Raw genomic sequence first — 57,671 nt, 5'->3', positions numbered from 1 at the left:
ATCGGGGGTATCTTCATAGATAAAGCTGGCTTCCAATTCGTTTTGCATAAAGCTGTCCGGGCTGTAGGAGAATCCTTTCTGCTGTTTTCGTTTGGAATAGAGGATAATCAAGTCGCGGGCAATGTCTTTCATTTTCGACTTGGTCCGCTCTTTCATCTTCTCCCAGGCACCGGTGCCCAGCTTGTTCAGTTTGGGCGATTCGCCGCTCTCTTTGCCTTTGTATTTCGAGAGCTTATGCAGAGAGTGGATACTGACAAATATCGCATCGTTGTTCTGATAGATCAGTTTGATGACCTCCTGAATATTCCCATTCACCTCCATACGCACCAATCCGCCGAACTGCCCTACACCATGGTCGATATGCACGATGTAGTCGCCGGTGGTAAACTGGTTCAATTCCTTGAGTGAGAGGGTGATCTTTCCGCTTCGCGCCTTATCGCTTTTCAGGCTGAACTTATGGAAACGGTCAAACAATTGATGGTCGGTAAACAAACAGATGCGCAACGTGTCATCCGCAAACCCTTCATGAATAGTGCGGTTGACGAAAGTGAACGGGATATCCTCTCCCCGGTCTTCAAAAATAGCCTGTATGCGTTTCGCCTGCTTCTCCACATCACTCAGGAGATAGAGCGTATATCCCTGTTCAAGGTAGGAGTGGAACGATTTGCTGACCAGATCGAAGTTCTTATGGTAAATAGGCTGCTGCTGGGTTGCGAAGGCGATGGTGGCTTCGGCTACCCCCATCGGGCGGGCGCCAAAATGCAACCGCCTGAATTCGACAACAGAACGCAGAAATTCATCGTCTGCGATCAGCTTGCGACGCATACTCTCCTGGCTCGAAAAGGAATCTTCGTCGGCCTGCATCGGCTCTTCCATCCAGATACCCTTTACCTTCTCTTTACACCAGGCCAGGTCTCTGACCGCCAAAAGCGCGTTTGCCGGGAGCGATTGCAGTAGCGAGGCTTTCGCATCACTGCTGGTGCTTATTTTAGGGACGATATAGATGCTGTTCAGTTTCTCTTTGGAGAGCTGGGTTTCGACATCAAAGGTACGGATCGTCTCTACCTCGTCGCCAAAAAAGTCGATGCGGTAGGGATACTCATGCGAATAGGAGAATACGTCGAGAATACTACCACGTAAGGCATATTGCCCCGGTTCATACACATAATCGACCTGCTCAAAGCCATAACTCTCCAACACATCGGATACAAAAATATTATCCAGCTTTTCCGCTACATGTATCTTCAGCGTATTCTCTTTCAATACCTCCCGCCCAATGACTCTTTCTGCCAACGCATCGGGATAGGTGACAATCACAAAGGAATCGGCCGGGTTTTGCAGCATACTCAATACCTCGGTACGCAATATCTCGTTGGCCGCATCGATATGTCCGTATTTAATAGATCGGCGGTAGGCCGAGGGGAAGAAATAGATCTCTTCGCCCGATGTCAGTTGCATCAGGTCATGGTAGAAATAACCTGCCTCTTCCATATCGTTCAAGATGCAGACAAAGCAATGATTGCCCTGGCTGAAAAGGGAGGCAAAAGCCATCGTGGCAGCCGAACCATGAAGCCCCTTTAAAAAGATATTGCGCGTATCATTTTTCTGCAACAGGGCATGAAGGGCGGATAACTGAGGGTGAGCACTATATAAACTGAGTAGTTCCTGTATTTCCATTTGTGCAAAATTACACAAATCTATAATATCTTTTGCTTTACGCTTCGTTTTTACTTGCTAAAGCGATACTTACATTTTGCTCAAAACAGGGAGAATTCTATCGTCGATGGGCATCGACAGTACTGTTCATGCCCTTCGACAGTACTGTCCATGCGCATCGACAGTACTGTCGATGCCCATCGACGATAGAATTCTCGGTACAAATATGCTGTTTTCACCCATTAATCAAAGCCTATCGTCCATTCGTCAAACAAATTTGGCGGGTTTTTTCCGATCCTGCATATTTGCATCAGAAACAACAAATAGATAGACTAATGACAATTGAAACAAAATATGACAAAATATTAAGAGGGTATATATGTGTGAGTGACAATCAAGACCTGTACTATAAATAGATTTAGGTTATCAATAATTAAGATGTAGTAGTAGTTCCCTATGGAGAGTATGTTTGATGGTTTGATAGAGCGCTGATGAAAAAGACAAACATACTCTCCTTTTCTTTTTATTGATTCTGTCAATAAATCTTTACATTTGCATGGTATGAACAAGGAAGGAAGAAAACGAAATGTGATCATTATCTCTTATTGGCTGGGAATCAGCTTGCTGGTTTGGTTCTCGCGCGATAAAGAAATGCCCTTTTCGGAGCGAATGTTTAGTTTTATTGCTTTTGCCGCTATCTACATCGTTATCTCTCTCTGTTTTAGTAAAACACTCTTTCGAAAGACAATCCAGAATAGAAAGACGCTTCCGCTGGTGGTGAAGTTCTTCCTGATGAGCGGCTGTATGGCAGTCGGTTTGCATTTTATGGATAAAATGTTTTGCTCGTTGGAGCAAATTGGTCTCTTTCAGTCGACCTATTACCTGGATGAAACCCTTCCGTTTATGGGGGGTATGCGTGATATCTTTCCTTCCGTCGTCGCTTCGAACCTTATTTTTTGTGTTATCCTGTTGTATTATGAGTATTCGCTCTTGCAGCAATCCAACCTGGAGGCTCAATTAAAGGTGTTGCATGCGCAGGTCAATCCTCATTCCATGTTCAATGTACTCAATTACCTCTATGTGTTGATACAGAAAGATACGGAACTGGCATCCGCTTTGTTGTTGAAATATTCGGATACCTTACGCTATCAGTTGTATAGCGGGAAAAGCGAAACGGTTAAACTGGGGCAGGAGGTGCAATACCTCAAAGACTTTATCGATGTGGAGAAGTTTCGTTGGGAAGACAAGCTCGATGTTTGTTGTACCTGGCAGATCGAGGATACCAATATGGATATTCCTCCTTTGTTATTCATTCCCTTTATAGAAAATGCCTTCAAGCATGTGTCGCGTTCGGAGTCCAACAAAGGGTATATTCATATTCATTTCGTCCAAAAGGGGCATTTTATTGCCTTGGAAGTGGAAAACTCCAAGTCGAACAAATCGGTAAAGAAGAAAACATCCGGTATCGGATTAGAGAATATAAAAGCGCGCCTGGAGATACATTACGGGCGAAGATACCATTTGTCAATCAAAGAGACTGATAATACTTATCTGTCTGTCCTTAAGTTATATACATAATATTTATGGAAGCATCCATTAAATCCCCTGTCTTGCGTTGTCTGGTCGTCGACGACGAATCGTTTGCCATCGAAGGGGTCATTGGGCTGATTGGCAAAGTGAACTTTCTGGAGGTGGTCGGCTCCTGTTCCTCCGCCATCGAAGCTTCCGATTTCCTTCGACAGGAAGAGGCTGATCTGATGTTTCTGGATATCAATATGCCTGACCTGACCGGGTTGGAGTTTCTGGAATCACTGGAGAATCCTCCTATTACTATATTTACAACGGCCTATTCCGAATATGCCCTGGATGGTTTCCGCTTGAATGTGGTCGATTACTTACTGAAACCGATCAGCTTCCAACGCTTTTTTCAGGCGGCGCAAAAGGCACTTGAACTATATACTTCGCGCCTGTCTATTCATCATAATGCGGAAGAGATTCCTTCTGATGTGTATATCCGCCAGGGAGATTCTTTTGTGAAAATCGCCTGGGAAGAGATCTTGTATGTGGAAGGGATGCAGAATTACCTGAAGCTTCAATTTAAGGAAAAACATTATGTAATCCACCAGACCATGTCGTCGATCGAAGAGATGTTGCCACGTGATGCTTTCTTTCGTATTCACAAATCTTTTTTGGTCAATGTGGCTCATATCGAACTGATTAGTGGTGGTCGAGTATTCGTGAACGGAAAAGAACTTCCTCTCTCCAAACATCGCAGGGAAGAACTGTTTGATACGGTTGTGAATAAGAAACTGATCAGTAAATAAGAAATACTACGCAGCAAACAGGACGTGTTTGTTCTAAAAAAGAGGTAAATTCGCAACTTCTTTTAGAACGAATAAATATGTCTGAACAGAAGAAACTGACTCCCCTTATGTTTGCCGGAACGGGCAGTGATGTGGGAAAGAGCGTGATTAATGCCGCTTTCTGCCGCATTTTCCTGCAAGATGGTTACCGACCGGCTCCTTTCAAGGCGCAGAACATGTCGCTCAACTCCTATGTAACGCACGAAGGGCTGGAGATAGGCCGCGCACAGGCTGTGCAGGCCGAGGCGGCTGGCGTACCCTGTCTGGCGGATATGAATCCGTTATTATTGAAACCCTCCAGCGATAAGGTCTGCCAGGTGGTGTTGAATGGGAAACCCTCCGGCAACCAGGATGCCTATACCTATTTCAGCCGGGAAGGGCGGGAGGAGCTGCGCAACGAGGTACATCGGGCGTTCGACCGCCTACAGGCGCATTACAATCCGGTGGTCATGGAAGGGGCTGGCAGTATTTCAGAGATCAACCTCCGGGAGGTGGATCTGGTGAATATGCCGATGGCGATCTATGCCGGAGCGAATGTGATCTTAGTAGCGGATATCGACCGCGGAGGGGTGTTTGCTTCGGTCTATGGCTCAGTCATGCTGTTGACACCGGAGGAGCGTAAACACCTGAAAGGAATTCTGATTAATAAGTTTCGGGGCGATATCCGGTTGTTCGAAGCGGGCATAAAGATGCTCGAAGAACTCTGCGGCATCCCTGTGATTGGAGTAGTGCCCTATTATAAAGATATCTATATCGAGGAGGAGGACTCCGTGATGTTGCAGACAAAGAATCTGCAGGCATCCCACAATAAGATAAACATTGCGGTCGTATTATTGCGCCATATGTCGAACTTCACCGATTTCAATGTATTGGAACGTGATCCGCGTGTTCATCTCTACTATACAAACAACAGGGAGGAGTTGGAGAAGGCGGATATCATCCTGCTGCCGGGAAGCAAAAACACGCTTGGCGATCTCTATGAATTGCGCCGTAATGGAGCGGCACAAAGCATTATACAGGCCAGTAAGCGGGGCGCGACCGTTGTTGGTATTTGCGGTGGCTACCAGATCATGGGGCAGGAGGTGTATGATCCGGAACATATCGAAGGAGGGATCGAGCGGATGCCGGGGCTTGGACTTCTGCCTGTTGTCACACGGATAGAAACTGAAAAGACCACCCGGCAGATGAGGTTCCACCTACTCGACAAAGAAGAGGTATGCGAAGGCTATGAGATCCACATGGGAACGACCCTACCAATCGAAGGGCAACCGACCTCTCCGCTAAACCGTCTGGATAATGGCAAGGGAGAAGGCTATTTCCTTCATACAACATGTTTCGGCACCTATATGCATGGTATCTTTGACAATCAAGCGGCGATCGACTACCTATTGGCGCCATACGCCGACAAACTCCAAGGTGCGCCCTTTGATATAAAAGCCTTTAAAGAGGAGCAATACAATAAACTGGCTGACCATGTGCGCCAGCATGTGGATATGGAATTGGTTTACCGCATAATGAATGAGCAACCATGATACAGGGACACGGAGATGATATCCATAACTACGCCGGGAAGATTGTTGCGAACTTTAGCTCCAATATACGCGGCGCGCAGGATATGCCGGCTCTGTGTGCTTACCTTGCTGCCCATCTGCATCTGATTCATTCCTATCCGGAGCCGGAGGCGGAGTCGCTTCGGGCAATGCTGGCCGGGAAGCTGGGGATAGAAGAGGCCTGTTGTTGTGTAACCAATGGCGCGACTGAAGCGATCTACCTGATCGCAAAAGCGTTCGAAGGCAGCAAAACAGCCATACTGATCCCTACTTTTAGCGAGTATGAAGATGCCTGTCGGATACACCGACATACGCTCTCTTTCTACGAGCAACCGGAAGAGATAAATCTCTCTTCCATGGATTTAGTATGGATATGTAACCCAAATAACCCAACGGGAAAGGTCTATAATATCGATCTGTTGAAAGATATGGTAGAACGAAACCCGCAAACCTGTTTTGTGTTCGATCAGTCATACGGGCATTTCACGAGGGAAAGGGTCTGGGATGTGCCGAAGGCAACAAGCTATCGGAATCTGATCCTTCTTCATTCCATGACCAAGCAGTATGCCATTCCCGGTTTGCGTCTGGGCTATCTGACCGCGCATCGGGATCTGATTGCCAACATAAACCTTTGCCGGATGCCTTGGTCGGTGAATGTATTGGCGGTAGAAGCCGGGAAATTCCTATTGGAAAACGAAGAGATGCAGCCTGAGTCTGTCTGCCTGGAAGAGGCTAAACGTTTGCAACAAGCGTTGCAAGATATCGAAGGACTGACGATCTATCCTACCGACACCCATTTCTTTCTCTGCCGTTTGAAGGATAGAAAGGCTGCCGCATTGAAGGAGTACCTGATTGAATCGCATGGTATACTGATCCGGGATGCCGCCAACTTCAGAGGATTGGATCCCTTTTGTTTTCGGATAGCAGCTCAGTTAAAAGAGGAAAACAATCTGTTAGTAAAAGCTATAAGGCAATGGATCTGATCTGTTTATACCGATTGATTCCGCTGTTGACGGGGTGGATAGCTGACCGGTTGTTCGGAGATCCACCTATGATGCCACATCCGGTAGTAGGTTTCGGTAAGGTAATTGCCTGGGGAGAAAAAACAATCAATAAAGGAAAGAGGCGAAAAGCGAAAGGGGCTTTCTTTAGTATCTCCCTGATTGTTTTGAGTTTTCTGTTGATGTATGCCCTGTTAGCGGGATTCACTGCGATTCATCCGAGTTTGGCGGTTGTCCTTTCCGCGATAGTTGTTTTCTATTGTCTGGCCGGAAAAACATTGATTAAAGAGGTTCGTCAGGTATTTGTGGCAACAGACCGCTCGGTGGAAGAGGGGAGAAGGCAGGTTGCCCGTATTGTTGGGCGTGACACCTTCGAGCTTTCGCCTCAACAGGTGCGTACGGCTGCTCTTGAAACCTTGGCGGAAAACCTAAATGACGGCGTGATTGCTCCAATATTTTGGTTCCTGGTGCTTGGCGCACCTGGTATGTTTGCTTACAAGATGGTGAATACCCTCGACTCGATGATCGGCTATAAGAATGAACGCTATAAAGAGTTCGGCTGCTGGGCCGCGAGAATAGATGATATAGCCAATTATATTCCGGCACGTCTGACGGCCGCTTTGATGGTTATTGCCAGCGGCAATCTTTCCTTGTTCGCTTTTGTACGCAGACAGGGACGACATCACGCCAGCCCGAACTCCGGCTATCCGGAAGCCGCCCTGGCCGGGATTCTGGGCTGCCGTTTCGGAGGGCCAAACAGCTATTTCGGCCAACGGGTAGACAAGCCCTATATTGGCGAACGGGAAAGGGAACTGACAACGATGGATATGCAGCGCGCCATACAAATAAACCGCCGGGCGGAAATCGGCATGTTGCTATGTGTTGTTATCGTCCTAATTGTGTGTACTTTTGTGGATCTTAGCATATAAATAATGAAAAAGATTATTCTGATAACCGGTGGACAACGGTCCGGCAAGAGTCGCTTTGCACAGGAAATGGCTTTGTCGCTGGCTGCCAATCCTGTCTATCTGGCCACCTCCCGCGTATGGGATGAAGAACATCGCCGACGTATCGAGCGGCATCGAGTCGAACGTGGGCCGGAATGGACAACAATCGAAGAAGAGAAACAATTAAGCCGCCATCGCTTTCCGGGTCGTGTGGTACTGATCGACTGTGTTACCCTGTGGGCGACCAACTTTTTCTTCGATCTGCAATCGGATGTCGAAGCCTCTCTCACTGAATTAAAGCAGGAATTTGATGCCTTTACCAATCAGGATGCTACCTTTATTTTCGTGACCAACGAAGTAGGAATGGGGGAGATGTCCGCCAATGACCTCCAACGTAAGTTTGCCGACCTGCAAGGCTGGCTGAATCAGTATATGGCCGCCCGTGCTGACGAGGTCTACCTGATGGTGGCGGGCATACCCATGCAAGTGAAATAACAAACCTAAAAATAAAAGACAATGATACGATTCACGATCGAAAAACCAAATGACGAGATACGTCCCTATCTGCAAGACAAAATAGATAATCTGACAAAACCCAAAGGTTCTTTAGGCGTGTTGGAAGACTTGGCGATGCAAATCGGCTGGGTACAGCAAACGCTCTCGCCCCAATTGAATAAACCGACGCATATTGTGTTTGCCGGTGACCACGGCATTGCAGCCGAAGGAGTCAGCCCTTCCCCGCAGGAGGTGACCTATCAGATGGTTGCCAACTTCTGGGCAGGAGGCGCAGGCATTAATTTCCTGGCGCGGCAGCATGGCATCGATCTGAAGGTAGTCGATGCGGGGGTGAATTACGATTTCAAGCCGGATGATCCGATTATCGACATGAAGATACGGAAAAGCACGCGTAACTACCTGCACGAAGCGGCCATGACACATGAAGAGATGGCCCTTGCCCTGGAGAGAGGAGCAGCGTGTGCGGAGGGCAGCTTCAAGGAGGGTTGTAACGTGATTGGATTCGGAGAGATGGGCATCACCAACACCTCCTCCTCTTCGCTCTGGATGAACGCCCTGACGGGCATTCCGTTGGATAAGTGTATCGGTGCCGGCTGTGACTTTACCGGCAGCATTATTCATCATAAATTCAACGTACTCAGCCAATCCATGAAGAACTATACCGGAGATGGATCGGTAAAGGATATCATGCGTTACTTCGGCGGGTATGAGATGGTTATGGCGGTTGGTGCCATGCTGAAAGCGGCCGAACTGAAAATGCTTATTCTGGTAGATGGCTTTATTATGACCAACTGCGTATTGGTTGCCTCCAAGCTCTATCCGGAAGTCTTACACTATTGTATCTTTGGACATCAGGGAGATGAAGCTGGGCACAAACTCTTATTGGATTATCTGAAAGCCTCCCCCATTCTCAACCTGGGATTCCGTCTGGGTGAAGGAACAGGAGCCCTCTGTGCCTACCCTATTATTGAATCGGCGGTCAGGATGATCAATGAGATGCATTCATTCAAGAAGATACAGGTAACAAAATATTTCTGATATGCTGAAAAGTGTAGCGGCTGCTTTTGTTTTCTTTACCCGCCTTCCTTTCTGGCGGCTGAAGGCGTTTCAGGTACCGCCGGAATATTTCAGCCGGGTGGTCAACTACTGGGCGGTGGTCGGATGGCTTACCGGAGGAATAATGGCGGCTACCTTATGGCTAACAGCGCAGGTATTGCCTTATTCCATTGCTGTGATTCTTGCCCTGTTAAGCCGTGTGTTACTGACCGGCGCCCTGCACGAAGACGGATTAGCCGACTTCTTAGATGGTTTTGGCGGAGGAAACACCAAAGAGCGTATCCTGGCGATTATGAAAGACTCACATATCGGAACATACGGAGTAATCGGACTTATCTTCTATTTCCTGCTGTTCTATTCCTTACTGGTAAACCTGCCTTATCCATTTGCCTGTTTCGCCTTGTTGGTGGGCGATCCGTTTTGCAAATTCATAGCCTCACAGTTGACTCGCTTCCTACCTTACGCTCGAACGGCAGAGTCGAGCAAGGCAAAAACAATCTATAAAGGAAGTACTCTTGGCGCTTTGTTGCTTTCTATTCTTTTCGGATTATTGCCCCTGTTTCTATTATTTGACACACACCTCTGGCTTGCCGCCTTAGCTCCTGTAGTGGTTTTTTTCTTTTTAATCCTCCTGATGAAAAAGAAAATACAGGGATATACCGGCGATTGCTGCGGCGCTCTTTTTCTGTTGTGTGAAATTTCTTTTTATATAGCTGTATTGCTTCTTGAACCGGGATTTCGCTGAATACATGATGGGCTATGATTTGATTCGTTTGATTTGAAAGATTTTTCTGATTGTTTGTATAATCAATCAGATGAATCAAAAAATGAATCAGGAAAAATCACATCATAGCCCATCATGTATTCAGCGAAATCACAGTTCAAGACGAATTATCATTTTGATAGCAAAATGGCCATTTTACTTTACAATATGATACGTTAAAAAATGTTTCTCCCGGGAGTTTGTGAAAAAAGTCCTGGGAGTTTGGAAAAATTCTCCTGCGTTTTTGACAAAATGTCAAATCGGGATTCACTATATTTGTGGATATGAAAGTTTACTTAGTACGCCATACGGCTGTTGGTTGTCCTCCGGGCATGTGTTATGGGCAGACGGATGTTCCCTTGAAAGAGACCTTTGAAGAGGAGGCGGCTGTTGTGAAAAAGAATTTGAGCGGTATCCTGCCTGATATTGTTTATTCCAGTCCTTTAAGTCGCTGTCGCCGGTTGGCCGCTTTTTGCGGGTATGCCAATCCGGTGTTAGACGACCGTTTGAAAGAGATCCATTTTGGTGATTGGGAAACCCAGCGATGGGATGATATGGATATGTCGGCCTGGGAGAAAGACTGGGTTGATACCCCGGCGCCCAACGGTGAATCGTTTATGATGATGTATGACCGGGTGGCCGATTTTTTCGATACCTTGAAAAGAGAAAAAAACTACCAATCCGTTATTATTTTTACACATGGGGGTGTGATCAGTTGCGCCCGTGTCTATTTTGAACAAGCGGATATACGCCGGACATTCGAACTGATGCCGGCTTATGGAGAGGTGGTTGCGTTCGAATATTGACCTTTAACCTCGCTTGCTTCTGGGACGAAAAGAGGTATTTCTTTCAGAAGGTTTGCCTGTTTTGCCTTTTCCTGCTGTCGGTCGGGCTGCTGTTGCTTTACTCTGTGTCGGCTTTCTTTTCGAGTGATCGGGTGTTTCCTTTTTGCGTACTGAAGAAGGCGCGGAGCTTTTCTTCTTGGTAGAAGTGCTTTGTGTTTTAGCGGATGTAGAGATTTTTCGATACAGCTCTTCAGTCTCGGCGGCTGTCAGGTTGCGGTATTGTCCTGTTTTTAAGTTGCCCAGATGAATATGCATAATGCGTATCCGTTGCAGCTTGGTAACGGTATATCCCAGGTATTCACACATACGGCGAATCTGTCGGTTGAGTCCCTGGCGCAATACAATCGTGAAGGTGTTGGGGCCTTGTTGTGTCACTACGCATTTACGGGTGACCACTCCCAGGATGGGTACCCCTTTTTGCATCCGTTGCACGAAGTCCGCCGTAATCAATTTATTCACCGTCACAATATATTCTTTCTCGTGATTGTTATCGGCACGCAATATCTTATTGACAATATCTCCCTCGTTGGTCAACAGGATCAATCCCTGCGAGTCCTTATCGAGGCGCCCGATGGGGAATATACGCTCCTCATGCCCAATGGCAGCCGTGATATTATTCTTTTCGTCGGCGTCTGTCGTGCTAACAACACCTACCGGTTTGTTATAGGCGATGATAACCGATTTGCTGGTCCGCTTGATCTCTTCTCCGAAAATCCTGACCGTCTGCCCCGGCGATACGACACTTCCTACCTCAGCTCTTTTGCCGTCGATGGTCACTTCACCCTGTTCGATATACTTGTCTGCTTCGCGACGCGAACAATATCCGCTGTCACTGATGTATTTATTAATTCGTATCTGCATGATGGATAGAAGATTTTCTTTATTTGACTGCAAAGGTAACATATAATATTTGTGTGTTTTAACAAAAACCTTTACTTTTGATTATTCTATACAAAACAAGTTTTAGGGTGTAATACTGCATAAAGAACCATTCGATAGATGGCACGGATCTGAAGAAGAAGCGTATCAATGTGACTCACTCCTATCTGGATCGACCTGATCGCCTCACCTATTCAACCATTTTGCCAAGTCGGTAATCGAACCGTTGGTCACATTCTTAGGCAACTTTTTTGTATCAAATAACTTCGTTCGAAATAACATTTTGCTCTGCGTTCGACTTTCACTATCTTTACCCCCCAAACATACAAACAGCTTAATCAATTACTACGAAAGAATATGGCAGACGACAAAAAAGTTATTTTTTCAATGGTGGGAGTGAATAAGATTTATCCTCCCCAGAAACAGGTTCTTAAAAACATTTATCTTTCTTTCTTCTATGGTGCCAAGATCGGCATTATCGGTCTGAATGGCTCCGGTAAATCTACTCTGTTAAAGATTATTGCCGGCTTGGAAAAAGAATTCCAGGGCGATGTAGTCTTCTCGCCGGGTTATTCGGTAGGCTATCTGGAACAGGATCCGCAGTTGGAGGCAGGCAAGACCGTCAAAGAGATTGTGCAGGAAGGGGTACAGGAGGTTGTCGATACCCTGGCTGAATACGAAGCGATCAATGAGAAATTCGGCTTACCGGAATATTATGAGGATGCCGACAAAATGGATAAATTGTTTGCCCGTCAGGCCGAGTTGCAGGATATTATCGATGCCAGCGATGCCTGGAACTTAGACAGCCGCCTGGAACGGGCGATGGATGCCTTGCGTTGTCCGCCGGAAGATCAAGTGGTCGATACGCTGTCGGGAGGTGAACGCCGTCGGGTGGCTCTCTGCCGGTTGTTATTGAAACAGCCTGACGTATTACTGCTCGATGAGCCTACCAACCACCTGGATGCCGAGTCGATCGACTGGTTGGAACAGCATCTGCAGCAATACGCCGGAACAGTAATCTGTATTACACACGACCGTTATTTCCTCGATCACGTGGCCGGTTGGATTCTCGAACTCGACCGAGGCGAAGGTATTCCCTGGAAGGGCAACTACTCTTCCTGGCTCGATCAGAAGACCAAACGCATGGCGCAGGAAGAAAAGCAGGCAAGCAAGCGCCGGAAGACCCTGGAACGCGAGTTGGAATGGATCAGCATGGCACCGAAAGCCCGCCAGGCCAAAGGAAAGGCACGTTTGAATTCGTACGAGAAATTGTTGAATGAAGACCAGCGGGAAAAAGAAGAAAAGTTGGAAATCTTTATACCGAACGGCCCTCGCTTGGGGAATAAGGTGATTGAAGCGCAGCATGTAGCCAAGGCCTTTGGTGATAAATTGCTCTTCGACGATCTGAACTTTATGCTTCCGCCGAATGGTATCGTAGGGGTGATCGGGCCGAATGGTGCCGGTAAGACCACCTTGTTTAAGATGATCATGGAGATGGAGACGGTTGACAAAGGTAATTTTGAGGTAGGAGAGACGGTGGTGATCGGTTATGCCGACCAGACTCATAAAGATATCGACCCGAACAAAACGGTTTATCAGGTGATTTCCGGTGGACAGGAATTGATCAAAGTAGGTAATAAGGAGGTGAATGCCCGTGCTTATCTGTCGAAGTTCAACTTCAACGGCGCCGACCAGGAGAAGCTTTGCAGCGTACTGTCGGGCGGTGAGAAGAACCGTTTGCACCTGGCACTGACACTGAAAGCCGGAGGCAATGTGTTGCTGCTCGACGAACCGACCAACGATATCGACGTGAACACCCTGCGCGCCCTGGAAGAAGGGTTGGAAGGTTTTGCCGGCTGTGCGGTGGTTATTTCCCACGACCGTTGGTTCCTGGATCGTATTTGTACGCATATCCTGTCGTTTGAAGGCGATTCGAATGTAGTTTATTTCGAAGGAAGCTATTCGGAATATGAAGAACACAAGCGTAAACAAAACGGATACGAGGAACCGAAACGAGTTCGCTATCGGAAATTAACATAAAGAATCATGAAAAAAAAAGTTTTTGTATTAAGCGCATTGTTTGTTGCTTTTAGCTTGAATCTGTCGGCTCAGAAGACAGAAAAGTTATTCAATGGAAAGGATTTGTCGAACTGGAGTTTTGTAGTCGATAAGAACTCAAAACCGGCAGAGCAGGTCTATTCCGTGAAAGACGGAGTGATTTGTATTGAAGGCACGCTGGGGTATATGTATACCAAAGAGAAGTATGGAGATTATAAATTGCATGTGGAGTGGCGATGGCCTAATGAACCCAATAACAGCGGTATATTCCTGTTGATCGACGAGCCGAACAATCCTTTTCCGAATGGCATCGAATGTCAGTTGCAAGCCGGAAATGCAGGCGATTTTGTCTGCTTAGGTGGTTCTGATCTGTTTGAGTTTCATCAACGCCCCGGCACAGAACGCCCTACTTTCCCTGTGGTGAAAAAGGCAAACGCATCGAGTGAAAAGGAAATAGGCGAATGGAACGAAGCCAATATCTGGGTAAAAGATGGCACAATCACGGTCTATATCAATGGTGTTTACCAGAATACGGGAACAAACAAAGTGAAAAGCGGACACATTGGCCTGCAAAGCGAAGGGAAGGATATTCAGTTCCGTAATGTGACTGTCACTCGGTGGTGATAGAAGCTCGCTATGTGACTGTGACAAAGTGGTAATATAAGCCCGAAAGGGCTTATACGTGGATAAGATAACCCCGAGCTGCGCCAATAGGCTTGCACGGGGTTATCTATGTATAAGCCCTTTCGGGCTTAGCAATACACCGTTTTATATCTTAGCGATACGCCACTTCCATGCCGCGCACAGCGTCATTGACGCAGCCATCGCTGTAGGCCTCTTGCCCGTTGACAAAGGTTTTCCAGACTTTATGGTGGAAGCGGGTGCCTTCGAATGGCGACCAGCCGCATTTGTAGAGTATATTTTCGTTGGTTACCAGCCAGTCGGCTTTCGGGTCGACCAGTACCAGGTCTGCGTAATACCCACTGCGGATATAACCTCGTTTCTCTATGCCAAACAGCTCTGCCGGGGCATGTGCCATCTTTTCGATTACCTTCTCGACCGTGAAGAGTCCGTCCGATGCCATTTCAAGCATCGTCACCAGCGAGTGTTGCACCAAAGGGCCTCCGGATGCCGCCTTCAAGCAGCTTCCTTCTTTCTCGGTGGGTAGATGAGGAGCGTGGTCGGTGGCTACGATATCCAATTTACCACTGTTGATTGCTTGTCGCAAAGCCTCCCGGTCGTCGCGTGTTTTGATGGATGGATTCCACTTGATGCGGTTTCCATATTTTGCGTAATCGGCATCGTCAAACCAAAGGTGATGCACACATACTTCGCCTGTAATCCTTTTGTCCTGCAGGGGTTTGTCGCTCAACAGCGTCATCTCCTTAGCGGTCGACAGGTGAAGGATATGCAATCGGCTACCCAAGCGATCAGCCAGTTCTACCGCTTCGGCAGACGAGGCGTAGCAAGCCTCCGCGTTCCGTATCTTCGCATGGAAAGAGATATCCAGGTCTTCGCCGTACAGTCCGGTGTAATAGGCTATGTTTTTCTTGATGATCTCCTCTTTTTCGGCATGGATGGCAATCAACATATCGGCCTCGCCAAAGATGCGCTCTAAGGTTTCTTTCTTATCGACCAGCATATTGCCCGTCGATGAGCCTAAGAAGAGCTTTAAGCCCGGTATGCGTTTTTTGTTTATACGCTTTATCTCCTCCAGGTTATCATTGGTGGCCCCGAAAAAGAAAGAGTAATTGGCACGCGAAGTCTCCGCGGCACGTTGCAGTTTCCATTCCAGCGCTTCGATCGTGGTGGTCTGCGGTTTGGTGTTTGGCATATCCATAAAAGTGGTTACACCACCGGCCACAGCGGCACGGCTCTCGCTAGCGATATCACCTTTATGGGTTAGTCCCGGTTCACGGAAATGCACCTGATCGTCGATTATTCCGGGCAGAAGCCATTTACCGGCAGCATCGATCACGCGATCCGCTTCCTGTTCACGACCGGCAGACAGGCTTCCTTCAACGATCTCACCGATGGTTTCGCCCTCTATCCGAACGGAACCATCAAACATCCGCCCCTCATTGACGATGCGGGCGTTCTTGATCCATGTTATCATACGTTTTCTATTGCTTTCTTTTGCTTCTGGGGATATTTGCGGAAGAAGCTCCACCATTTGAGTTTGAGCACACCAAACAGCGCCTCTCCGAAGATCGAGCTGTTCATCTTGGAAACACCCAATACCCGGTTTACAAAGATAATAGGCACTTCAGCCAGTGTGAATCCGCATTTATAGGCGGTGAATTTCATCTCTACCTGGAAAGCATACCCTTTGAAGTGGATCTTCTCCAGTTCGATTGTCTCCAACACCTCCCGGCGATAGCACTTAAACCCGGCCGTGGTGTCTTTGATTTTCATACCCGTAACGATACGGACATACATAGATGCAAAATAGGACATCAACACACGGCCTAAAGGCCAGTTCACCACATTCACGCCATCAATATAGCGCGATCCGATCGCTACGTCAGCTCCCTTCAGGGCACATGCCTCATAAAGCGGGATCAAATCGTTCGGGTTATGGCTAAAGTCGGCATCCATCTCAAAGATATAACCGTAAGTATGTTCCAATGCCCATTGGAATCCCCGGATATAAGCGGTACCAAGCCCTTGTTTTCCTGACCGTTCCACAATAAACAGACGCTCGGGGAACTCCTCTTGCATTCTCTTGACAATAGCGGCTGTGCCGTCGGGCGAGCCATCGTCAATAATCAGGATATGAAAAACCTTTTCCAGACCAAAGACAGCCCGGATAATATTTTCAATATTTTCTTTCTCGTTGTAGGTGGGGATGATAACGATGCTATCCGACTTATTCATTTTGCTTTAAATTGGATTAGATTACAAATGTAAGGATTTATTTATTGTATAAACCGTTTCAACTGCCGGATGTTCGCTAAATCGAGGTTTTTCTCACAATAATCCCTACCTTTGTGCGAAATTTATTCCGCATGAGTAGTTCCGTCATCCTTCTGATCATTATAGCCTACTTCAGTCTCCTTCTTTTAATCGCCTGGATAACCGGACGGAAAAACAGTGGGAACGATGCCTTCTTTCTGGGCAATCGCCAGTCACCCTGGCTGATTGTGTCAATCGGTATGATCGGAACCTCGCTCTCGGGCGTCACTTTTGTGTCGGTGCCGGGCATGGTGCGGTCAATCGACATGACCTATATGCAGACTGTGTTGGGCTTTTTTGTCGGATACATCCTGATCGCGAAGATATTACTGCCTTTGTATTATAAACTGAAGCTGACAACCATCTATTCTTACCTCAAAGACAGGATAGGGCAGCGTGGGTATAAAACAGGAGCTTCCTTCTTTTTGCTCTCCAAAATAGTAGGAGCGGCCGCGCGGCTCTATCTGGTGGTGCTTATATTGCAGAATTATGTGTTTAGCGCTTGGCATATTCCGTTTGGCGTGACGGTGGTAATCAGTATCTTTCTTGTTTGGTTGTACACCTTTCGCAGTGGGATCAAAACCATTATCTGGACGGATACTTTGCAGGCTATCTGCCTGATTGGTATGCTTATACTGATTATATGGCAGGTAAAGAATCAAATGGGATTGGATATGCGGGGCATGGTCGACACGATTGCTTCGAGTCCCCATTTCCGGATTTTCGAATTCGATGACTGGCACAGCACTCAACATTTTGCCAAACAGTTTTTCAGCGGGATATTCATTACCATTGTGATGACCGGACTCGATCAGGATATGATGCAAAAGAACCTTTCGTGCAAGAGCCTGCGCGCGGCTCAAAAGAATATGTACACATACGGGTTTGCCTTTACTCCGGTGAATTTCCTCTTTCTCTGCTTAGGGGTGTTGTTGATTGTCTTTGCGCAGCAACAACAGATTGCCCTGCCGGCGATGAACGACGACATACTGCCAATGTTTTGTGCCTCGGGTATGTTGGGCAATAGCATTCTGGTTTTCTTCACCATCGGTATTATTGCGGCGGCATTCAGCAGCGCTGATTCGGCCTTGACGGCACTGACCACCTCGTTCTGCGTGGATATTTTGGGGATCGAACGCGAGGAAGCGGGGAAAGCCAAGCGTACACGCTTGAAGGTGCATCTATTGATTTCCGTCTTGTTTGCCCTTATCATAATCGTATTTAAAGCGGTGAATAACAGGTCGGTTATCGACGCTATCTACATGATTGCCTCCTATACCTACGGGCCATTGCTCGGGTTGTTTGTGTTTGGTTTGTTTACCCGCCGACGTCCGCGCGATAAATATGTTCCTTATATTTGTATTGCATCGCCGTTGATCTGTTTTGCAACCGATCAATTAGTTACTCATTATACGGGGTATCGTTTTGGCTATGAGATGTTGATGTTGAACGGGCTGATTACCTTTGCCGGTTTATGGATAAGTGCTGTCCGCAGAAGCCTGTTGCCGAAAGAACCCTCCGGGAAATAATCAATTAAAAGACGAAGAAATGGAAATCAAAAGTGCTGAATTTGTCATTAGTAATACGGATGTAACGAAGTGTCCGCAAGATAACAGACCCGAATATGCCTTTATCGGGCGCAGTAATGTAGGGAAATCCTCCCTGATCAATATGCTGACCAACCGCAAAGGATTGGCGATGACTTCGCAGAAGCCGGGAAAGACGCAGTTGATCAACCATTTCCTGATCAACGATGAATGGTATCTGGTCGACTTGCCCGGCTATGGCTATGCCCAGCGGGGAAAAGAGGGACGCGAACGGATACAGAAGATCATCGAAAACTATATCCTGGAACGGGAGGCTATGACCAACCTGTTTGTGCTTTTGGATTGCCGGCATAGTCCACAGAAAATAGACCTGGAGTTTATGGAGTGGTTGGGCGAAAACGGCATCCCTTTTGCGATTATCTTTACCAAGATCGATAAACTCAGTAATTCACGCCTTACCGAGAACCTGGAAGCCTACACAGAAAAGCTGCTTGAAGTCTGGGAAGAGCTGCCTCCGATATTCGTAACCTCCTCAGAAAAGAGGGATGGCCGCGACGAGGTGTTGAATTATATTGAAGAGATTAATAAGAGTTTATAATGAGTCTTTTTTAAGTTTTTCAGACTTATCGCCCTCTTTCTTCCCGCAATTCATTGGCAATATCCTGGTGCTTTTGAGCCAATTCTTCTTCTCCCAGATGGCGGTATGCCTCGGACAGGTATTCATGTGCGGGGGGATGCTTGGGTTTTAAAGACACGGCTTTGTATAGATCAGCCATTGCCTCTTCGTAATACTTTATATGCAAATAGCATTTCCCTCGGTTATAGTGCGCCTTGAAGGAGTTGGGACTAAGCTTTACCGCTTGATTAAAACATGACAAGGCGTCGTATTCTTCCTCTAAATCAGCCAGAGTAATGCCTTTGCGCACCCAGGCATCCACAAAGGTTGGATCGAGTTTGAGGGCTTTATCGAAATTGCGGATAGCGGCACGAGCATCACGGGCTTTCGTAACACATTCGTTGCCCATCAGATAATATTCATGGGCATACTCCTTTTGTACTTCACGTAGGGCATGCAGTTCCTCTTTTAGTTTTTTGTTCTGTTCCGTCAGGGTATTGATCTTGCCCAGTTTGAAACGCAACAAACGCTGTACCTCTTCGCTTTTTAGTTCATTCCGCTTTTCGATGGCTGCGGCAAACGATTCCACCGCCGTTTTCATATCCCCCTTATTAAAGCTAAGAGCGGCTTGTGCATATTGCAGTTCGGCTTCACTCTCGCGGAAGCTGTTTTCTATCAGTTGCGGATTATTAAAGCGTTGACTGAAGGCTACAATCTCTTTGCGCACAAAGATATCGTGGAAAGAGATCCGGTTTCTCAATACCAATCCTTCCAGCGAAGTGCAACGGCTGAGGGCAACATAGGTTTGTCCGCCGGCAAAAACGCCACCGGTCAGATCGACCACGACACGGCTGAACGTGAGACCCTGGCTTTTGTGTACGGTTATGGCCCAGGCCAGGCGGATGGGGAGCTGCTCGAATGTGCCGATAATCTCTTCTTCCACCCGTTTTTCCTTTTCATTATATTTATAGCGATAGTTGCGCCAGGAGGTCATTTCCACCAAATGTTCGGAGCCATTTTCCAGCATCACATATACATTGCCGTTCTCATCGATCCCGGAAACCATGCCGATCGTTCCGTTTACCCAGCGGCGATCAGGGTCGTTGTCGATAAAAATCACCTGCGCCTGCTCCTTAATCGCCAGGTTAAGCTGGGTGGGGAGGGAGGCTTCGGGGAAGTCCCCGTCGATACGGCCCACAGAGACAAACTCTTCTCCCTGCAACTCTTTGAGTTTGCGCTCATTGATAAAGTCGACCTGGTCGCGTCGGGTGGCCAATGTGATGTACATATCTTCATTGCGCGGTTCGAACTGAGGGAAAAAGCGGGTATTCAATACCTCCAGATGCTGCTTATGGGCTGCATTGTTGCGTATATGATCCAGGATATCGATGAATACCGGATCGGTCTGGCGATAGACCTTCTGCAATTCGATCGGCACCAGGTTGATTTCCTTGAATACCCTGGCCGAGAAAAAGAAGGGCGTGGCATAGAAGAGACTCAGTATCTCCTTCTGATCGGAAGGAACCACCGGCTCTAACTGGAAAATATCGCCGACAAACAATAGTTGCTTGCCTCCGAAGGGCAGACGTGTATTGCCGGAAAATACCCGCAGAATGCGGTCTATCGTATCGATGGTGTCCGCTCGTACCATGGAAATCTCGTCGATAATGATCAGTTCGATCTCCTGAATCAGCTTCCGGTGCTTCTTCTGGTATTTAAAGAATTCGAATATGCGTCCGCTTTTTGTGCTTAGATCCGGGTCGTCGGGCATCATCGGGCGAAAGGGCAATTTAAAGAAAGAGTGCATCGTTACCCCTTCCGCGTTGATGGCGGCAATACCGGTAGGCGCCAGTACGACATGTTTCTTTTTGGTATGCTTGCAGATATATTTCAGAAAGGTCGATTTCCCTGTTCCCGCCTTGCCGGTCAGGAAGACCGACTGGCGCGTATGCGTGATCAATTGCAACGCGTTTTGAAACTCGCTATTATCTGTATCTAATTGGAACTCGAACTCAGCACTCATAATATATACAAAGATACAAATTCTATGAAATCATTTGCATTTTCAAAAAAATATGCTTTCATTTGTGATATCATTTTAATATCATAACAAAATCAAATCATGAAAGCATCAGAAACAGTTTTTAAAGGCGTAAAACTCTCAGGCTTTGCCGCCCTGACCGCTTGGTTTATCCTGTTGGTAGGATCCATTTATCTAATTACTTTGGGACTGACCTGGAGTGTTCTCGTCGGCGTTGTCGGCCTGTTTATATTGTTTATCTGCCTGATGGGCTTTATGACCATTGAGCCAAACGATGCGCGGGTGATGGTTTTCTTTGGAAAATACAAAGGAACTATTACGGAAAACGGGTTTATGTGGGTGAATCCTTTCTATAATAAGAAAAAGATAACGCTGCGCGCCCGCAACCTGGATGCTGCACCGATCAAGGTAAACGACAAGGTAGGTAATCCGGTGATGATCGGAGCCGTTATGGTATGGAGAGTGAAAGACACCTACAAAGCGATGTTTAATATCGACTCTTCTTCGTTCTCCGTTGTACAAGCCGGCACCGTAACGATCGGAACCTCCGCCGAACTGTCAAAACATATGCAAAGTTTCGAAAACTTTGTCACCATCCAGAGCGACGCGGCTTTGCGTAAGATCGCCGGAATGTACGCCTATGACTCGCATGAAGCGGAGGGAGATAATGTTACGCTTCGCTCCGACGACGGGGAGGTGGCGCGCAAACTGGAGGAAGAACTCAACAGTCGCCTGGCGATTGCCGGCATTGAAATCATTGAGGCCCGCATCAACTACCTGGCCTATGCTGCTGAAATTGCCGGAGTTATGCTGCGTCGCCAGCAGGCCGATGCCATTATTGCTGCCCGGGAAAAGATCGTAGAAGGTGCGGTAAGCATGGTTCAACTCGCTTTAGATAAGTTGGCGAAAGAAGAAATTGTTGATCTGGACGAAGAAAAGAAAGCTGCTATGGTAAGCAATCTATTGGTTGTTCTCTGTGCCGATGAAGCGGCCACGCCGGTACTCAACACAGGAACCCTGCATCACTAACAAAACAGTAACAGAAAATGGCCAAAAAAGAAAATAAAAGCTTCATATTGCGGATCGATGCTGAGATGATGGAAGCAATTGAAACATGGGCTGCGGACGAGTTCCGCAGCACAAATGGCCAGATTCAATATATACTGGATCAGGCCTTGCGCAAAGCCGGACGATTAAAGAAGAAAAAGAAGGGTGACGAGAAGGAGTGAATCCTTAATTGCGGCTGACAAATAACCAGGCTTCTTTGTGTTTTTCAGATTCCCGGATGGAGCTAAGAAAAGACTCCGCTTCCTGTTTGTTATCGAATGTATTGGCATACACACGATGGCGGCCATCTTTGACTATGGTTCCGATATAGGGATATTGGTCGAGGTCAAGCGTTGAAAGATATTCGCTTGCCTTTGCTTCGTTTGGGAAACTTCCGATAACGATATGGTAATTCTTCCTGTTTTTTGCCGGTTCCGGCATGGCTTCCTCTTTTGCGTTCAGGTCGGCTTCGGCCACTATTTCGGGCAACTCACCGGTTGAAACCGTCTCGATCGACGCTTTGCTGAGCAGTTCATGTGGAATCATACTGGCGGTATAGGCCGGTTGTTGCACGTCTGTTACCGGGGTCGATATGATAAGAAACAAAGCAATAGCAGCCACCATGGCAACAGCACTACGCACAAACCGCATATTGACAGGCAGGTAGAACACATCCTTTTTTTGCTTTTCCGGAAGAATGACTCCTGTTTCGTCGCGTTCTATCATAGGAAGCTGCGGAAAATGGAAAGAAGACAATCCGTAATAATCCACATTGAAGTGATTCGTTTTTGCCGGATGGTAAACGATCTGCCCTTCATCACCCAGGGTGAGGGAGCCTAATTGCTCGAAAGCCACTTTCCCAAAACGGCGGAGTTGTGCCAGAAGTTCGGTCACATCCTCTTCCACCATCTTTTGTGCCTTACGAAAATCTGTTTTGTAGGACTGCATATAGGACTCCGTCAATAGGCCGTCGTTGTGTTGCAACGAACAGTTAAAGACCACCTCCTTATGCATCGGCTCGAAGAAATGCGTCACCTTTTCGCAAGAAGAGGCGACAGTTTGTAATACAAAACCACCCACCTTGGGCACAATCACACAATCATGTACCAAAAGCAACCGTTCGATATGTTTTGTAATGCGAAGCATGAATGCAAAGGTAGAAAATTATTTCTAAAAAACAGGATTCCATTCCTTCTTTTCAATCACCATCACAGCCCCAAATTAATAAGAGAGACAAAATGACAAAATGATAGCAAAATCGCCATTTTGCTTTACAATATGATACGTTAAAAAATGTTTCTCCCGGGAGTTTGTCTCCGAAGTCCCGGGATTTCGAAAAAAAACTCCCGCGTTTTTGACAAAATGATATTTCGTCTTGAACCGGGATTTCTTAAAATATCTGTTGAGAACGAGGAAAATTAAAACTATTTATGTTTACCAGTTGTTATTTGGAATAGAAATGTTGCAATATAGACCTTTCGTAATCGTTTTAAAAGTATGATATTTACGTATAATATTAAACTGATATTGAGATGAGGATAGCATTAGTTTTAAGGCAAGAGAAGAAAGAGGTCGAAGACCGTATCAGTCGAGTGATAGTATTCGATGTCGAGAATGACAAAGTGGTTGGAGTGGAAAATGTGGATGTGGCGTCTGCCGATCTGAACACTCTCTCCAATTGGGCCCTCACCGAGCAGGTGGAAGAGATATTTGTCCCTGAAGCGAACGACAGAGTAAAGCCCTATTTCAATCTGAAAGGGATAGAAATGAAGGGGTATGATGAGTTAGGTGACAACAAGCTGTTTCAAACATTTATTGTATAATGAAGGTTTTCTATAAAAAATGAAAGGCTGCTTTCCAGTATGGGAAGCAGCCTTTTTCAATTAACTATACAATACAAATAAAGCTTTATTCTATCATCTGTACACTTCGCTTGATGAACTGGCTAAGTGCTTCGCCTTTTAGCATGCCGTTGGCCAATAGAGCCAGGTCGATCAACTGGCTGACCATCTTGTTCGTACCGGCATATTCGGCAATGATAGCATCGCGCTGCCCGCGCAATTCATCCAACTTTTTATCGGTGTTGGCCTTGTCTTCTTTCTCTTCGGAAGTGATTTCTTCCTCTTTTTTCTTACTCTGAGCCTCCTGAAGGTCAGCCTGGCGAGCTTCCCAACCTTTGATATCGGCAGCAATCGGAGTGATCTTATCGTTCAATGCCAGCTCTTCATCCGCCAATACCTTCTTTACCAATGGATGGTCGGTGTTCAATACCAGGTTATAGCTGTCGGGGATTTCACCATAGAAAGACATGCCGGGTTGCATAGCGGCCATGTCGCGCATACGGCGCATATACTCGCTTTGGGTCAGCATCACCGGATGGCTGTTTTCGCCTAAGGCTTCGAAAGCAACCATAAACTCTGTTTTCTCAATCTGAGGAAGCTGGCTTTTGAACATCTGTTGCAAAGCGTTCTGCTGTTCTTCATCGAGTGTCACCTTATTGGCATCGCTCTTGCGAATCAGATTGTCAACCGTATCGCTGTCGACACGCACAAAACGCGTCTTCTCCAGCTTCTGTTCCAACTGACCAATCACATGCGAATCCAATTGCCCGTCCATAAACAATACGCTGTAGCCTTTGTCTTTCGCCGCATGGATATAGCTGTACTGATCTTCCCGGTTGTTGGTGTAGAGATAGATCAGGTTTCCTTCTTTATCTGTTTGATTCTCATTTACCAACGTTTTGTATTCCTCGAAGGTGAAATAGGCATTATCCACATCTTTCAATAAGGCAAACTTCGCGGCGCGGTCGTAAAACTTTTCATCGGTTAGCATGCCATATTGGATAAAGAGTTTCAAGTTGTCCCATTTTTCTTCAAACTGAGGACGGTCGCTCTTGAAGATCTCTTCCAGGCGGTCGGATACCTTTTTGGTGATATGGTTGGAGATCTTTTTCACATTCTGGTCGCTCTGCAGATAGGAACGCGACACATTCAGCGGAATATCCGGTGAATCGAGCACACCATGCAGCAGGGTCAGAAACTCCGGTACGATTCCTTCCACCGAGTCGGTTACAAAAACCTGGTTGCAGTACAACTGAATCTTATTCCGGTTCAGGTCGATATTGTTTTTAATGCGTGGGAAATAGAGGATCCCCGTCAGGTTGAACGGATAATCCACATTCAGATGGATCCAAAACAAAGGTTCTTCGGCCATCGGATACAGGTCGCGGTAGAACTTCTGATAGTCTTCGTCGGTCATGTCAGCCGGTTTACGCACCCAAGCCGGCGTAGTGTCGTTGATGATGTTGTCCTCTTCCGTGTCGACATATTTACCATCTTTCCATTCCTGTTTCTTGCCAAATGCGATCGATACAGGCAGGAAGCGGCAATATTTGGTCAACAGGCCAAGCAATTTCTCTTTGGTGAGAAAATCTTTATTCTCATCGTCGATATACATGATGATATCGGTTCCCCGATCGGCTTTTTCGGTTTCCTCCACGGTGTATTCGGGATCGCCTTCACAGCTCCATTTCATGGCGACAGCGCCCTCTTTATGTGATTTGGTGACAATCTCCACCCGTTTAGATACCATAAAAGAGGAATAAAAGCCTAAACCGAAATGGCCGATAATAGAGGCTGCATCGTTTTTATACTTCTCAACAAACTCTTCGGCACCGGAGAAGGCGATCTGATTGATATACTTATCGATCTCCTCGGCTGTCATACCGATACCCCGGTCAGAAACAACGATCTTCTCATCATCGAAACTGACGCGGACTGTCAGGTCACCCATTTCACCTTTGAAATCGCCAACCGATGCCAGCGTCCTCAGTTTCTGAGTCGCGTCGACTGCGTTTGATACAATTTCGCGTAGGAAGATTTCATTGTCACTGTAGAGGAACTTCTTGATAATGGGGAATATATTTTCACTCGTTACCCCAATGTTACCTTGTTTACTCATCGTTCTTTCTCTGTTTTTTATGTAGTTATACTTTGTTTGCTATTATGCTGTATGCAAAAGAGATGCCAAACGGGGCAGGAGAGGGGAAGTTTCTTTCCGACTGACAAATTTGCAGACGTAAAAAAGCGAAATTGTCACTTGAAACTAACGGATTTTTACTAATTTTAACCACGCAAACAACTCAGACTATGACGCATCTTCATGATTTTATAGGTGACCTGGCTCTCATTCTTATCACAGCAGGCATCGCAACTATACTTTTTAAATGGCTGAAACAACCGGTGGTATTGGGCTATATTGTGGCCGGATTTATTGCTGGGCCTTATATTACATGGCTTCCAACGGTGACCGATATGGGGAATGTGGAGATATGGTCGGAAATTGGTGTCATCTTTCTATTGTTTGCGCTTGGGCTCGATTTTAGTTTCAAGAAATTGATGGATGTGGGTGGAACGGCTTCGATTGCCACCTTAATCAATATGGGATCGATGATCCTGATAGGCTATATCGTCGGGCAACTATTAAACTGGTCACAAATGGATAGTATCTTTCTCGGAGGCATGCTTTCTATGTCGTCGACCACCATCATTATCAAAGCCTTCAATGATATGGGCCTGCAAAAGCAGAAGTTTGCCGGCATTGTTTTCGGTATGCTGATCGTCGAAGACCTGGCGGCGATCCTGATGATGGTGTTGTTGTCGACGGTTGCCGTAAGCCATACTATCGAAGGAGTGGAGCTGTTGAATAGCCTGTTGCGCCTGATGTTCTTTGTGTTGGTGTGGTTTATTGTGGGTATTTACCTGATACCCACAATGCTTAAGAAACTGGGCCGGTATCTGAACGACGAAACCCTGTTAATTGTATCGATCGGTCTTTGCCTGGGCATGGTTTTGTTTGCCTCAAAGGTTGGCTTCTCGGCAGCGCTTGGGGCGTTTATTATGGGATCTATTCTGGCGGAAACGGTCAAGGCAAAGGCGATAGAACATCTGGTAGAGCCTATCAAAACCTTTTTTGGCGCCATCTTTTTTGTTTCTGTCGGCATGATGCTCGACCCGAATGTGATCGTAGAATATGCTACATTGATTGTTGTACTCACTTTAGTGGTATTGATCGGGCGTATTATTTTTGCTACTTTGGGTGTGTTGGCTTCCGGAGAAGGGTTGAAGGTGGCGATGCAGGCAGGTTTTAGTCTGGCACAGATCGGGGAGTTCTCCTTTATTATTGCTACGTTGGGTAATAGTCTGGGGGTGATCAGCAACACGCTTTACCCGATTATTGTCGCCGTATCCATCATCACCACCTTCACCACGCCCTATTGCATCCGCCTGTCGACACCCATCTATAACTGGATAGAGAAACATACGCCTGCCAATCTGACCCGCTTATTGGAAGGCTATGCCTCCTCGAACCTGAAGACAGTAAACAAACGTACGCACTGGAATCGCTTACTGCGTAGCATACTGCAGTTTACGGCTATTTATGCAACCGTTTCTTTAGCTGTGATTTATCTGTGTGAATACTTCGTTACGCCCTTTATTTTAGAGAATGTTCCGGCTATTTGGGGGCGGTTATTGGCGGCTACCATCACGCTTATCCTGATGGCGCCCTTCCTGCGTGCCATCATGATGAAGAAGAATCGCTCGGAAGAATTCAAGTCTTTATGGGAAGACAACCACTTCAACCGCGGAGCATTGATCTCGCTGATTGTGCTTCGGGTGGTTATATGTATCGGCTTAACCATGATGGTATTGACTCCTTTATTCCCGAATGCCACGGTTTGGCTGTGGGTCATCTCCGGTGGCGTGGTTACCTGTATCATATTTTTCCAGGGCTTTAAAACACAATCGCGGCGTATGGAAGCACGCTTCTTAGAGAATCTGAACCAGAAACAGCTGTTTGAAGAGAAGCGCGCACCCATACATCCGAAGATTGCCAATGCCTTGTTGTCGAAAGATATCCACCTGGAGGAGATAGATGTGTCGCCCTCTTCGCCTAAAATAGGGAAGACCCTGCGCGATCTTGACCTGAGAAGCCGTTATGGAGTGAATGTGGTTTCAATCATCCGTGGCAACCAGAAGATCAATATCCCGGATGCCAACGAGCGTATCTATCCCTATGACAAGATGATCGTGGCCGGATCGGATGAAGATATCCAGAACATGACCAAGGTGATTGCCGACCGGGCACAGGTGGAGATACCGGAAGAGGAGCCCATCTACCAGATCAGCTTATCACAATACGTGGTGGAACCCGGCTCTCCCCTGATCGGGGAGACGATTCAATCCATGAATATACAAAACCAGACAGAATGTATGATTATCAATATCGAACGCGACGATGTTTCCATTATCCATATTTATCCCGACTTTATGTTCGAAGAGGGCGACACACTTCTGCTTGCCGGTGAAAAGGAGAAGCTCAACGCGTTTGAAGAAAATCTGGGATTGATCCCGCCTTTTATCGGGATATTACATACCGATGCACATTAATCGATCGATAAGGTTCGTATATTCCGGGCATTTTCCAGGTAGTGGATGGTCTGATTATCGATCCATCCCGGACGCGAAATGCCATAAGCATCTCTCTGATTTACATCGAATCCTGTCAGTTGATTAAACTGTTTCTTTTCGATATCGTACACCCAAAGCTGCGTACTTCCGGAGCGAGTTGAAGTGAATGCCATTCTCTTTTTGTCGGGAGAGAGGGATATATCCGTATCGAGCCATTGGGAGCGAATGATATTTTCGCATTTGTCGCTATTGATGGATGCCCTATATATACAAGAATAAGCCCGATAATAATCTATTGATTCTCTTGCTTCAAAGATAAACTCTTCATTATTGATCCAATCAATACTTTCCAAACTATTGTAATCATCCCGCTTCAAGATGGTTGTTAATTCCTTTGTTTCCAAATCGAGCATACGGATAGAGTACTTCCACTCTTCCGTGTTTTCTAATGACGTGCAAAGAATCTTTTTGGAATCAGGTGAGATCGCCAGGTTAAACACATATTTATCGGGTAATGTAAACAGGATTGACTCCTCTTTTGTCGTTAAATCATACACGAGGATAGCTTTATCGTTTCCAATCATCGTGGAATAGACAATCATATTCCCGTCACTGCTCCAGCAAATATCATACAGGGAACGATTATTATGTACCAACTCTTTTCCCGAGCCATCCAGGTTGACTACAATCAATTGTCTTTTATTTAAAATATTAAGGCGTGTATTGTACGCAACTTTATTATTCACAGGACAGTAACGTAGTAAATCAATAAGATCACTTGTTGCTGATTCTTTGAAGATTAGCTGAGATTGAACCTCTGGGTTAGGGATAACCATAATAGTAAGTGACACCTCCGAATCATATTTTTTGCGGGAGGATTCCACATAAAAATAGACCGGTTTTCCATTCTCCAGGCCTTTGATCGTATGTTCAAAATAGGGGTCTTTTCGGTTTGTAAACTCAACCACTTTCGTAAAATCCTTATCCGGGTCAAACGATTGATATAGGGTAAACTTCTCGGGCTCAAGATCGGGCAGCATGATGCACTTGGTATTTATATCCTGGGTATATTGGTTGTTATACCCCCAGGCAACAATTACTTGTCCATCGCCAATGGTGGTCTTTTCCATTCGTACGGTACGCAATTTCCCGCTGTTGTGTTCGGGATCATCAAAATCAAAGTCATTATCACAGGCTGAAAACAATAAAACAGACAGAACGACAGCAAACAAATAGGACTTTTTCATAAGATTATCTTTTGGGGTACTTCTATTATGATGCAATGCAGGCTTTAAATGTTGCATTATGAACCACAAAAAAGGTCACCAGCCATTCGGCGGTAACCTTTTCTCTCTATTATCCTATATTGTTTCAAGCCTCTTCTTTCGGCTCTTTCTTTTTCACTTCGGTGGTGATCTGTTGTTCTTCTTTGTTGAAGCCGACAATGATCTCATCGCCTTCGCCCACCGATGCCCGAATGATCATCTCTGCCATTTCGTCTTCCAGGTATTTCTGGATGGCACGTTTCAGTGGACGGGCGCCAAACTGCACGTCATATCCTTTAGAGGCGATGTAATCCTTCGCATCATCGGTAATAACTAATTTGTAACCCAGGTCTTCAACACGCTTGTAAAGTCCCTTCAGTTCGATATCGATAATCTGATGGATAGATGTTTTGTCCAACTGGTCGAACATAATAATATCATCCACACGATTCAGGAACTCAGGAGCAAAGGCCTTATTCAACGCCTTTTGTATCACGCCGCGCGAGAAATCTTTATCCGCTTCGCTTGCCGCCTGTGCCTGGAAGCCGATGCCACGTCCAAAGTCTTTCAACTGACGGGTACCGATATTGGATGTCATGATCACTATTGTATTCTTGAAATCAATGCGACGTCCCAGACTGTCGGTCAAGCGCCCTTCGTCCAATACCTGCAGAAGCAGATGGAACACATCCGGATGCGCCTTCTCAATCTCATCGAGCAATACGACCGAATAGGGTTTGCGGCGCACTTTCTCCGTGAGCTGTCCGCCCTCTTCGTATCCCACGTATCCCGGAGGTGCACCGATCAGGCGCGATACGGCAAACTTCTCCAGGTATTCGCTCATATCAATACGGATCAGGGAATCAGCCGAGTCGAACAGATATTCTGCCAACTTCTTGGCCAAATGTGTTTTACCCACCCCTGTCGGTCCCAGGAACATAAAGGTGCCGATCGGTTTGTTCGGGTCTTTCAGTCCGACACGGTTGCGCTGAATAGCTTTTACGATTTTGCTCACCGCTTCATCCTGGCCAATTACCTGCTTTTTCAGGATATCGCCCATTTCCAACAGGCGGGCATTCTCCGTGGTAGCAATACGTTGAACCGGCACGCCTGACATCATGGCGACCACTTCGGCCACCTTGTCTTCATCGACCGTTTCACGGTGTTCCTGCATTTCCTGTTCCCATTTGGCTTTTGCTGCCTCCAGTTGCAACAGGTATTGACGCTCTTTGTCACGGAAGCTGGCAGCCAGCTCAAAATTCTGCGATTTCACAGCAGCCAGCTTCTCTGCTTTCGTATCTTCAATCTTTCCTTCCAACTCTTCGATGCTCTTGGGAACGATGATATTGGATATATGTACACGCGATCCGGCTTCATCCAGGGCATCGATCGCCTTATCCGGGAAGTTGCGGTCGCTGATATAACGTTCTGTCAATTTGACACACGCTGTAAGCGCGCCGTCCGTATAGCTCACATTGTGATGCTCTTCATAGCGCGGTTTGATGTTTTTCAATATCTGTAATGTCTCTTCCGCCGTGGTCGGATCAACGATTACTTTTTGGAAACGACGCTCCAGGGCACCGTCTTTCTCTATATTCTTGCGGTATTCATCCAGTGTGGTAGCTCCAATACATTGTATCTCACCACGTGCCAGAGCCGGTTTCAGCATATTGGCCGCGTCCATCGAACCCGAAGCCGAACCGGCTCCGACAATCGTATGGATCTCGTCGATAAACAGGATGATATTCGGATTTTTGGAAAGCTCGTTCAGGATCGCTTTGATACGTTCCTCGAACTGTCCGCGGTATTTCGTTCCGGCGACAATCGATGCCATATCCAGGCTTATCACACGCTTGTCGAACAGGATTCGTGATACCTTACGTTGGGTGATCCGAAGCGCCAGCCCTTCTACGATGGCCGATTTTCCGACACCCGGCTCACCAATAAGCACCGGATTATTCTTTTTGCGCCGACTCAGGATCTGCGCCAGGCGTTCGATCTCCGTCTCGCGGCCAACGATCGGATCCAGGCGGTTTTCGGCTGCCGCACGGGTCATGTCGGTACCGAAATTATCGAGCACCGGCGTGTCGTTGGGCGACTTCGGCTGATTGCCACCCTGACCACGGGAAGTTTCTTTTCGGGAGGCGAAATCATCCTCGTCGTCATCTTCATCGTCGGTGTATCCGTCGCTTATTTCATCCACCTCCTCATATTCGGTCAATCCGCTGCCGCTTACCAAATGGTTGTAAACGCTGCGGTAATTGACGCCCTCTTTGTTCAAGGCACGAGCGGCGATATTGAATTCTTCCTTTAATATGGCCAAAAGCAGGTGTTCGGTTCCGGTTTCCGTACTCTTAAACATACGGGCTTCCAACACGCTCATGCGCAATACGCGTTCGGTGGTTTTGGTCAGGGCAATCTCCTGCTGGTGGTCATCGTCTGCGTCGACCGTATTGCGAATATCCTGTTCGATACATCTTTTAATACCGGTCGGATCCGCATTCAACTCATGTAAGAGCTGTATTGCTTTCCCTTCACCATCACGGATGATACCCAGCATCAAATGCTCCGGACCTATATAGCTGTTTTGAAGGCGCATAGCCTCTTCACGACTATATTCGATCACATCCATCAGTCTCTTCGTATAATTTTGTTTCATCTTTCTATTCCTTCTGGTTTGTATCTATGCAAATATAAATATCTTGTTTAATAAACAGCAAATACTATGCCATTGTTTTGATAGATGTTGAAAACTATCCATAGCGGCAAAAAAGCTAATTATCATTTTGATAGCAAAAAGGCCATTTTGCTTTACAATATGATACGTTAAAAAATGTTTCTCCCGGGAGTTTGTGAAAAAAGTCCCGGGAGTTCGGAAAAAAAGTCCTGCGATTTTGACAAAATGATAAATTGAACTTTGATTACGCTGAATGCAGGATGGGCTATGATTTGATTTCTCCTGATTTTTTTTGAATCACCTGATTGTTTACACAAATAATCAGAAAATCATCTAAATCAAGAAATCAAATCATAGCCCATCCTGCATTCAGGGAAATCACAGTTCTTATTTCCCCCCGAAAGCAAAGCTCACGGGCAGATAGACAGGGGAGGGGATGGTGTAGTCGCCCACTTTGATATTGGGGCGCAGTTGGAGGGTGATCTGTGATTGCTGGTCGTTTACGCCAACGATGTTCTTTACGACATTGACTACAGCGTCTTTCGTATCGCCTTTCAACAGCGTAGCCAGGTCGAAGCCGATCGACAAAGGAAGTTTTTGTTTGGCTCCGGCGGCGATATTGAGCGCCTGGTTGATGCTGCCGGTGGTGAACTGCACACCGTCGATCTGCAGGATATATTGCAATCCCTGTAGGAAGGCAGCCGATTGATTGGGGTTAGTTATGTCGAGATTCAATGTGAAGTTGAGAGGCACAGAGCTGGCCTGCCCGGTCAACAGGGGAGTTAGTTGCAATAGCTGCACCGGATTGATACCTTTGGACAGGTCCATACCGGCGAGTTGCAGGTTGGAGATCGAATTATAATCGAATTTACACTGCGTCAGGTTGTAGGCACCACTTACCTGTTTGGCTACATCGCAGCCTTGCAACAGCATACAGACCAGTAATAAAGAGAAAAAATGTGTTAGTTTCATATCGAGAATATTTTTATAATGTATATATATATATAAACCGCGAGAGCCTGATTTGTTTAATCAGGTTGCAAAAATAGACAAAAAGAAGGGTTTATCCTTTTAACATATAGCCTTTTCTTGGGATGGCTATAATCCGGATGGTCGGATCATGGGCGATCACCCGACGGATATAGGTAACCACCGTGATTCGTATAAAAAACGCGGGAACCATCCCTTTCGTAAAGGATAATTCCCGCTCATCATTCATTAGTGGTAATATTTGTGTCGTTTAAGTGGTTTTTTCGTTGTCTCTTTTTTTATTTTTTCCAATATTTTTCTATTTCTTCCAGTGATTTCCCTTTGGTTTCCGGAACCATCTTCCAAACAAACAGCATGGATAAGACTGCCATTAGTCCGTAGAATCCGTAGGTCATCGGTTCGCTAAAGCTCATCATGGACGGATAGGTCGATGAGATGAAAAAGTTAGCAGCCCATTGTGCCGCTACCGCGATAGCTACCGCCTGTCCGCGAATCTTATTGGGGAAGAGTTCGGATATGTAAACCCAACAGATCGGTCCCCAAGACATCATAAAGGAGGCTGTGAAGATGATGATAAATACCAATGTCAGGATGTTGATAATATGTAAGTAAGCTAAGATAGCTACGGCGAACATACCCACTGCCATACCTATAGAGCCAATGATCAACAAAGGCTTACGTCCCAGCTTATCTACTGTCATGATCGCCAGTACGGTAAAGATTACATTAACCAATCCCATCACAATGGTTTGTAACATGGAAGCATCTCGTCCGGCTCCCATATTCTCAAAGATGGTAGGAGCGTAATACAGAACGACATTGATTCCCACAAACTGTTGGAATACAGAAAGCAGAATGCCGATAACGATTACTTTCTTGCCATAAGACAATAGTTTGCTTTTCGTATTTTCTGATACCGTAGCGACAATCTCATCCAATATTTGTTTCGCTCTTTCCTTGTTGATGTTTATCTTTTCCAGAACACTAAGTGCTCTCTTTTCTTCACGTATCAACGCCAAATAACGCGGTGTTTCCGGAACGAAGAACAGGAAGATAAAGAATAAACCGGCAGGAATAGCCTCTGAGGCAAACATATAACGCCATCCCATATCGTGTACCCATTCGGTCGTTTGACCTTTAGCAATACCCCAGTTCACAAAATAAACCACGAGCATACCAAAGATAATGGCAAACTGGTTGAAAGATACCATCCGGCCACGCATATCGGCAGGAGCAATCTCTCCGATATAGGTAGGGCATACAGCCGAAGCCAGACCGACACCAATACCTCCGATAATACGATAACAGTTAAAAGCCAAAAGCAGACCTATAGAAGGTTCCCCTTTCGTGAAGAACAGTACTTCAGGGAATGCGGAGGTCAAAGCCGAGAGGAAGAAGAGGAATCCCGCGATTTGCAGACTTCTCTTTCGTCCGTATCGATTGGATAGAAAACCGGAAATCAGGCCTCCGATAATACAGCCAATCAAGGCACTGGATACAGTAGCTCCCAAAGCAAAATCTCCTAATCCGTTAGGTATAATGAAATTAGCTTTGATAGAGTCAACCGTACCGGAGATAACCGCCGTATCGTAACCGAAAAGCAGTCCTCCCAAGGTGGCAACCAAGGTGATTGCGAAAATATAAATTGAATTGTATTGTTTCATGGTAATCGGTTTACAGTGAGCTGTAAGCAGTGATTTTCACTGCTTACAGCTTGCCTGTTTACTACTATTAGATGTACAAATTAACGATTGCTTCATAAAGCTCTTGCTTGCCACTGGTTTGAGCAGGCTCGCCTTTTGCCTTCGCATATTCGACTACCTCTTCCAAAGAGAGTTTGCCTTCTTCGAATTCTTTTCCTTTGCCTGCGTCGAAAGAGCTATAACGATCTTCCAGCATCTTCGGCATAGGTGACTCTTCTAATAGGGCTGCCGCTACTTCTAAAGCGCGAGCGAATGCATCCATACCGGCGATATGAGCAATGAAGATATCTTCCAGGTCGGTTGAATTACGACGTGTCTTAGCGTCGAAGTTCGTTCCGCCACCTTGCAATCCACCACTGCGCAGGATCACTAACATCGATTGAACCAGTTCGTTGATGTCGATAGGGAATTGGTCTGTATCCCAGCCATTCTGATAATCACCGCGGTTAGCATCGATTGATCCCAGCATACCGGCGTCAGCAGCACACTGCAGTTCGTGTTCGAACGTGTGACCTGCCAGGGTTGCATGGTTTACTTCGATATTCAATTTAAAGTCATTCTCTAAGCCATGTGCGCGCAAGAAACCGATCACCGTTTCCGCATCCACGTCGTATTGGTGCTTCGTTGGTTCCATAGGTTTCGGTTCGATCAGGAAGTTTCCTTTGAAACCTTTGTTGCGAGCATAGTCGCGAGCGGCTGTCAACATAGTAGCCAGATGCTCTTTCTCACGTTTCATTTGGGTATTCAAGAGAGAAGAATAACCTTCACGTCCTCCCCAAAATACATAGTTCTCACCTCCGAGTTCGATTGTTGCATCGATAGCATTCTTGATTTGAACCCCTGCGCGAGCCACTACATCAAAGTCTGGGTTGGTAGCCGCACCGTTCATATAACGTTTGTGTCCGAATACGTTTGCCGTACCCCAAAGCAATTTGATACCGGTTGCAGCCTGTTTTTCTTTCGCATAAGCGACAATAGCTTTCAGGTTGGCTTCATATTCTTCGATTGAGTTACCCTCGTCGATTAAGTCTACATCGTGGAAGCAATAGTATTCAATGCCTACTTTCTGCATGAACTCAAAGCCCGCGTCCAGTTTTTGCTTCGCTATTTCCAAAGCCGAGTTGCCTGCTGCCCAGGGGAAAGTCTTGGTTCCGCCACCGAATGGATCTCCTCCTTCAGCGCAAAGGGTGTGCCACCATGCCATAGAGAATTTGAACCAGTCTTTCATCTTACGTCCGTAAACCATCTTTTCCGGATCATAATAGTGGAATGCCATCGGGTTTTTAGACTCTTTTCCTTCGAAAGCAATCTTCCCGATTCCAGGGAAGTACTCTTTGTTACCGTTGTTGATACTCATGATTTTTACTTTATTAATTAAATGAATATTAAATTTGTTTTTCCAGTTTTTCTTTCCATACTTCGTAAGCAGCGCAATAGCTATCGGCATGATGCCCATCCGGCTCGATTACCTGCAATTTGGTAAGCGAAGCGAAAGCCTCCTGGGGCGATGCGTAAATGCCTGCGCCTATACCGGCTCCACGGGCTGCCCCCACGGCGCCATCCGTATCGTATAATTCGATCTGAGCTCCGGTGATGCCCGAAAGCGTTTCGCGGAAGATCGGACTTAAGAACATATTGGCGTTACCCGCCCGGATCACTTCAATGTTGATACCCATATTGTTCATGATGTCCATACCGTATTTGAACGAGAAGACCACCCCTTCCTGAGCGGCACGCGCCAGGTGAGCTTTAGTATGAATGTTGAAATTGATACCATGAAGTGAACAACCAATCTCTCTGTTGGCGAGCATACGTTCCGCCCCATTACCAAACGGCAACACGGAAACGCCGCCGGAACCGATGGGCGCAGTAGCCGCCAGGTCGTTCAATTGATTGTAACTCAGTTCTTCACCGATCATGCGTTTTGTCCAGGAATTCATGATGCCGACACCATTGATGCAAAGCAAAACACCTAAGCGTGGATTCTCTGCCGTATGGTTCACGTGGGCAAAGGTGTTAACGCGTGAAAGCGTGTCGTAGTTCACCTGATCGTTTACCCCATACACCACCCCTGATGTGCCGGCTGTAGCGGCGATTTCTCCGGGGTTCAGGACGTTAAGCGACAAAGCGTTGTTAGGCTGATCGCCCGCGCGATAGGTCACCGGAGTGCCTTTCTGCAGACCCAGTTCGTCGGCAACAGAAGCTAATAATTCTCCCTGCAAACCAAACGTAGGTTTGATATCGGCAATCACATCCTTGTTGAAGCCATAATAGTTCATTAGGTCGTCCGACAAGCTGTTATTCTTGAAATCCCAGAATATACCTTCCGACAGACCAGACACCGTTGTAACGATATCGCCCGTCATCCGCATGGCGATGTAGTCTCCCGGAAGCATGATTTTATGGATCTGATCGAATAGCTGAGGTTCGTATTCTTTTACCCAGGCCAATTTTGAGGCCGTGAAGTTACCGGGGGAGTTAAGCAGATGCGCCAGGGTATATTCTTCGCCCATATTCTTAAAGGCTTTTTCGCCATAAGGCACCGCCCGGCTATCACACCAGATGATCGAAGGACGAAGCAGTTGCTGCTTCTTGTCAACAATGACCAACCCGTGCATCTGATAAGATATACCAATCGCTTTGATCTCTTTTCCGCTGGCATTTGCCTGGGCTAAAGCGCCCGCAATAGCCATTTTCAGGTTTTTCCACCATTCGTTGGGATCCTGTTCGGCCCACCCCGGACGAACCGCATTGATGGCAGCCTCCTGTTTGGGATAAAAGTCGGAACCAACGATTTTACCTGTTGTCTCGTCAACAAGTGCCGCTTTAATGGAAGAACTTCCTATGTCGCAACCTAATAACATAATTTTACTCCAGATTTTTATTGAGCTTAGCTCGTTGTTTGTTATAAATAATTTTATCAAAACGATAATAGCGGGGCGAGCGATGTGCCGTACCCTCTTTCCGGTCTTCGGTTGGCAGCAGGTATTCCCACGATTTCATCTTCTTATGGAAATTACGTACGTCCAGTGTCTTATTATACAAGATCTCGTACGTGCGCCGCAATTCTGAGGCCGTGAATTTCTTTTTCAGGTAATTAAATACGATCGCCGGTTCCCGATCGATCCATAACCGTATCTCTTTGACGGCTTCGTTGACGATCTCATTGTGGTCGAAGGGCATACGGGGCAGACTGTCGATCGCCACCCAGTGTTTGGATTCATATTCGCTGTCTGCGGTTTTCTTGTCGGGCTTGCATAAAGCCAGGTAAGCCACTGTGATGATACGAATACTGCCCTGATAGGCCTGCATGATCTTCTGGTTCGAAGCGGATTCCAACCAGATCACATCTTCTTTGTTTTTTGTACGCATAGGTGAACCGAAACAACGAAACTGATGCAGCTGTACGCGCTTCATGCCGGTCGCGTCGTTCAGTGTCCGGTTGGCTGCTTCATCCAAATCTTCTGTCTGATAGATCAAACCTCCCGGCAATTTCAACCCCAAAGCTTGTCCGTGCTGACCCTTTCTTTCCACCAATAAGACGGAAAGTTTATCGTTGACAATGGTCATTAACACACAGTCTACCGATACGTGCGGATTGAACATTTTTGCGTTTTCCATGTATACACACTCGAATAATCAGACTGCAAATATATGTATTAATTCGATATATCAAAATATTTATTCTATTTTTTGTAACGTGTAAACACTTATAGATAAGACTCTTTGTTATCTTACTTTGTACAATAACACATTTCCACTTAGTGTAAACAATACAGTAACCGCCTTTATGTACGTTGTACAATATAGTATCCATGGGGATTCTCCGCAAAAAACGAACGATGAAAAATGACAATATACAAACGGGAGATGTCGGAAACTTAAAATAATAAAATACAAACTAAGGGACAACAAAAAGACCATTTTGCTTTACAAGCAAGTATTAAGCCATCTTGCAATAATGTAAACAAACGTTAAAACGCCCATTTTCCGCGAACCCTCTAATTTATGATTTGTAATTTCGGAGGGACTTTGCGCGCAAAAAAGCGGGACTTTGAAGACAAACTCCCGGGAGAAACATTTTTTAACGTATGGATTTGTAAGCAAAACGGCTTTTTTACTTACAATCGATATTTTAACATATTGCTGTCAGCTGTGTGACTATTTAGCCTCTATCGGGTTTTTTCGTCCTGATCTGAATAGATACGATAAAGGCAATCAAGACTTATTAACAACCTTTATGTTTTAAAAGCCTCCAAACATTTGCTGAGACGATAATAATCAGTTCCTTTGCGTTAAACAAGTGTTTAAAACAAATGTTTAAAGAGAAAGAAAATACAGATGTAAAAGGCAGGATTCTGGAGGTGGCGCGCCGACTTTTCATTGAGAAAGGCTATAACGGCACGAGTATCAGGGATATAGCAGCTGCGTCGGAAACGAACGTGGCGATGATCAATTATTATTATCACTCCAAGTATAACCTGTTTGAATACATCTTCGAAGAGGCGTTTGATGTGGTAATGAACCGCGTATTTTCCGTGCTCCGTTCGGATATGCCGATCCTGGAACTGATAGAGAAATGGATCGATTCCTATTATGAGAGCCTGATGGAATATCCACAGATCCCTATTTTCATATTGTATGAGATCAATCAGCATCCTGAGAAGTTGCCCGAGCGCATCCAAAGACGCGAACCTTACGATATCTTCCTCAACATATCCAAACGACTGGAAGAGGAGGGACGCCTGGGGAATATTAGGGAAACATCGGTATTGGATCTGCTCCTGAACATACTCTCCCTATGCGTATTCCCTTTTATTTTCGGTTCGCTGGCCGTGAAAGTGACCGGTCGATCCATGGAGGAATATCATGAGGTACTGGTTCAGCATAAAGACTATGTGAAACGTTTTGTTATACAAGCTCTCAAACCATAATTTTTTTTGCCTGTGAATTAAACGATCGTTTAAGAAGGGGGAGGACATTAACATGAAAAAAGATCAACAACTGTGTCGGGTGGGGATTGATGTGGGTTCTACTACGATAAAGATGGTCGTATTAGACCCTTCCGACATCATCATCTACAAAACCTATCGTCGTCATAAAGCCAATATCAACCGCATATTCGCGGAAGAGCTCCAAACGATTATCCGTACGTTCCCTGAGTTGTCTTATCGGATACAGATCACAGGTTCGGCCGGGCTGGGCATTGCCGAGCGTACGGGCATCCCGTTTGTACAGGAGGTGGTCTCCTCTGTGGAGGTGGTCAACCGGCTCTATCCCGACACGCGCACCCTGATCGACCTGGGCGGGGAAGATGCCAAAATGGTATTCTTCCACTCCGGGAAACAGCCCGATATCCGTATGAACGGGAATTGCGCGGGAGGTACGGGCGCGTTTATCGATCAAATGGCCGACCTGATGCATATTACTATCGAAGCCTTGGGCCGGCAGGCGATGCATTATGACAAGATCTATCCGATTGCATCGCGTTGTGGTGTGTTTGCCAAGACGGACGTGCAGAACCTGATTTGCCGGAACGTACCGGTGAATGATCTCTCGGCCTCTATTCTTCATACGGTAGCGTTGCAATGCATCACTTCATTGGCCCGGGGATACGATATCGAACGTAAGATATTGTGCATCGGTGGGCCGTTGACTTTCCTGCCGGCGCTTCGCCATGCCTTCCAGGAGTTGCTTCAACTGGAAGAGGATGACTTTCTTATGCCTGAAAACGGCGAATACTTCCCAGCATTGGGCTGCGCTCTTTTATTAAAGGAAGAGAGCGGACAAACTGTCGATATCCCGTCGCTGCTTCAGCAATTAAACGCGACCAAAACGGAAGAGAAAGATACCTTGCCTCCTCTGTTTAAAGGGGAAGAGGAGTACATCCATTGGAAAGAGACAAGAAAGATCAAAAAAATCAAGTTGGAACCTTTAGGCATCGAACAAGATATAACCTGTTTCTTGGGCATTGACTCCGGTTCGACCACGACCAAAATCGTTGTGATGAAAGAAGACGGACATATTCTCTACACCTATTATAGTGCGAACGAAGGGAATCCGTTGAAAAAGGTGGTGGAAGGCCTGCAGGAGTTTTATCGGAGTGCGGCAGAAAAAGGGGTGAATTACCGCTTTCTCTCTTCTGCCGTGACAGGATACGGGGAAGACCTGGTTCGGTCGGCTCTCAACCTGGACTACGGGATTGTAGAGACCATGGCGCATCTTTCCGGTGCTCAGTATGTGGATCCGGAAGTCTCGTTCATACTCGATATCGGCGGGCAGGATATGAAGTCGCTCTTTGTCGATAAAGGCATTATTTCCAACATCGAACTAAACGAGGCCTGTTCGTCGGGCTGCGGCTCTTTCCTGCAAAACTTTGCCTCGACCATGCATATTTCCCTATCCGACTTCTCGAAGGCAGCCTGTATGTCGGCCTGTCCGAGCGATCTGGGTTCGCGGTGTACGGTGTTTATGAATTCCAAAGTGAAACAAGCCCTGCGTGAAGGGGCTGAAATCGGGGATATTGCGGCTGGACTGGCCTATTCGGTGGTGAAGAATTGCTTGTATAAAGTGCTTAAAATAAATAACCTGAACCAACTGGGCGATCACATCGTGGTGCAGGGAGGTACCTTCCGCAACGACGCGGTCTACCGTGTGTTGGAACAACTATCGGGGAAAACGGTCAGCACCACCGATCATCCCGAACTGATGGGTGCCCTGGGCGCTGCTTTGTATGCCCAGCGAAGGTGGAGCGAGGAAAGGACAACCTCGTTCACCGGACATGAAGCTTTGCCCGAAGTGGATCATATCGAAACCAAAGAGTTGCAGTGTAAGGGTTGTACCAACAAATGCTCCGTATTGCGTTTCCGCTTCAATAACGGGAATACCTCTTATGCAGGGAATAAGTGCGAAAAGGTCTTTTTCAATAAAAACACGGTGCATAAGAAAGGATTCAACGCGTTTGAAAAGAAAAACGAGATCCTTTTCCAACGGGAAGAACATGCGGCGAAAAACGAAAACCTGCCTGTTATAGGTATTCCGCGGGTGTTGAATATGTTCGAAAACTATCCTTTCTGGCATAAATTGTTCACCAGTTGCGGCTTGCGGCTTGTCTTGTCGCCGGAGTCCACCTTTGCGCTTTATCAGAAAGGAGTGGGCAGCGTGATGTCAGAGAATATCTGTTTCCCGGCCAAATTGGTACATGGGCATATCCATGCGTTGGCGGAAGCAGGGGTGGATCGTATCTTTTATCCCATTGTGCCGAAAGAAGAAGATGAATTCGGGAAAGCGAATAACTCGTATAACTGTCCGGTAGTCAGCGGATATCCGGATGTGATCCGTTCGGCCATGAACCCGGAAGAGCGCTTTGGCATCCCTTTCGACAAACCGGTGGTTACCTTCAGTAGCGATCGGGCGCTCGAAAAGGCTTGCTGGAATTATCTTTCTTCCATAGGTATTCCCAAGGAGATCTTCCGAAATGCGTTTAAGAGCGCTCTGAAGGAGCGGGCCGCCACAAAAGAGAAACTGGCTGTTGAGCAGAAAAGACGCTTTGACGAGGCCGTGGCAAACAACGAACCTGTCTTTGTGGTTGCCGGACGCCCTTATCATACCGACCCGCTTATCCATCAGAAGACAGGGCAGATTCTGTCGGATCTGGGAGGCTATGTGTTTACGGATGATGTGTTTCGCGTGACAAACCAACAGGGTTTTGGCGCATTGAATATCATCTCCCAGTGGTCTTACCCGAATCGTACGGTGCAGGCTGCGGTAGAGGTGGCAAAATTGCCCCGGAATGTGCAGTATATTCAATTGAACTCCTTCGGATGTGGTCCCGACTCTTTCTTTATGGATGAGATCGGAGATATCCTGAAACAGGCAGGAAAGAACCATACGATATTGCGGATAGACGAGATAGCCAGTCCCGGTTCTGTTCGTTTGCGCTTGCGTTCGTTGATCGAATCGTTGAAGGCTGCTCAGCCAACTGATATGCCTTCGGAAGCGAAAGGCTTTGAAGCCTACGGGGTGACCTATAAAAAGGAAGACCGGAAGAAGACCATTATCATTCCCTGGTTTGCCGATTATATCTCGCCTTTTATCCCGGCTATCGGCGAACTGGCTGGGTATAGGATTGTCAATCTGCCCAAATCATCGAAGGCATCGGCAGAGATCGGCTTGAAATACGGGCATAATGAGGTTTGTTACCCTTCGACCCTGATCGTGGGAGATATCATTATGGGATTACAATCCGGGCAGTACGACCTGGAGAATACGGTGGTGGCCATTACGCAAACAGGCGGACAATGTCGGGCAACGAACTATATCTCACAAATAAAAACCGCCATCCGGAACGCCGGTTTCAAGGATATTCCGGTACTGGCTGTAAGTACGGGCAAGGTGTATCAGAACGATCAGAGTGCCTTTAAGGTGCCGGTTGCCAAGTTGATTCATATCATTATTTACGCGATACTCTATGCGGATGCCATTCAGAACATGTATAGCTCGCTCGTCATCCGGGAGAAGAAAGAGGGAGAAACAAAGAAGCTGTTTGACTTCTATATCGAACAGGGGGTGAAGGCCACGCAGCGTAACGATTATCATTGCTTAGTGAAACTATTAGAACAAGCTGTTGCCGACTTCAACCAGATAGAGATTTATGACCGCGCGTTTACCAAAGTAGGACTGATTGGAGAGATCTATTTGAAATACAACAACTATGGTCAGGCGCATATCACGGAATGGCTGCGTTCGAAAGGGATGGAGGTACACACGCCGCCCATTATGGATTTCGTATTACCCTATTTTGTGAACGCGCAGACCAACGTGAAGAACGGAGTGAAGAAAGCTTCGGTTTTGAGCGATCTCTTTAACTCGATTGCCTGGAAATATATCAATAAACAAATGCAAGTGTTCGAGAACCGCATGAAAGATTTCCGGTTTTACGAACCTTCTGAGTCGGTCTTTGTCAAAGCGGAGTATGCTTCCGAAATACTCGACCTGGCGCATCAGTTCGGCGAAGGCTGGTCGATTCCGGCAGAAGTGGCCTGTTATGCTCGCCAGGGAGTAAACAAAGTGGTCTGCATACAGCCTTTTGGATGCATCGCCAACCATATAGTGGCGCGTGGTGTAGAGAAGAGGCTGAAAAAGATCTATCCGGAGATGAATATTTTGTATCTCGATATAGATGGGGGAGTGGCAGAGGTAAACCTGCAAAACCGCTTGCATTTCATGATGGCTTACTCTTGAAAAGTTTAAGTTTGTTAATTTTGAACATATTCCATGCAGCCCTTGTTATATAAGTACCAAACAAAAAGAAAAAGAATTATGGGAAAATTTGAAGTAACAAAGAGAAAGAATGGAGAATTCCAGTTCAATTTGAAAGCAGGCAACGGTCAGGTTATTCTGACAAGTGAAGGATATGTAGCCAAAGATAGTTGTTTGAAGGGAATTGAATCCGTACGTAAGAACAGTCAGATCGATACTCGTTACGAAATCAAGACATCGAAAGACAATCGTTCTTACTTTAATTTGAAAGCATCAAACGGACAAGTTGTCGGTACCAGCGAGATGTATAACAGCGAAGCTGCGATGAAAAATGGTATTGAGTCCGTTAAGAAGAATGCTCCGGAAGCAACCTTAGTCGATTTAACGATCATATAAAAACCGAGAAATAACTGTTGAAAAAAAGAAAAGCTGTCCATAATTGGGCAGCTTTTTCGTTTTTATACTGTTTACGGAAAGGTCAATACAAACGTAGTCGAGAAGGGTGGAGCATTGTTTTTCAGCGCGATGCTGCCGCCCGAAAGGCGCATGATCTGTCGGGATACGGAGAGACCGACACCGCTTCCGCCTTCTTTGGTGGTAAAGAATGGGATGAAAATATGTTCGATCTCTTCCGCCGGGATGATAGGACCGTTGTTGCTCACCTCGATAACTACTGCCTCCTCCTCGGTAGAAAAGGCACGGATCAGGATCTTTCCGTCGCTGCGTTCGCCACCAATGGCCTGCATTGCGTTCTTCAATAGGTTGAGTACCACCTGTGTGATCAGGTTTTCGTCGGCGTAAACGATCAGATCGTCCGGTTCTACGATGCTGATAACTTCGATCATCGGGTAGTTGTTCTGATGCTTTGCCAACTGGATCATCCTGTCTAAGAACTTACCTACATAAAACAAAGTAGGGTTGGGGGTAGGAATGCGGGTGAATTTGCGGTATGAATCCACAAAGGCAATCAAGCCTTTTCCTGTTGTACTGATTGTTTCCAAACCGTTTCTAATATCCTCATTCACATCTCCTTGGTGCATCGACAGAAGTGTGTCGCTCAGTGAGGTGATCGGTGTCACGGAATTCATAATTTCATGTGTCAACACACGCGTCAGCCTGATCCAGGAGTCTATCTCCTTTTCATCCAATTCGCGGTTGATATCATTGATGGCAATAATGCGCAAGTGCTTCGATTGTAAGGTCATTTCCGACACACGCAGGGAGAGATAAACCGTTCCGCGCTCGTTTGTAAAGGTAACCTGGTGCTTTTCGCCCGGCTGTATCTGCTGCATCACCTGAGCGACACCTGTATCTACCTTTGCTAACTGTTTGACATGTGTAAAAATCGATAAGCCCAAAAGCCGGAGAGCCTCTTTGTTTGTCTGGTAAATATAGCCATTATCATCCAATACAATAATACCGGTAGAAACCGAATCCATGATCAGTTCATAGTATTTCTCCTGCTGAGCTGCTTCCGACTTTGCCTGGAAAAGGATTTGGGTAATGCGGTTCATCGATTCGCTGACCAACTTATCGTCGGAGGCATGCCCCCGGGTAGCATACTTAAATGCATAGTCGCTGTTGTCGATCGCATCGAACATAAAAGCGATCTTGCGAGCATTTCTTCTGTATAGATTGCCAATCAACAGAATAGAGACGAACAGTCCGACCAGCGATAAAACAAACCATTCCCATTTGCCTGACTGATAAAACCACATTGTGCCCACCGTACATCCCACCACCAGAAGCAGGCGGAAATAGACATTGTCGAGTATTCGTTTGAAAAAAAGGCGGATCGTTGTCAGTTGTCTCATCTCATTCTCTATTTTTACAATCCGTAACGCTTGATCTTATTATAGAGCGTCTGCCGCGAAATACCCAATTGATTAGCCACCATCGACAGGTTGCCATTGCATTTATCCATCGCATTTTTGATCATATTGTATTCCATCTCCTCCAGAGTGGTCGATTCCTTGAGCGGAGTTACCGGCTTTTGCGGGAAATGGAAATCGTTTACATCCAATATCTTCCCGTCTCCGATGATAACCGCCTTCTCAATGGTGTGTTCCAGTTCCCGAATATTCCCCATCCAGGGCAGTTCTTTCAGTTTTGCCTTCACCTGAGGAGATAATTGCAGGTTCGGTTTGCCATAAATATTGCCGTATTTCACTAAGAATATCTCCGCAAGAGGTATCACATCTTCAATGCGCTGACGCAAGGAAGGGATCTCCACATGGATCGTATTCATGCGATACAACAGGTCTTCGCGGAAACTTCCTTCATGCACCATCTGCGTCAGATCCCGGTTGGTCGCACTGATCAGGCGTATATTCACCGGGATAGGGGTATTACTTCCTACACGAACGACTGCCCGCTGTTGAAGCACCGTCAATAGTTTCGCCTGTAAATGGTAGGGTAGATTACCAATTTCATCCAAGAAAAGGGTTCCGTTATTGGCGGCTTCGAATTTACCCGGACGATCGGCACGCGCATCGGTAAACGCGCCTTTCACATGCCCAAACAATTCGCTCTCGAACAGTGTTTCCGTGATCGCTCCCATATCGACCGTGATAACTGCCTCGTTCTTGCGTCGCGAAAGCAGATGAATCTCCCGGGCAAGCATCTCTTTCCCGGTTCCGTTTTCCCCGGTGATCAGGATATTGGCATCGGTCACCGCTACCTTTTCGATCAAATGACGCAGTTGCAGCATCGCCTGGCTCTCTCCCCAGAACATGCCGCTTTCAGTCGATAGTGGTTGTATTTTCCGCTGGGCTTTGTTTTCGCCTTTCCGTTGTTTATAAGCGTTTTGCAAAGACTCGATCAATTTTTGATTATCCCATGGTTTAACAACGAAATCGGCTGCTCCCTCTTTGATTCCCCTGACCGCCAGCTCTATATCAGCATAGGCCGTGAAGAGAACAACGGGAAGGGAAGGCTCTTTTTTCTTGATCTCCGAAAGCCAGAACAGCCCTTCGTTTCCGCTATTGATGCCTGCACTGAAATTCATATCCAATAGGACGACATCAATTTTCTCTGCCTGCAACGTGGCGTTTATCTTATTGGGATTGCTGATGGTTATTACCTTTTCAAAACAGGAGTTCAACAACATCTGAACGGCTGTCAGTATGCCTTTGTTATCGTCAACGACCAATAGGGTACCTTGTTTTGTCATATAAATTTTCTTCCTCTTGGGGTTATTTATTGATTGTCAGTGTCGCCGGACAATGATCCGAATGATGTACATCGTGCAGGATCGTGGCTTCGCTGATCAGAGAGCGCAGAGGTTCGCTGACCATACAATAGTCGATACGCCATCCTTTGTTGTTTTTCCGGGCATTGAAGCGATAGCTCCACCAGGTATAGCCCACAACATCTGGATGCAGGTGGCGGTAGGTGTCGGTGTACCCCGCGGAGAGGAAGCGTGTCATCCATTCGCGTTCTTCCGGCAGGAAACCGCTATTCTTCGCATTGCGCACCGGATCATGGATATCGATTGGCTCATGGCAAATATTATAATCACCACAGAGGATCAGATTGGGTCGTTCTTTCTGCAGCTCGACCACATAACGCTGGAAATCTTCCAGCCACTCCATTTTAAAAGCCTGCCGTTCGTCGCCACTGGTTCCCGAAGGGTGATAGACACTGACCACGGAAATATCCCCAAAATCAGCCCGGATAAACCGCCCTTCCCGGTCGTATTTCTCGATGCCCATGCCATATTCCACATGATCAGGCTCTTGGCGTGTCAGGATTGCCACACCGCTATATCCTTTTTTCTCGGCGCAAAAGAGATAACTTTTATACCCCAATGCTTCGAACACCTCTCCTGGAAACTGATCTTCCTGCAACTTGGTCTCCTGCAGGCAGAGAACGTCCGGCTGAGTCTCTTGCAGCCATTCCGGAAAACCCTTTGTGATGGCCGCGCGCAAACCGTTTACATTATACGTGATGATCTTCATATCTATTTCTGTTTTTTGGCAACCAAAGATAATACCAACAAAATAAATTCCCGCCACAAAAGGGAGATAAAATTTGCTGGTCGACCATGCTCAGCCAACTGGTCGACCATGCTCAGCCATTTGGTTCACCATGCTCAGCCAACTGGTCGACCATGCTCGACCAGCAAATATTCCAAATAAAAAAGACTACCACAAAATAAAGATTGAAAAATGAAGCAGCGAAAATGAAACGCTTGGCAGCATTATAAAAGGATTTCCTACGAAAAAATCGCTCCAAATCTTTTTGTAGTAAAGAGAAAAGCCTTACCTTAGTGCGATTTTTCAGTGATGAAATTGTGCGTATATTAAATAAATAGCTAAATGATTGATCAAGACAGAATTATAAAGATCAACATCGAGGATGAGATGAAATCGGCTTACATTGACTATTCTATGTCGGTTATCGTTTCGAGAGCTCTTCCTGATGTGAGGGATGGTTTTAAACCGGTTCACCGTCGTGTATTATTTGGGATGAACGAACTGGGTAATACATCCGATAAACCGTACAAAAAATCCGCCAGAATTGTAGGAGACGTTTTAGGTAAGTATCACCCGCACGGTGATAGTTCCGTTTATTTTGCCATGGTACGTTTGGCGCAACCGTGGTCATTGCGTTACCCGCTGGTCGACGGCCAGGGAAACTTCGGTTCCGTCGATGGTGACAGCCCTGCTGCCATGCGTTATACGGAGGCTCGCTTGAGCAAATTGGCCGAAGAAATGCTGCGGGATATCGAAAAAGATACGATTGATTTCCAGTTAAACTTCGATGATACATTAAAAGAACCGACCGTTCTGCCTACGCGTATACCGAATCTATTGATTAACGGTGCTTCGGGTATTGCGGTAGGGATGGCTACCAATATGCCGCCTCATAATATGACAGAGGTGTTGAATGGTTGTATGGCTTACATCGATAACCGCGGTGAGATCGAAATCGACGAATTGATGGAATACATCAAAGCGCCTGATTTCCCAACCGGTGCTACGATCTATGGCTACCAGGGCGTGAAAGACGCTTTTGAAACGGGTAGGGGACGTATTATTCTGCGCGGTAAGGCGGAGATTGAAGTCGAAAACAATCACGAAAAGATTATTATCACGGAAATCCCTTACCTTGTTAATAAGGCAGAACTGATCAAACACATTGCCGACCTGGTGAACGAAAAACGCCTGGAAGGTATATCGAATGTCAACGATGAGTCCGACCGTCACGGTATGCGCATTGTCGTAGATGTGAAGCGGGATGCCAACTCCAGCGTGATTCTGAACAAACTGTATAAACTGACCGCGCTTCAATCCTCTTTCAGCGTGAATAACATCGCGTTGGTCAACGGTCGTCCACGGCAGTTGAACCTGAAAGATATGATCAAGGCGTTCGTTGATCATCGCCAGGAGGTGGTGACAAGACGTACACGCTACGATCTGAGAAAGGCGGAAGAACGCGCGCATATCCTAGAAGGACTATTGATAGCCTCCGATAATATCGACGAGGTGATTGCTATCATCCGCTCATCATCCAGCCCGCAGGAAGCGATCGAACGTTTGATCGAGCGTTTCGGACTGACCGATATACAGGCCAGAGCGATTGTAGAAATGCGCCTTCGTCAGCTCACCGGGCTGGAACAGAATAAATTACGCGCTGAATATGAAGAGATAGAACGCTTAATCGCCTCCTACAAAGAGATTCTGGAAAATGAAGACCGTTGTATGGAAGTGGTGAAAGAAGAATTGCAGGAGATCAATGATAAGTATGGTGATGATCGTAAAACGGACATTATTTATGCTTCGGAAGAATTGAATCCGGAAGACTTCTATGCCGACGATGAGATGATTATCACCATTTCGCACATGGGTTATATCAAACGTACGCCGCTCTCTGAGTTCCGTGCCCAGGGACGTGGTGGAGTAGGAGCGAAGGGCTCCGAAACACGCGACGAAGACTTTGTGGAATATATCTATCCGGCGTCGATGCATGCCACCCTATTGATATTCACGGCAAAAGGTAAATGCTACTGGCTGAAGGTATATGAAATTCCGGAAGGAGCGAAGAATGCCAAAGGACGTGCTATTCAGAACCTATTGAATATCGAAGCCGACGACAAGATCCAGGCCTTTATCCGCGTGAAGAAGCTGACCTCCGATACGGAATTTATCAATTCACACTACCTGTTGTTCTGTACGAAGAACGGGGTGATCAAGAAAACATTGCTTGAAGCCTATTCACGGCCTCGCCAGAATGGTGTAAATGCCATTACGCTGCGTGATGGCGATGGGTTAATACAAGTTAAAATGACCAATGGTGATAATGAAGTATTAATCGCCAATCGCAACGGTCGTGCGATCCGTTTCCACGAAAGTGCTGTTCGCACCATGGGGCGTACGGCGGCTGGTGTGCGCGGAATGACGCTGGATAGTACTGATGATGAGGTGGTTGGTATGATCACGATCAAAGATATGGAACACGAAACCGTACTGGTTGTTTCCGAACAAGGCTATGGGAAACGGTCGCATATCGAAGACTACCGAATTACTAATAGAGGTGGAAAAGGTGTAAAAACTATTAATGTCACCGATAAGACGGGTAAACTTGTGGCCATAAAAAATGTCACAGAAGAGAATGACTTGATGATTATCAACAAATCGGGTATAACCATCCGTATGAAAGTAGCCGATCTGTCGGTGATCGGACGCGCGACTCAGGGAGTGCGGTTGATCAATCTGGAGAAACGTCAGGATGAAATTGCTTCGGTTTGTAAGGTGTTATCCGAAACGGATGAGCAGATTGCGGAAGAAAAGGCAGAACGTGATGCCCGACTGGAAACGCCTGTCTTTGAAGTATCCGAGAGTGTGGATATAACGGACGAAGAAACAGAAGAAAACAACTTGTTGGAAGACGAGGAGGCATCGGAAGAATAAAACAAATTAAATAAATAGAATATTAATCTCAAATTAGAATCGTATGAAACGAGTATTGTTATTATCAATTGCATTATGTGTAGCTGCCACAGCCGCTTTTGCTCAGAAAAAAGCTGTAAGCCAGGCTCAAAGCATTGCTAAAGGGAATAATGCGGATTTTGCAGAAGCACGGACGCTTATCAAAGGGGCGTTAGAAAATGCTGAAACAAAAGATGATCCTAAGACTTGGTATGTAGCCGGATATGTAGAAGATCAACAATTTAGTGCGGAAAGAATGAAAGAAATGCTGGGTCAGCAGCCTAACCAATCTGTGATGTATACGGCTTTATTGAATGTGTATCCCTATCTGAAGAAATCCTACGAGCTGGATCAGAAACCGGATGCAAAAGGTAAGGTAAAACCGAAACACACCAAAGACATCAAAGGTATTATGATGGCAAACCATGTGTATTATGTAAATGGTGGTGCTTACTACTTTGATGAAAGAGATTACAAAAAGGCGTATGAGTTTTTCGAACAATACCTGGCCATCGCTGAAGATCCTATGTTTGCCGGTGAACCTATTGCTGCGAAAGACACGATGTATCAGACTGTTCAATACTATTCAGCACTTGCTGCCATCCAAACAGGCGATCATGATCTGGCGCTTGCCACATTGGATCGTGCTAAAAAATACGAGTACAAACGATTCGAAATGTATCAATATATCCATTCTGAATACGAACAGTTGAGAGATACGGCTAATATTGAAAAAATATTGAAAGAAGGAATGGAAGTTTTCCCGAATGAAGATTACTTCCCGCTTCACCTGATCAATATTTATATCTATTCTAACAGAAATGAAGAAGCTATCCTGTATCTGGAAAAAGAACTTGCTAAAAAACCAGATGATGCAAAGCTTTACGACGTATTAGGGAATATATATGAAACCGGAATGAAAGACATGGAAAATGCTGAAAAAGCCTATATCAAATCATTGGAAATTGATCCTGATTATGAGCAAGCATTATCAAACTTGGGACGTGTTTACTACAACCGGGCTATCAACATCCAGGCGGATGCCAATATGATTAGCGATAACAAGCTGTATCAGGAAGAACTGGCTAAAGCAAAAGATATGTTTAGAAAGGCGCTTCCTTATTTTGAAAAAGCCTATGCGCAAAAGCCGGATCAGGTAGAATATATGATCGCATTGCGGGGTATCTATTATAACCTCAATATGAGCAAAGAATTCGACGAAATCGAAGCCAAACTGGGTAGTGATGGTGAATAAACAAGGAGTTTATCCGATATCAATATAAAGAGAGAGGCTGTTCCGAATCCGGACAGCCTCTCTTTTTTTAGTCACATGATTAGGTGAATTCTTCATTTTTCACTCGTCCACCGCCCATTGTTTCATCTCGTACATATCTAAGTACTCTTCCCATTCCGGATCCACTTCGGTGTAAATAGTAATCGGAAGAAGCTCGAAAGGAGCCAATACCTCGTTGAGTCGTTCGCCGAATACACGGGTCGTCCGGGTGTAATAAACCCATATCTTTTCACCTCCGCCTGAATATATGCTGGTCAGGATGGAGAGTTTATCCTTCTCCATGGCTTTCTTTAGAGCCAACTCCACTGTTTCCATTTTCTCGGCCAATTCATCCGAAGGCATACCGTTCTTATCGCCTTCATACTTCCAGGTGATCTCTACCCGTTCTTTGAATTTTCCGGACTCGATAAATTGAGTAAGTTCGTCACGTCCGTAAACGGCGACCATATTACCCTCTTCATTTTCCGATAAGGCTGTGAACCATACGTTACTTAATTTCATAATGCTGTCGATTTATGTTGTTCTTTGATTTGTTTTCGGTCGCGACTTGCTTTCAGCCAGAGTTGATACGAGTTGATGCAGTTTTGCCATAATACGTAGGCGGCCGGAGCCACCGATGAGATCGGGTTTAGGTAGGTTTGCGCCATCCAGATAGCCAGGATCGTATTTTTCTGCCCCAATCCTTGCCCCGACGAGACCGGATCGTTGTATTTCCAGCCGATGCGTCGTCCGATCAGAAACTGAAGAACACAAATCACGAGCGCAGCAATGGCCAGGCTTATCTCTACGGCATAATTGGGATTCTCCTGTTCGACAAGAAATTTGACCGTTACGCCTGTCACTAAAGCCAGCGAAAAGGCCCAGATATAGAAGGTCAATCCGTTAAGACGAACCAATACTTTGTGGATCTTCGGTGTATATTTGCGCATTCCCCAGGCAGCGAAGAGAGGTAAGAGAAGCATAGGGGCTACCTGTCGGCAGATATAGAAAAAAGCAGATAGGAAGGTCGCGTCGGAATGCGGTTCGATCAATGGGAAGAGGGCTGGAGCTATTATGGCCACCGCTATGTTGCAAAGCAGGGTGTAACTTGTCAGAAAAGCAACACTCCCGCCCAGCATGCCGGTGATCACGGCAGCCGCTGTCGCTGTCGGTGCCAATACACAGATCATGGCTCCCTGGGCTACGATAGGATGAAACGGATAAATAGCCGCATAAACTGCCACACATCCCACCAATTGTATCAATAACAGCCATATATGCGCCTTGTGGAAGTGGATATCACGTGGAGAGAGTTTGCAGAACGTAAGTAGCAACATCGCGAAAATCAGGTAAGGAGTCAGGACAATGAGCCGGCTTATCCACGGATAAGTGAGCACTCCGGTGATCATAGCCAGCGGAAGCATCCAGTCCTTTAGGAATTTCAACATACAAAGATTCTTTACAGTACGGCGCAAAGGTAGTGATTTCAGGCTAAGTGCGAACGAATACTGTTTTCTTTTATCTTTGTATTAAGTATAATACAGGATGTGTCCCATAAAAATCTAAAGAGAATGAATACCATTATCAATCAAAAGCTCCGGGCTTTGGCTGAAAGCGATTACAAACAGTTTAACGAAAAACTTATCCCTACCCAATATGAAATAATCGGTATCCGCATGCCCGCGTTGAAAAAACTGGCAAAAGAGATGGCAACAAATCCGGATGTAGAGACTTACCTTCAGCAGGCGGAATACACTACCTACGATCATATCCTATTATACGGCCTGGTGATTAGTAACCTCAAAAAGCCTTCCTTAGAAACGGTGTTCCGCTACTTAGACCCGCTGATACTGAAATTTGATAACTGGGCACATGTAGATACCATTATCTCTTCGTTGAAGGTGTTTAAACATTATCCCGACGAGGTATTAGCGCACTTCCTACCGCTTAAACAGGATGAAGGAGAGTTTACGAAACGTGTTTTCGTAATTGTCCTAATGGACTTTTTCCTGAACGATGCCTATATAGATATAGCGTTGAAACATTTCCAAGAGATACCTCAGGGGCAGTATTACGTGGATATGGCGATTGCCTGGGCGCTCAGCGTGGCTCTGATCAAATATTACGACAAAACCCTTCCGCTTTTGGAACAACAGAGGTTCTCCCGCTTCGTACACAACAAAGCCATACAGAAAGCCCGTGAGAGCTACCGCATCAGTCCAGAAACAAAAGAGTTTCTGAATACATTGAAGATAAAAGTAATCAGCGATTAAACTCCTCGAATACGATATTTATTTCTTGATCTTCGGCATACGAGCCGGCTTTGATCAGGATTTTATGCTTGAAGGTCACCGACTCACCCGGCAACAATGTCAGGGAGGTAGCGGGATTCTCCGCATGGAAGCTTTTACTACCCAAATTATTCACGGCAAACAAGCCATATCCGCGTGTATGCCAATGAGCCGGGTAACCCGGGTTCTCTTTATGGTCGAGTATGGCAACCGTTGTTTTATCGCCCTCTTTCTCTGCCGATACGCTGGCCCATCCGGCTCTTTTTCCCCAGGCACCACTCTCTTTCTCATCGCCTAAACTATTACGATATAGACCATTTACCCCGTCGTTGTTGACCGTCCGTTCCTCCATCGGCTGTTTATCTTCACCTATACGCAAGACGGGAGCATCCGATACCTCTTCAAATGCCCTGTCCATGCGTATACCCAACAGGCCCTCTTTGCTATCGGAGAAGATAACGGTGTCGGCTTGTGCCGTCAGGGTGACGATATGCTCAATGGTGCGCATTCCTTTTTCCGCTCCGAAAATATAGTGAGTCTCTGCCACGAGGAGTATTTTCTCCGTATGATCAATCCAGTCCGACTGAACCGTCAGCGTTGCCTGTTTTGCTCCGTTATTTATCTCCTCTATGCAGACATGGCGGATGCTGCCATACCTCGGCCTGTTTTCTTCCGGTATATTGTATGAATTATTCCAAAAGTCTAACCCGTTCACATTCCCATAATTGAACCATAACCCCAGGTGATGCGGATGATCTACCCGTTCTCCTGGCTGGGGATTGGCGGGGAAGCCGCGCGTCAGGTCAATGCCATGGGCATTATAGATCGGATATAAGATCGGCTTTTCCATCGTCTCGGGATAGGCATAGGAGGTGAATAGTTTGCCTTCGTAGTAGACATCCACCCGCTTATCCGATACATGTTGGATCAGTTCAAACCCTTTTTCTTTTTGTCCACACGAGATTAATATAAACGTAAGCACTATGGCTTGCAGTATGATTCTTTTCATAACGATTCTGTCGTTTACCTATACATTACAGATGAAACACCTTACCTCCCGCCAATACCTCTTGCCGGGCGGTGTCGAATGTCGCCTTTTCGCCGGTGCGAAGAGCCGCTGTACACATGATATTAGCGATGGAATGATTGTAACCCGCCTCCACCGGCGCATGGGGTTGTTTGCGATTACGGACAGATTCCATCCAATTGCGCATATGCAGGTTGGTCATCGGGTCGGAACCGGTATTCGAATCGGTCGCCACCTGCACCGAAGGGAGATGGTATGGTTCTAAGAGATTGGCCTTCATGCCCATATCGGCTGCGAATCGTTCAGTTAATCCGCCGTCAGGTGTGATCTGGTTGGTGTCTAAGTTGAGTGTCCCGCCATTGGAAAAATAGAGTTCTTTCACGCCCCCTGCGCTGTTGTGCATGCGGGAAGAGTAAACCACCTGGAAGGCGTTTGTCCCGTCGTCGTCTCCGTAGTCAAAGACGGCCGTCATGGTATCGTAGTTGCTGCGTCCGTCTTTCCATTGGTAAATACCGCCATTGGCACCTACAGAGCGTGGATGGGCATGACCGGTAAACCAATGAACCGTATCGATCTGATGCGCCATCCACTGCCCGGGTATGCCGGATGAGTAGGGCCAGAACAGGCGATACTCCAGGTATTTGCGGGCATCCCATGCCTCGTAGGGGCGGTTCATCAGGTAACGTTTCCAATCGGTATCCTTTTCAAAGCATTGAGCCACTAGAGCCGGCCGGCGCCAACGTCCCGGTTGATTCACATTCCAGGTCATCTCCACCATTGTGACCTGCCCGAAACGGCCGGAGCGTATGAAATCATTAGCCGCATGATAGTTGGGAGCCGAGCGACGCTGAGAGCCTATCTGCACGATTCGCCCGGTCTCTTCAACCGCTTTTCGTGCTTCGCGCGCGTCGGCCATGGTCTCGGCAAAAGGCTTTTCGACATAAGCGTCGCAACCTGCCCTGACAGCCTCTGCGCAATGAAGCGCATGTTGAAAATCGGCTGTAGCGATAATCACTGCGTCGCAGATACGGGCATCATACATCTCTTCATTATTGCGAAACAGGCGTACCTTTTTACCCCATTTATCTTGGAAGTATTTCCCGGCCTCCTCCCGGCGGCGACTCCAAAGGTCGGACACCGCTACGATCTCAAAACCCAGTTCATCGGCATACGCCTGAAAAGAAGGGATCAATGAATGGCGCGAACGGTCTGAAAAACCGACAATGCCTACCCGTATTTTATCATTTGCCCCGTAGATGCGGGCATAGCTCTCGTGACTGAAGGCCAGGCCGCCTAATGTCAAGCCTGCCGTACCTAAAATGCTTTGTTTCAGAAAATCTCTGCGTGTTGCCATGGCATATAAATCAAGTGATGAATAAAACTCTACTATTTGGGTGAGTAAAAATAGCTCTTCAAATTATCATTTTACCAAAAATACAGGTGTTTTTTCGAAATCCGGGGTCTTTTTTCACAAACTTCCGGAGAAGCATTTGCTTTACGCCTCCGGTTGAGTGATTGTTTATTTTTAACCTATTATTTTTAAAGGTGACTATTCAGCCACCCCGTAAGAGTGTGAACGAATGTTAATTTTGCTATTTCCAACAAAACCCCCAATTTACGATTTGTAATTTCCGATCGACTTTGCGCGCAAAAAGGCAGGAGTATTTTTGCAAACTCCCGGGAGAAACACTTTTTAACGTATGGGATTGTAAGCAAAAGGGGCGTTTTGCTTACAATCGAGATTTTAACATTTTGAGAGTTAGGAGTGTGAAAATAGGTGGTGAGATCTTCAAAAAGGAAAGAATTGGAAGGAGTTTTAGGATGATTATTGTAAGTAGGAATGGGGGAAATCACTATCCAAGGCTCCCCTTCTTAGAAAAGAAGGGGGGGACCATCGCTTGCGATGGTGGGGTAGTTTGATCCGGATTAAAAGCTTATATTT

The 57,671-nt window shown here is 46.3% G+C and carries 45 protein-coding genes (1 of these 45 running past the window's edge); 23 read left to right on the top strand and 22 right to left on the bottom strand.

From position 1 onward, the window contains the following. A protein-coding gene (mfd, locus tag M2137_RS12070) for a transcription-repair coupling factor (protein WP_280766700.1) crosses the window boundary here: on the bottom strand, nt 1-1,677 show its 5' portion. The gene continues 1,686 nt to the left of window position 1, outside the view; only the first 1,677 of its 3,363 coding nucleotides appear in the window; the start codon lies at nt 1,675-1,677; the stop codon falls past the left edge of the window. A 540-nt stretch (nt 1,678-2,217) separates the two neighbouring features. Between mfd and M2137_RS12065 the strand changes: the two genes are divergently transcribed. The 9 genes from M2137_RS12065 (at nt 2,218) to cobC (ending at nt 10,658) form a co-directional block, all read left to right on the top strand. Further along, on the top strand, nt 2,218-3,234 hold the full coding sequence (locus M2137_RS12065; RefSeq protein WP_280766699.1) for a histidine kinase: 1,017 nt from the start codon (nt 2,218-2,220) through the stop codon (nt 3,232-3,234). A gap of 5 nt (nt 3,235-3,239) precedes the next feature. Continuing rightward, entirely contained in the window at nt 3,240-3,980 is a 741-nt protein-coding gene (locus M2137_RS12060) for a LytTR family DNA-binding domain-containing protein (protein WP_280766698.1), read from the top strand. A gap of 77 nt (nt 3,981-4,057) precedes the next feature. Continuing rightward, entirely contained in the window at nt 4,058-5,551 is a 1,494-nt protein-coding gene (locus M2137_RS12055) for a cobyric acid synthase (RefSeq protein WP_280766697.1), read from the top strand. Continuing rightward, on the top strand, nt 5,548-6,552 hold the full coding sequence (locus M2137_RS12050) for a pyridoxal phosphate-dependent class II aminotransferase (protein WP_280766696.1): 1,005 nt from the start codon (nt 5,548-5,550) through the stop codon (nt 6,550-6,552). The genes M2137_RS12055 and M2137_RS12050 overlap by 4 nt, the downstream gene beginning before the upstream one ends. Beyond that, the gene (cbiB, locus tag M2137_RS12045) at nt 6,543-7,499 is read left to right on the top strand and encodes an adenosylcobinamide-phosphate synthase CbiB (RefSeq protein ID WP_280766695.1); all 957 of its coding nucleotides are present in this window, start codon (nt 6,543-6,545) and stop codon (nt 7,497-7,499) included. The genes M2137_RS12050 and cbiB overlap by 10 nt, the downstream gene beginning before the upstream one ends. Nucleotides 7,500-7,502: 3 nt before the next feature. After that, the gene (gene cobU, locus M2137_RS12040; RefSeq protein WP_280766694.1) at nt 7,503-8,012 is read left to right on the top strand and encodes a bifunctional adenosylcobinamide kinase/adenosylcobinamide-phosphate guanylyltransferase; all 510 of its coding nucleotides are present in this window, start codon (nt 7,503-7,505) and stop codon (nt 8,010-8,012) included. Nucleotides 8,013-8,033: 21 nt separating this feature from the next. Beyond that, the gene (gene cobT, locus M2137_RS12035) at nt 8,034-9,071 is read left to right on the top strand and encodes a nicotinate-nucleotide--dimethylbenzimidazole phosphoribosyltransferase (RefSeq protein ID WP_280766693.1); all 1,038 of its coding nucleotides are present in this window, start codon (nt 8,034-8,036) and stop codon (nt 9,069-9,071) included. A gap of 1 nt (nt 9,072) precedes the next feature. Continuing rightward, entirely contained in the window at nt 9,073-9,834 is a 762-nt protein-coding gene (gene cobS, locus M2137_RS12030; RefSeq protein ID WP_280766692.1) for an adenosylcobinamide-GDP ribazoletransferase, read from the top strand. Nucleotides 9,835-10,136: 302 nt separating this feature from the next. Further along, complete coding sequence (gene cobC / locus M2137_RS12025; RefSeq protein ID WP_280766691.1) at nt 10,137-10,658, top strand: alpha-ribazole phosphatase; 522 nt, start codon at nt 10,137-10,139, stop codon at nt 10,656-10,658. A 3-nt stretch (nt 10,659-10,661) separates the two neighbouring features. On the opposite strand, the gene rluF is transcribed toward cobC, so the two are convergent. Further along, nucleotides 10,662-11,558, bottom strand: coding sequence for a 23S rRNA pseudouridine(2604) synthase RluF (gene rluF / locus M2137_RS12020; RefSeq protein ID WP_280766690.1), 897 nt, complete (start codon nt 11,556-11,558; stop codon nt 10,662-10,664). Nucleotides 11,559-11,933: 375 nt separating this feature from the next. Between rluF and ettA the strand changes: the two genes are divergently transcribed. Beyond that, complete coding sequence (gene ettA, locus M2137_RS12015) at nt 11,934-13,616, top strand: energy-dependent translational throttle protein EttA (RefSeq protein ID WP_280766689.1); 1,683 nt, start codon at nt 11,934-11,936, stop codon at nt 13,614-13,616. Between the two features lie 6 nt (nt 13,617-13,622). Further along, the gene (locus tag M2137_RS12010) at nt 13,623-14,258 is read left to right on the top strand and encodes a DUF1080 domain-containing protein (RefSeq protein WP_280766688.1); all 636 of its coding nucleotides are present in this window, start codon (nt 13,623-13,625) and stop codon (nt 14,256-14,258) included. Nucleotides 14,259-14,409: 151 nt separating this feature from the next. Here the strand turns inward: M2137_RS12010 and M2137_RS12005 are convergent, their stop codons facing one another. Together M2137_RS12005 and M2137_RS12000 are read right to left on the bottom strand one after the other, a co-directional pair. After that, nucleotides 14,410-15,750 carry a dihydroorotase gene (locus M2137_RS12005; RefSeq protein ID WP_280766687.1) on the bottom strand — a complete coding sequence of 447 codons (1,341 nt, stop codon included), beginning with the start codon at nt 15,748-15,750 and terminating at the stop codon, nt 14,410-14,412. Further along, nucleotides 15,747-16,511, bottom strand: a complete 765-nt coding sequence (locus M2137_RS12000; RefSeq protein WP_280766686.1) for a polyprenol monophosphomannose synthase — start codon at nt 16,509-16,511, stop codon at nt 15,747-15,749. Before M2137_RS12000 ends, M2137_RS12005 begins: the two co-directional genes overlap by 4 nt. 131 nt (nt 16,512-16,642) lie before the next feature. On the opposite strand from M2137_RS12000, the gene M2137_RS11995 reads away from it, so the two are divergent. Both M2137_RS11995 and yihA read left to right on the top strand, forming a co-directional pair. Then, nucleotides 16,643-18,118 carry a sodium:solute symporter gene (locus tag M2137_RS11995; protein WP_280766685.1) on the top strand — a complete coding sequence of 492 codons (1,476 nt, stop codon included), beginning with the start codon at nt 16,643-16,645 and terminating at the stop codon, nt 18,116-18,118. A 19-nt stretch (nt 18,119-18,137) separates the two neighbouring features. Next, on the top strand, nt 18,138-18,734 hold the full coding sequence (yihA, locus tag M2137_RS11990; RefSeq protein ID WP_280751697.1) for a ribosome biogenesis GTP-binding protein YihA/YsxC: 597 nt from the start codon (nt 18,138-18,140) through the stop codon (nt 18,732-18,734). A 25-nt stretch (nt 18,735-18,759) separates the two neighbouring features. Here yihA and M2137_RS11985 read toward each other — a convergent pair whose 3' ends face one another. Next, the gene (locus M2137_RS11985; RefSeq protein WP_280766684.1) at nt 18,760-20,775 is read right to left on the bottom strand and encodes an AAA family ATPase; all 2,016 of its coding nucleotides are present in this window, start codon (nt 20,773-20,775) and stop codon (nt 18,760-18,762) included. A 99-nt stretch (nt 20,776-20,874) separates the two neighbouring features. Between M2137_RS11985 and M2137_RS11980 the strand changes: the two genes are divergently transcribed. Together M2137_RS11980 and M2137_RS11975 are read left to right on the top strand one after the other, a co-directional pair. Further along, complete coding sequence (locus tag M2137_RS11980) at nt 20,875-21,822, top strand: SPFH domain-containing protein (RefSeq protein ID WP_280766683.1); 948 nt, start codon at nt 20,875-20,877, stop codon at nt 21,820-21,822. 17 nt (nt 21,823-21,839) lie between these two features. After that, the gene (locus tag M2137_RS11975) at nt 21,840-22,022 is read left to right on the top strand and encodes an Arc family DNA-binding protein (protein ID WP_280766682.1); all 183 of its coding nucleotides are present in this window, start codon (nt 21,840-21,842) and stop codon (nt 22,020-22,022) included. Nucleotides 22,023-22,026: 4 nt separating this feature from the next. Here M2137_RS11975 and M2137_RS11970 read toward each other — a convergent pair whose 3' ends face one another. Then, nucleotides 22,027-22,986 carry an SPOR domain-containing protein gene (locus M2137_RS11970; protein ID WP_280766681.1) on the bottom strand — a complete coding sequence of 320 codons (960 nt, stop codon included), beginning with the start codon at nt 22,984-22,986 and terminating at the stop codon, nt 22,027-22,029. 386 nt (nt 22,987-23,372) lie between these two features. Here M2137_RS11970 and M2137_RS11965 point away from each other — a divergent pair, with 386 nt between their 5' ends. Beyond that, nucleotides 23,373-23,663 carry a hypothetical protein gene (locus M2137_RS11965; protein WP_280766680.1) on the top strand — a complete coding sequence of 97 codons (291 nt, stop codon included), beginning with the start codon at nt 23,373-23,375 and terminating at the stop codon, nt 23,661-23,663. Between the two features lie 85 nt (nt 23,664-23,748). On the opposite strand, the gene htpG is transcribed toward M2137_RS11965, so the two are convergent. Next, complete coding sequence (htpG, locus tag M2137_RS11960) at nt 23,749-25,800, bottom strand: molecular chaperone HtpG (RefSeq protein ID WP_280766679.1); 2,052 nt, start codon at nt 25,798-25,800, stop codon at nt 23,749-23,751. 188 nt (nt 25,801-25,988) lie between these two features. On the opposite strand from htpG, the gene M2137_RS11955 reads away from it, so the two are divergent. After that, nucleotides 25,989-28,289: a cation:proton antiporter gene (locus M2137_RS11955; protein WP_280766678.1), complete on the top strand. Its 2,301-nt coding sequence runs from the start codon at nt 25,989-25,991 to the stop codon at nt 28,287-28,289. Here the strand turns inward: M2137_RS11955 and M2137_RS11950 are convergent. The 8 genes from M2137_RS11950 to M2137_RS11915 all read right to left on the bottom strand — a co-directional run bounded on the left by M2137_RS11950 (nt 28,286) and on the right by M2137_RS11915 (nt 38,566). After that, entirely contained in the window at nt 28,286-29,557 is a 1,272-nt protein-coding gene (locus tag M2137_RS11950; RefSeq protein WP_280766677.1) for a hypothetical protein, read from the bottom strand. The genes M2137_RS11955 and M2137_RS11950 overlap by 4 nt on opposite strands. Nucleotides 29,558-29,681: 124 nt before the next feature. Then, on the bottom strand, nt 29,682-32,234 hold the full coding sequence (locus M2137_RS11945) for an ATP-dependent Clp protease ATP-binding subunit (protein WP_280766676.1): 2,553 nt from the start codon (nt 32,232-32,234) through the stop codon (nt 29,682-29,684). Between the two features lie 405 nt (nt 32,235-32,639). Then, nucleotides 32,640-33,224 (bottom strand): LEA type 2 family protein, encoded by a 585-nt coding sequence (locus M2137_RS11940; protein ID WP_280766675.1) that lies wholly within the window; start codon nt 33,222-33,224, stop codon nt 32,640-32,642. 91 nt (nt 33,225-33,315) lie between these two features. Further along, nucleotides 33,316-33,471, bottom strand: coding sequence for a hypothetical protein (locus tag M2137_RS11935; protein ID WP_280766674.1), 156 nt, complete (start codon nt 33,469-33,471; stop codon nt 33,316-33,318). Nucleotides 33,472-33,520: 49 nt separating this feature from the next. Next, nucleotides 33,521-34,906: a D-xylose transporter XylE gene (gene xylE, locus M2137_RS11930; RefSeq protein WP_280766673.1), complete on the bottom strand. Its 1,386-nt coding sequence runs from the start codon at nt 34,904-34,906 to the stop codon at nt 33,521-33,523. Nucleotides 34,907-34,973: 67 nt separating this feature from the next. Then, on the bottom strand, nt 34,974-36,302 hold the full coding sequence (gene xylA / locus M2137_RS11925; RefSeq protein ID WP_280766672.1) for a xylose isomerase: 1,329 nt from the start codon (nt 36,300-36,302) through the stop codon (nt 34,974-34,976). Between the two features lie 28 nt (nt 36,303-36,330). After that, nucleotides 36,331-37,812 (bottom strand): FGGY family carbohydrate kinase, encoded by a 1,482-nt coding sequence (locus tag M2137_RS11920; protein ID WP_280766712.1) that lies wholly within the window; start codon nt 37,810-37,812, stop codon nt 36,331-36,333. 1 nt (nt 37,813) lies between these two features. Further along, entirely contained in the window at nt 37,814-38,566 is a 753-nt protein-coding gene (locus M2137_RS11915; RefSeq protein WP_280766671.1) for an NUDIX domain-containing protein, read from the bottom strand. A 695-nt stretch (nt 38,567-39,261) separates the two neighbouring features. Between M2137_RS11915 and M2137_RS11910 the strand changes: the two genes are divergently transcribed. The 3 genes from M2137_RS11910 to M2137_RS11900 all read left to right on the top strand — a co-directional run bounded on the left by M2137_RS11910 (nt 39,262) and on the right by M2137_RS11900 (nt 44,602). Further along, nucleotides 39,262-39,879 (top strand): TetR/AcrR family transcriptional regulator, encoded by a 618-nt coding sequence (locus M2137_RS11910; protein WP_280766670.1) that lies wholly within the window; start codon nt 39,262-39,264, stop codon nt 39,877-39,879. 52 nt (nt 39,880-39,931) lie between these two features. Then, nucleotides 39,932-44,188, top strand: coding sequence for an acyl-CoA dehydratase activase (locus tag M2137_RS11905; RefSeq protein ID WP_280766669.1), 4,257 nt, complete (start codon nt 39,932-39,934; stop codon nt 44,186-44,188). A 75-nt stretch (nt 44,189-44,263) separates the two neighbouring features. Next, nucleotides 44,264-44,602, top strand: a complete 339-nt coding sequence (locus M2137_RS11900; protein WP_348538035.1) for a YegP family protein — start codon at nt 44,264-44,266, stop codon at nt 44,600-44,602. 71 nt (nt 44,603-44,673) lie between these two features. On the opposite strand, the gene M2137_RS11895 is transcribed toward M2137_RS11900, so the two are convergent. Genes M2137_RS11895 through M2137_RS11885 form a run of 3 tightly spaced genes read right to left on the bottom strand, consistent with a single transcriptional unit; the run spans nt 44,674 to nt 48,165 of the window. Beyond that, nucleotides 44,674-46,020: an ATP-binding protein gene (locus tag M2137_RS11895; RefSeq protein WP_280766667.1), complete on the bottom strand. Its 1,347-nt coding sequence runs from the start codon at nt 46,018-46,020 to the stop codon at nt 44,674-44,676. A gap of 14 nt (nt 46,021-46,034) precedes the next feature. Continuing rightward, nucleotides 46,035-47,378 (bottom strand): sigma-54 dependent transcriptional regulator, encoded by a 1,344-nt coding sequence (locus M2137_RS11890; protein WP_280766666.1) that lies wholly within the window; start codon nt 47,376-47,378, stop codon nt 46,035-46,037. Between the two features lie 22 nt (nt 47,379-47,400). After that, entirely contained in the window at nt 47,401-48,165 is a 765-nt protein-coding gene (locus M2137_RS11885; RefSeq protein WP_280766665.1) for an exodeoxyribonuclease III, read from the bottom strand. Between the two features lie 360 nt (nt 48,166-48,525). Between M2137_RS11885 and gyrA the strand changes: the two genes are divergently transcribed. Then, the gene (gyrA, locus tag M2137_RS11880; protein WP_280766664.1) at nt 48,526-51,120 is read left to right on the top strand and encodes a DNA gyrase subunit A; all 2,595 of its coding nucleotides are present in this window, start codon (nt 48,526-48,528) and stop codon (nt 51,118-51,120) included. A gap of 43 nt (nt 51,121-51,163) precedes the next feature. Beyond that, nucleotides 51,164-52,393 (top strand): hypothetical protein, encoded by a 1,230-nt coding sequence (locus M2137_RS11875; protein WP_280766663.1) that lies wholly within the window; start codon nt 51,164-51,166, stop codon nt 52,391-52,393. Nucleotides 52,394-52,492: 99 nt separating this feature from the next. On the opposite strand, the gene M2137_RS11870 is transcribed toward M2137_RS11875, so the two are convergent. Beyond that, complete coding sequence (locus tag M2137_RS11870; RefSeq protein WP_280766662.1) at nt 52,493-52,933, bottom strand: DUF695 domain-containing protein; 441 nt, start codon at nt 52,931-52,933, stop codon at nt 52,493-52,495. Then, entirely contained in the window at nt 52,930-53,859 is a 930-nt protein-coding gene (locus M2137_RS11865; protein WP_280766661.1) for a transporter, read from the bottom strand. Before M2137_RS11865 ends, M2137_RS11870 begins: the two co-directional genes overlap by 4 nt. Nucleotides 53,860-53,982: 123 nt before the next feature. Between M2137_RS11865 and M2137_RS11860 the strand changes: the two genes are divergently transcribed. Further along, nucleotides 53,983-54,684 (top strand): DNA alkylation repair protein, encoded by a 702-nt coding sequence (locus M2137_RS11860; protein WP_280766660.1) that lies wholly within the window; start codon nt 53,983-53,985, stop codon nt 54,682-54,684. Here M2137_RS11860 and M2137_RS11855 read toward each other — a convergent pair. Both M2137_RS11855 and M2137_RS11850 read right to left on the bottom strand, forming a co-directional pair. Further along, the gene (locus M2137_RS11855) at nt 54,674-55,711 is read right to left on the bottom strand and encodes a PmoA family protein (protein WP_280766659.1); all 1,038 of its coding nucleotides are present in this window, start codon (nt 55,709-55,711) and stop codon (nt 54,674-54,676) included. The genes M2137_RS11860 and M2137_RS11855 overlap by 11 nt on opposite strands. A gap of 25 nt (nt 55,712-55,736) precedes the next feature. Then, nucleotides 55,737-57,083: a Gfo/Idh/MocA family oxidoreductase gene (locus tag M2137_RS11850; protein WP_280766658.1), complete on the bottom strand. Its 1,347-nt coding sequence runs from the start codon at nt 57,081-57,083 to the stop codon at nt 55,737-55,739. Between the last annotated feature and the right edge of the window lie 588 nt (nt 57,084-57,671).

Source organism: Parabacteroides sp. PFB2-10, assembly GCF_029893085.1.
Taxonomy (GTDB): domain Bacteria; phylum Bacteroidota; class Bacteroidia; order Bacteroidales; family Tannerellaceae; genus QVMG01.
This window is presented reverse-complemented; position numbering and strand designations above follow the sequence as displayed.

Excerpts from the sequence above, each read along its gene's own strand:
- M2137_RS12065 (WP_280766699.1), top strand. The coding sequence starts at position 2,218 with ATGAACAAGGAAGGAAGAAAACGAAATGTGATCATTATCTCTTATTGG.
- M2137_RS12060 (WP_280766698.1), top strand. The coding sequence starts at position 3,240 with ATGGAAGCATCCATTAAATCCCCTGTCTTGCGTTGTCTGGTCGTCGAC.
- M2137_RS12055 (WP_280766697.1), top strand. The coding sequence starts at position 4,058 with ATGTCTGAACAGAAGAAACTGACTCCCCTTATGTTTGCCGGAACGGGC.
- M2137_RS12050 (WP_280766696.1), top strand. The coding sequence starts at position 5,548 with ATGATACAGGGACACGGAGATGATATCCATAACTACGCCGGGAAGATT.
- cbiB (WP_280766695.1), top strand. The coding sequence starts at position 6,543 with ATGGATCTGATCTGTTTATACCGATTGATTCCGCTGTTGACGGGGTGG.
- cobU (WP_280766694.1), top strand. The coding sequence starts at position 7,503 with ATGAAAAAGATTATTCTGATAACCGGTGGACAACGGTCCGGCAAGAGT.
- cobT (WP_280766693.1), top strand. The coding sequence starts at position 8,034 with ATGATACGATTCACGATCGAAAAACCAAATGACGAGATACGTCCCTAT.
- cobS (WP_280766692.1), top strand. The coding sequence starts at position 9,073 with ATGCTGAAAAGTGTAGCGGCTGCTTTTGTTTTCTTTACCCGCCTTCCT.
- cobC (WP_280766691.1), top strand. The coding sequence starts at position 10,137 with ATGAAAGTTTACTTAGTACGCCATACGGCTGTTGGTTGTCCTCCGGGC.
- rluF (WP_280766690.1), bottom strand. The coding sequence starts at position 11,558 with ATGCAGATACGAATTAATAAATACATCAGTGACAGCGGATATTGTTCG.
- ettA (WP_280766689.1), top strand. The coding sequence starts at position 11,934 with ATGGCAGACGACAAAAAAGTTATTTTTTCAATGGTGGGAGTGAATAAG.
- M2137_RS12010 (WP_280766688.1), top strand. The coding sequence starts at position 13,623 with ATGAAAAAAAAAGTTTTTGTATTAAGCGCATTGTTTGTTGCTTTTAGC.
- M2137_RS12005 (WP_280766687.1), bottom strand. The coding sequence starts at position 15,750 with ATGATAACATGGATCAAGAACGCCCGCATCGTCAATGAGGGGCGGATG.
- M2137_RS12000 (WP_280766686.1), bottom strand. The coding sequence starts at position 16,511 with ATGAATAAGTCGGATAGCATCGTTATCATCCCCACCTACAACGAGAAA.
- M2137_RS11995 (WP_280766685.1), top strand. The coding sequence starts at position 16,643 with ATGAGTAGTTCCGTCATCCTTCTGATCATTATAGCCTACTTCAGTCTC.
- yihA (WP_280751697.1), top strand. The coding sequence starts at position 18,138 with ATGGAAATCAAAAGTGCTGAATTTGTCATTAGTAATACGGATGTAACG.
- M2137_RS11985 (WP_280766684.1), bottom strand. The coding sequence starts at position 20,775 with ATGAGTGCTGAGTTCGAGTTCCAATTAGATACAGATAATAGCGAGTTT.
- M2137_RS11980 (WP_280766683.1), top strand. The coding sequence starts at position 20,875 with ATGAAAGCATCAGAAACAGTTTTTAAAGGCGTAAAACTCTCAGGCTTT.
- M2137_RS11975 (WP_280766682.1), top strand. The coding sequence starts at position 21,840 with ATGGCCAAAAAAGAAAATAAAAGCTTCATATTGCGGATCGATGCTGAG.
- M2137_RS11970 (WP_280766681.1), bottom strand. The coding sequence starts at position 22,986 with ATGCTTCGCATTACAAAACATATCGAACGGTTGCTTTTGGTACATGAT.
- M2137_RS11965 (WP_280766680.1), top strand. The coding sequence starts at position 23,373 with ATGAGGATAGCATTAGTTTTAAGGCAAGAGAAGAAAGAGGTCGAAGAC.
- htpG (WP_280766679.1), bottom strand. The coding sequence starts at position 25,800 with ATGAGTAAACAAGGTAACATTGGGGTAACGAGTGAAAATATATTCCCC.
- M2137_RS11955 (WP_280766678.1), top strand. The coding sequence starts at position 25,989 with ATGACGCATCTTCATGATTTTATAGGTGACCTGGCTCTCATTCTTATC.
- M2137_RS11950 (WP_280766677.1), bottom strand. The coding sequence starts at position 29,557 with ATGAAAAAGTCCTATTTGTTTGCTGTCGTTCTGTCTGTTTTATTGTTT.
- M2137_RS11945 (WP_280766676.1), bottom strand. The coding sequence starts at position 32,234 with ATGAAACAAAATTATACGAAGAGACTGATGGATGTGATCGAATATAGT.
- M2137_RS11940 (WP_280766675.1), bottom strand. The coding sequence starts at position 33,224 with ATGAAACTAACACATTTTTTCTCTTTATTACTGGTCTGTATGCTGTTG.
- M2137_RS11935 (WP_280766674.1), bottom strand. The coding sequence starts at position 33,471 with ATGAATGATGAGCGGGAATTATCCTTTACGAAAGGGATGGTTCCCGCG.
- xylE (WP_280766673.1), bottom strand. The coding sequence starts at position 34,906 with ATGAAACAATACAATTCAATTTATATTTTCGCAATCACCTTGGTTGCC.
- xylA (WP_280766672.1), bottom strand. The coding sequence starts at position 36,302 with ATGAGTATCAACAACGGTAACAAAGAGTACTTCCCTGGAATCGGGAAG.
- M2137_RS11915 (WP_280766671.1), bottom strand. The coding sequence starts at position 38,566 with ATGGAAAACGCAAAAATGTTCAATCCGCACGTATCGGTAGACTGTGTG.
- M2137_RS11910 (WP_280766670.1), top strand. The coding sequence starts at position 39,262 with ATGTTTAAAGAGAAAGAAAATACAGATGTAAAAGGCAGGATTCTGGAG.
- M2137_RS11905 (WP_280766669.1), top strand. The coding sequence starts at position 39,932 with ATGAAAAAAGATCAACAACTGTGTCGGGTGGGGATTGATGTGGGTTCT.
- M2137_RS11895 (WP_280766667.1), bottom strand. The coding sequence starts at position 46,020 with ATGAGACAACTGACAACGATCCGCCTTTTTTTCAAACGAATACTCGAC.
- M2137_RS11890 (WP_280766666.1), bottom strand. The coding sequence starts at position 47,378 with ATGACAAAACAAGGTACCCTATTGGTCGTTGACGATAACAAAGGCATA.
- M2137_RS11885 (WP_280766665.1), bottom strand. The coding sequence starts at position 48,165 with ATGAAGATCATCACGTATAATGTAAACGGTTTGCGCGCGGCCATCACA.
- gyrA (WP_280766664.1), top strand. The coding sequence starts at position 48,526 with ATGATTGATCAAGACAGAATTATAAAGATCAACATCGAGGATGAGATG.
- M2137_RS11875 (WP_280766663.1), top strand. The coding sequence starts at position 51,164 with ATGAAACGAGTATTGTTATTATCAATTGCATTATGTGTAGCTGCCACA.
- M2137_RS11870 (WP_280766662.1), bottom strand. The coding sequence starts at position 52,933 with ATGAAATTAAGTAACGTATGGTTCACAGCCTTATCGGAAAATGAAGAG.
- M2137_RS11865 (WP_280766661.1), bottom strand. The coding sequence starts at position 53,859 with ATGTTGAAATTCCTAAAGGACTGGATGCTTCCGCTGGCTATGATCACC.
- M2137_RS11860 (WP_280766660.1), top strand. The coding sequence starts at position 53,983 with ATGAATACCATTATCAATCAAAAGCTCCGGGCTTTGGCTGAAAGCGAT.
- M2137_RS11855 (WP_280766659.1), bottom strand. The coding sequence starts at position 55,711 with ATGAAAAGAATCATACTGCAAGCCATAGTGCTTACGTTTATATTAATC.
- M2137_RS11850 (WP_280766658.1), bottom strand. The coding sequence starts at position 57,083 with ATGGCAACACGCAGAGATTTTCTGAAACAAAGCATTTTAGGTACGGCA.